This window comes from Phytobacter sp. RSE-02 (genome assembly GCF_040578655.1).
In the GTDB taxonomy this organism is placed as follows: Bacteria; Pseudomonadota; Gammaproteobacteria; order Enterobacterales; family Enterobacteriaceae; genus Phytobacter; species Phytobacter diazotrophicus.
On sequence record NZ_JBEULY010000003.1, the window covers coordinates 170,661 to 226,289 of the forward strand.

The window sequence follows — 55,629 nt, forward strand, 5'->3', positions numbered from 1 at the left end:
TGGATCGATTACCGGTGCGCCCAAAATTCGCGCCATGGCGATTATCGATGAGCTGGAACCGCAACGGCGTAATGCCTGGTGCGGCAGCATTGGGTACATCAGTTTTTGCGGCGCCATGGATACCAGCATCACCATTCGTACCCTGACGGCGTGGGCGGGGCAAATCTTCTGCTCAGCGGGGGGCGGCATCGTGGCGGACAGCAACGAAGAGGCTGAATATCAGGAAACATTTGATAAAGTTAACCGTATCTTGCAGCAACTGGAGAGCTAAACCGTGGCGCAGCCAAACTTAACCCTGGATGATTTTCTCTCGCGTTTTCAGCTTTTACGCCCCCAGCTACACCCCACCGCCGCGAATGCGCGGCAGGCGGCAGTGCTGGTGCCGGTGGTGCGGCGTGAGCAGCCAAGGTTACTGTTAACACAGCGCTCACCACGATTACGAAAACACGCCGGGCAGGTCGCCTTTCCCGGCGGTGCCGTTGATGATACCGATGCCTCGCTGATCGCCGCGGCCCTGCGCGAAGCGCAAGAAGAGGTCGCCATTCCACCCGACGCCGTCGAGGTTATCGGTGTGCTACCGCCGGTTGACAGCGTCACCGGATTTCGCGTGACGCCCGTTGTGGGGATCATTCCCCCTGACCTGCACTACCATGCCAGCGAAGATGAGGTGGCTTCGGTGTTTGAAATGCCGCTTGCCGAGGCACTACGCCTGGGACGCTATCATCCACTGGACATTCACCGTCAGGGCAACGCGCACCGGGTTTGGCTCTCCTGGTATCAGCATTATTTTGTCTGGGGTATGACCGCGGGCATAATTCGTGAGCTGGCGTTGCAGGTGGGGCTTCGCCCTTGACTATACTTATCACGAAGCATTTTTAAGACAGCGGAATATGGCCGCGCGCTATTAGTAAAATCGAGGTTAGGCATTAGTTTAATTCATGTGAATAATTAAGCTGTCCGCACACTTCCCTCTTACACTATGCGCAGTTATTACATCGTTACTGGAACCCCCGGTAACCCTGTCAGGAGTGTTAATGTGATTAGTATATTCGACATGTTTAAGGTGGGTATTGGTCCCTCTTCCTCCCACACTGTTGGCCCGATGAAAGCCGGGAAACAGTTCGTCGATGACCTGGTCGAAAAAGGATTACTGGAAAGCGTCACCCGCGTCGCGGTGGACGTTTATGGCTCACTGTCGCTGACAGGTAAAGGCCACCATACCGATATCGCCATTATTATGGGTCTGGCTGGCAATGAGCCGGCCACGGTAGACATTGATTCCATCCCTGCGTTTATTCGCGATGTGGAAAACCGGGGCCGCCTGTTGCTGGCGCAGGGCCGCCGGGAAGTGGATTTCCCGCAGGATAACGGCATGCGTTTTCACAGCGACAACCTGCCGCTGCACGAAAATGCCATGAGCATCCACGCGTGGAATGGTGAGCGCGAAGTCTACAGTAAGACCTATTACTCCATCGGTGGCGGTTTTATTGTCGATGAAGAGCATTTTGGTAAAGAAGTGCTCAACGAAGTGACCGTTCCCTACCCGTTCAAATCCGCCAGCGATATGCTGAATTATTGCAAAGAGACCGGCCTGTCACTCTCTGGCATGGTGATGCAAAACGAACTCGCGCTGCATAGCAGACAGGAGATCGAAGCGTACTTTGGTCATGTCTGGGCGACCATGCGTGCCTGTATCGACCGCGGGATGAATACAGAAGGCGTGCTGCCTGGCCCATTGCGCGTCCCGCGTCGCGCCTCGGCGCTGCGCCGTATGCTGGTTGCCAGCGATAAATTATCCAGTGATCCAATGAATGTGATCGATTGGGTCAATATGTTCGCGCTGGCAGTGAATGAAGAGAACGCTGCCGGTGGGCGTGTGGTGACAGCGCCAACAAACGGGGCCTGTGGTATTGTCCCGGCAGTGCTGGCTTACTATGACCACTTTATCGAATCCGTCAGCCCGGACATTTATATCCGCTATTTCCTTGCCGCAGGCGCAATTGGCGCACTGTACAAAATGAACGCATCGATTTCGGGTGCCGAAGTGGGTTGCCAGGGTGAAGTGGGTGTCGCCTGCTCAATGGCGGCGGCGGGCCTTGCGGAGTTACTGGGCGCCAGCCCGGAACAGGTGTGCGTGGCGGCGGAAATCGGCATGGAGCATAACCTTGGCCTCACCTGCGATCCGGTAGCCGGTCAGGTACAGGTGCCCTGCATTGAGCGTAATGCTATCGCCTCCGTCAAAGCCATTAATGCCTCCCGTATGGCCATGCGCCGTACCAGCGCCCCCCGAGTCTCACTGGATAAGGTTATCGAAACCATGTACGAGACCGGCAAAGATATGAATGCGAAGTATCGTGAAACCTCTCGTGGCGGCCTCGCCATTAAGGTTCAGTGCGACTAATACTCTTTTCCAGCCCTTCTACGACGGAAGGGCTAAATTCTGTGCCTTTTCTCATCGCATTCCCGCTTTCCCAACTACACTTTCTTTGTTCTGGCGGAAATTCCAGGCCAGTGGCTTTTAAGGCGGTCACGGCATGCAAACAGCACAGAGAATTATTAAAAGCTATCTGCGCAAGCGCTTAGCAATTTGCGTAGCCCTGGCAATGGTGACGCTCATTTCCACTCTCGCCATTCTCTTTATTTCGGAGCGCAATGTTAATCAGCAGAAAATTGTCGCTTTCACCGCACATGCTGTTGAATCATTCGATAAATTACTCTTACCTCTTGAACACAAACGTGACGTGATTCTGCCCCTCGTTGGCACATCTTGCACCAATGCCCACCTGCAATTGCGCACTCAGGCCGCCAGTTTGCAGACCGTGCGTGACATCGGGCTCATAAAAGACGGGATTCTGTACTGCTCGAGCATATTTGGTTATCGGGATGTGCCCATTAAGCAACTGCAACCCGCGTTACCGTCGACAAAACCAGTCATAATGCTTTCCACCGATCAATCGCTTTTAAAAAACAGCCCGGTGATGATTATGTGGTATCCCGCCGCCACCGACGGTCAGAGCGGCATTATCGAGGTTGTTAATATCGATTTGCTGACCAATTTAATGCTGGAACCTGATGAGCCCTTGATTATCTCCGCCAGCCTGAGCATGAATGACCGTCATCTGACCTATGGTAGCGGCGTCAGTAACCGTCTGCCGGAGCTGAATAATGAAGAGCGTTATCAACAGGAATCAGAACATTTTCCCTTTATCGTCAGCGTGACCGGGCCTGGAGCAGGCGCACTGGCATGGCGTCATTTGCCGTCGCAATTACCGCTGGGGCTGCTGCTGAGTTTACTGATTGGTTATATCGCCTGGCTGGCCACGGCCAGCCGTATGAGTTTTTCCGGCGAGATCAATCTGGGCCTTGCCGCACGGGAATTTGAGCTATTTTGCCAGCCGCTCCTGGAGGCAAACAACAACACCTGTATTGGCGTCGAAATCCTGTTGCGCTGGAACAACCCCCGTCAGGGCTGGATCCCTCCCGATGTTTTTATTCCCATCGCTGAACAGCACAATCTCATCGCCCCACTGACACGCTATGTGATGGCGGAAACCCAGCGCCAGCTTGGGCTTTTTCCGGCGGACAGTACATTTCAGATTGGTATCAATGTCGCGCCGAGCCACTTGCGCCATGGCATGTTGCTCCAGGATCTTAATCGCCTCTGGTATCACGCGAACCCGGTGCAACAATTAACCATAGAGCTTACCGAGCGCGACGCGCTGCATGACGTGGATTACCGTATGGTGCGCGAGCTTCATCGCAGAGGGGCCAAAATCGCCATTGACGATTTCGGTACGGGCAACAGTTCACTGTCATGGCTGGAGAGACTGCGCCCGGATGTATTAAAAATTGATAAGTCCTTCACCATGGCTATTGGTACGGATGCGGTGAACTCGACGGTGACGGATATGATTATCGCCCTGGGGCAACGCCTGAATATTGAACTGGTGGCGGAAGGAGTAGAAAACCCCCGTCAGGCGCAGCATCTGCGGCAACGGGGGGTGCATATATTGCAAGGATTTCTGTACGCGAAGCCTATGCCAATTAAAGAGTTTCCGCGTTGGCTGGCAGGGTGGACTTCCCCGCCAGCGCGGCGTAAAGGGCTAATGATGCCGCTTATGCCATAGGGAAATTACTCTTCTTCGTCGTGAAGCGGTCGCTCTTTAACAACACGTACCAGGTCGACGCGATAGTCATTGGCTTCGATAACGCTGATATGCAGCGGCGCAAGCTCCAGCTTGTCACCCGGACGGGGGATCTGACCATTAATGGCGATCACCAGGCCCGCAACGGTGGCGATATCCTCGTTTTCGTTAACCAAAGTGTCCAGGCCCAGAGTATGTTGCAGAGCATGCAAATCGGTGGCGCCTTTAACCAGCCAGCCATCGCCGTCAGCGACGATTTCCGGCGTTTCGTCAGCATCCGGGAACTCACCGGCAATCGCCTCCAGCACATCCAGCGGTGTTACCAGCCCCTGTACCACCCCAAATTCGTTGGTGACGATAACGAAGCTGCCACGGGCACGGCGCAATACGGCCAGCAGTTTTATCGGGTCCAGCGTTTCCGGCACGACGATCGCCGGCGAGGCCGACGCCATTGCTGCAACGTCCGTCCCCTCTTCCAGCGCCACCAGCATCTCTTTCGCGCGAACAATACCCAGCACCTCATCCAGTTCACCACGACAAACCGGGAACAGGCTGTGCGGCGAGGAAAGAAGCTGCTGGCGGATCTCTTCCACACTCAGGTTAGCGTCGACCCAACTGATTTCACCGCGCGGCGTCATGATGCTACGCAACGAGCGGGAAGCCAGCGTTAACACGCCATTGATCATGTAACGTTCTTCTTCGGCAAACGCGCCTTCCGGCACCGATACCGGCGACTGACTGTCTGTATCCTGCGTCTGGCTGGCCTGACGTTTACCGCCCATCAGCCGCAAAATCGCATCGGCGGTACGCGCACGCAGCGGCAGCGTTGACTGATGACGAATAAAGTTGCGACGGGCAATCTGGTTGAACAGCTCGATAATGATTGAAAAACCAATCGCCGCGTACAGGTAGCCTTTCGGAATATGGAAACCAAAACCTTCCGCGACCAGGCTCAGACCAATCATCAGCAGGAAGCTCAGACAGAGCACCACCACCGTGGGATGCTGGTTGACGAAGCGGGTCAACGGTTTGGATGCCAGCAGCATCACCGCCATGGCAATGACCACGGCTGCCATCATGACCGGCAGATGGTTCACCATCCCGACTGCTGTGATCACCGCATCAAGCGAGAAGACAGCATCAAGAATAACAATCTGTACCACCACCACCCAGAAACTGGCATATCCTTTACCCTGTCCTTCGTCGTGCTGACGATTCTCCAGCCTTTCATGTAGCTCGGTCGTCGCTTTAAAGAGCAGGAATATCCCCCCGAGGAGCATGATCAAATCACGGCCAGAGAAGGTGAAATCCATGATGGAGAAGAGCGGTTTTGTCAGCGTGACCATCCAGGAGATCAGAGACAACAGTCCTAAACGCATCACCAGCGCCAGAGAGAGGCCAATCAGGCGCGCTTTATCTCGCTGCTTTGGCGGCAATTTATCGGCGAGGATGGCGATAAATACCAGGTTATCTATACCAAGAACAATTTCCAGAACAACAAGTGTCAACAACCCCGCCCATATTGAGGGGTCCATTAAGAATTCCATGGCAAGCTCCTGCTAAAGGCATGATGAGTCCGCGCGTAGGGGTGCGCAGGCATGATGACAACAAGGGGGTTCAAGGTTAAAGAATGGCTGGCGCAAACAGGCCAAAGGGGGAACTGGCGTCGGTGACGGTCCATACGGCGGGCTGATGCCCTGTACTCCTGATAATGTAAACGGATGTTAAACATATCAGAGAGACTTTGGGTTTTGCAAAGATTTACCTGAATTTGCATTTTGAGAGATATTTTTCGCTCCGAAATTTCCCGTACGCTAAAGCTAAATTACGGATGTTCATCACATAAATTATTTTTTCACTATCTAAAATAATTCCCGGAAGTCTTAGTTTTTTCTTTCTAAGCCCTGTCTGAATCGATTCGGGCTGTCAGAGAGATTCAGAACGCATCAGTTAATGATGTGTTAACGACAAAAACGAAGGAGGTAGCAAGTGACCATTGCTATTGTGATAGGCACACATGGTTGGGCTGCGGAACAGTTACTCAAAACCGCCGAAATGCTATTGGGCGAGCAAGAGAACGTCGGTTGGATCGATTTCGTTCCCGGTGAAAACGCCGAGACGTTAATCGAGAAATACAACGCGCAGTTGGAAAAGCTCGATACACATCAGGGCGTGCTATTTCTCGTTGATACATGGGGTGGTAGCCCATTCAATGCTGCCAGCCGCATTGTCGTCGATAAAGAGCATTATGAAGTGGTGGCTGGCGTCAATATTCCTATGCTCGTGGAAACACTGATGGCGCGAGACGACAACCCAACCTTTGATGAACTGGTAGCTGTCGCGGTGGAAACAGGACGCGAAGGCGTGAAAGCGCTGAAAGCCAAACCTGTGGAAAAACCGACGCCCGTTGCGCCCCCTAAACCTGCGGCTCCAGTAAAACCGATGGGACCGAATGACTATATGGTCATTGGTCTTGCCCGTATTGATGACCGCTTGATCCATGGTCAGGTCGCAACACGCTGGACCAAAGAAACAAACGTGACGCGTATTATCGTCGTCAGTGATGAAGTTGCAGCCGATAACGTACGTAAGACGCTGCTCACACAGGTTGCGCCTCCCGGGGTGACGGCGCACGTGGTGGACGTTGCCAAGATGATCCGTGTTTACAACAACCCGAAATACGCGGGTGAGCGGGTGATGCTGTTGTTTACCAACCCAACTGACGTACTGCGCATTGTTGAAGAGGGTGTGAAAATCACCACCGTCAATATCGGCGGTATGGCCTATCGGCAGGGGAAAACTCAGGTGAACAACGCGGTTTCGGTGGATGAAAAAGACATTGCGGCCTTCAAAAAGCTCAACGAACGCAATATCGAGCTGGAAGTTCGCAAAGTTTCTAACGACCCGAAACTGAAAATGATGGATTTGATCAATAAGGTCGCGAAGTAACCGCGCCGGGTTGGTTGACTCAGTTTCACACTTACGTTTGTTTAGCATAGGAGAAGTACAATGGAGATTACCACTCTTCAGATTGTGCTGGTGTTCGTCGTCGCGTGTATTGCCGGTATGGAATCGGTACTCGATGAATTTCAGTTTCACCGTCCGTTAGTGGCCTGTACGCTGGTGGGTATCGTCCTGGGGGATATGAAAACCGGTATTATCATCGGCGGTACCCTGGAGATGATTGCGCTGGGCTGGATGAACATCGGTGCGGCGGTCGCACCCGATGCCGCGCTCGCCTCTATTATCTCAACCGTCCTGGTTATCGCGGGTCATCAAAGTATCGGCGCCGGTATCGCGCTGGCTATCCCACTGGCAGCAGCAGGCCAGGTACTGACCATTATTGTGCGTACCATCACCGTGGCCTTCCAGCACGCGGCGGATAAGGCGGCAAACAACGGCAACCTCACGGCATTGTCCTGGATCCATGTCTCGTCCCTGTTCCTTCAGGCCATGCGTATCGCTATCCCGGCCGTTATTGTTGCTATCTCCGTCGGGACCAGTGAAGTTCAGGGTATGCTGAACGCCATTCCGGAAGTCGTAACCAGTGGTCTGAACATTGCTGGCGGCATGATCGTGGTGGTTGGTTATGCGATGGTTATCAATATGATGCGCGCAGGCTACCTGATGCCGTTCTTCTACCTTGGTTTCGTGACGGCGGCGTTTACTAACTTCAACCTCGTTGCGCTGGGTGTGATTGGTGCCGTGATGGCCATCCTTTATATCCAACTGAGCCCGAAATATAACCGCTCTGCTGGCGGGCCTGCACAGGCTGCTGGTAATAACGATCTCGATAACGAACTGGACTAACAGGTGAGCGAAATGGTTGATATGACGACTAAAACTACCACTGAGAAAAAACTCACTCCGGGTGATATTCGTGGCGTGTTCATCCGTTCTAACCTGTTTCAGGGTTCATGGAACTTCGAACGTATGCAGGCGCTGGGTTTCTGCTTCTCGATGGTACCGGCTATCAGACGCCTGTATCCGGAGAACAACGACGCGCGTAAACAAGCTATCAAGCGTCACCTGGAATTCTTTAACACCCATCCTTATGTTGCAGCGCCGGTACTGGGTGTAACGCTGGCGATGGAAGAACAGCGTGCGAACGGGGCAGAGATTGACGATGGTGCCATCAACGGTATCAAAGTGGGTCTGATGGGGCCGCTGGCGGGCGTGGGTGACCCCATTTTCTGGGGTACCGTACGTCCGGTATTCGCAGCGCTTGGCGCGGGTATTGCCATGAGCGGCAGCCTGCTTGGGCCACTGTTGTTCTTCTTCCTGTTTAACCTGGTGCGCCTGGCAACCCGCTATTACGGTGTAGCCTATGGTTATCGTAAGGGTATTGATATCGTTCAGGATATGGGCGGCGGCTTCCTGCAGAAACTGACCGAAGGGGCATCCATTCTCGGCCTCTTTGTCATGGGGGCGCTGGTTAATAAGTGGACACACGTTAACATTCCGCTGGTGGTCTCGCGTATTACCGACCAGACAGGTAAACAAAACGTCACGACTGTGCAAACCATCCTCGATCAGTTGATGCCAGGTCTGGTTCCGCTACTGCTGACTTTCGCCTGTATGTGGTTGTTACGTAAGAAAGTGAACCCGCTGTGGATCATCGTTGGCTTCTTCGTCATCGGGATCGTAGGGTATGCGGTTGGCCTGTTAGGTCTGTAATCTGTTGTGTTATAACCGGGGCATCGCCCCGGTTTTTTATTATCAGGAGGAACCATGACGCTCACGGACAGCATACTGATGTTGTTTATCGCCGCCCTGCTGGCATTTGCCATTTATGATGAACTTATCCTGCCCCGCCGTCATGGCGATACCCTGCTTGCCCTCCCCTTGCTGCGTCGCAGCCGTGTTGATGCGGCTATTTTTGTTGGCCTGTTGGTTATCCTTATTTACAACAACGTTACAAATAACGGTACGCCATTAACCACATGGTTATTATCCGCGCTGGCATTATTAGCCATTTATCTTTTTTGGATTCGCACACCCAAAATCATCTTCAAATTGCGTGGGTTTTTCTTTGCCAGCGTATGGATAGAATATAACCGAATTAAGGAGATGAACTTATCCGAGGATGGCGTGCTGGTGATGCAATTAGAACAAAGGCGCTTGCTTATTCGGGTAAAAAATATTGATGATCTGGAAAGGATATATAAATTAATGATTAAAATTCAATAAGTTAAATGCAAACACCCCTAACTGGAATGTATATTAAATAAGCACACTTATAGCCTTTGCTATATTTCCCCACGGGAAAGTGCTTAATCTTTTTAACGTTATATTCACCTATAAATCTAAATGTTAATCGTTATCAATTGGTAAAAGGATTAATAATTCTCTGTTGTTGTTTTATATTCTCAAAATATGCTAATGTTGCGCCCGTCGTTGGGGAGTAGCCGATTTCCTTTTGCTGGAAATGTACGTGTCAACATACTCGTTGCAAAACGTGGCACGTACGGACTGAGAGTTATCCAGTCAGGCGAGACCATTGACACATCAACTGCTGTTTACTGGGGGCAGTGGTGTGTTATATGGAACTCCCGGTCAGGACGCTCGCATGAATTTATCCGCCACAATTCTTCTCGCCTTTGGCATGTCGATGGATGCCTTCGCTGCATCAATCGGTAAAGGGGCGACCCTGCATAAACCCAAATTCTCCGAAGCCCTCCGCACTGGCCTGATTTTTGGCGTTATTGAAACGCTGACGCCGCTTATTGGCTGGGGTCTGGGGATGCTTGCCAGCCAGTTTGTTCTGGAGTGGAATCACTGGATTGCCTTCATCTTACTGATGTTCCTTGGCGGCAGAATGGTGCTGGAAGGTTTTCGCGCAGAGACGGATGACGCAGGGGAAGCGCCGCATCGCCACGGTTTCTGGTTGTTGGTCACTACCGCGATTGCGACCAGTCTTGATGCGATGGCCGTAGGGGTGGGTCTGGCATTCTTGCAGGTGAATATTCTGACGACCGCGCTGGCGATTGGTTGCGCCACACTGGTGATGTCCACACTCGGCATGATGATTGGTCGGTATATTGGCCCGCTGCTGGGCAAGCGGGCAGAAATTCTTGGCGGTATCGTTCTTATCGGGATCGGTATTGAGATCCTCTGGTCACACTTCGCGCCTTAATCGACGCGCTGCAGACAATGCAGGGTAAAATCGGTCTGACAGTTAAAGCGCGCTTTCGCTGCCAGTGTCTCCCGGACATCCGGTTTTGCCCGCCACGCAAAGGGCGTCATTTGCAGTAACGCGACGGCCTCGGCACCGGTTAATTCCATCTGATAGCTCAGTGATTGCTGCTCTACGACGCGAAACCCTTCTATCTCGCCATTATCAGGCGCATGTAACTGCACTTCGCGGTAAATTAACTCTTTCAGCTCCATCAAGTGGCGTGGCCCAGGCGCTGCGGTAATGACCCATCCCCCCGGTTTTACCACACGTACCAGTTCTTCTGCTTTGCAGGGTGCGTAAATGCGTACGACAGCGTCAATGCTGTCATTCTGGAAAGGCAGGCGATGGCTGGAGGCAACACAAAACATCACCTCAGGGTAACGTTTCGCGGCTGCCCGAATGGCTGCTTTTGAAACATCGAGGCCAAACGTCCGGGCCTCTGTACGCTGCGCGACCTCAGCAAAGGACTGAGTGTAGTACCCTTCCCCACAGCCAATATCCAGTATCGCCTCTGCCTGCGCAGGGAGGCGCGTCTGTAACTGTAAAGCGATTGCATCGCGCAGCGGCTGGTAGTGTCCGGCATCAAGAAACGCACGGCGCGCCTGCATCATTTCCGCACTGTCACCCGGATCCCGCGAACGCTTATGCTGCACGGGCAGTAAGTTGACGTACCCTTCTTTCGCGATGTCGAACTGATGACGTTGTGGACAGGAAAAGCTATGTTCGGAACGCGTCAAGGGGGCGTGACAAAGTGGGCAACAGAAGGGCATGGCAACTCCGGGACTCTTTAAAGGACGCAAGTTTACCGCCATTCGGCGCATCGGGGAATGCGAAGTCAGAAATTAAAAAGCCCCGCACGGTGGCGAGGCTTTTCGCTGACATTGATACGCCAGTGGCGTCTCAAGTACCAGTGGTTTTGAAATTAGATAGCAGTTACGTTAACAGCTGCCGGGCCTTTCTGGCCGTCCTGAATTTCAAACTCAACGTTCTGGCCTTCGGCCAGAGTTTTGAAGCCGTTACCCTGGATTGCAGAGAAGTGTACGAACACATCTTTGCTGCCGTCAGCAGGAGTAATGAAACCAAAACCTTTGGACTCGTTGAACCACTTAACTTGACCTTTAATCTTTGCCATTTGCAATATTCCTTAATGTATATACTTCGCCCGTAGGCATTAACTGAGATAAAACTGAGACATTACTGCTTGAGGCACTAATATAAGGTTCGGCAGAGAAGCGGTATTCAACGATAACGTGTTTACTCAGGACTTCTTTACTGAAAATGCCACACATAAACAGAACTGTACCTCGTTTGACCCAAAACGTGTTATCACACACAACGTAAATTATGGCAAGCCATTTTTAAAAAGGCCTGGATCCGTCGCACAAATTCTAAGGTTATCAATACAACCGATGCACATTTATGCATACAAGATAACCTCATAACGACAGGCAGCCCGCCTTCTGGCTCCGTTTGATAACCCATCTTTTTTACCATAGCTCAATGAGTTCCATTCGTCCACGTGGGGGGATAAAAATATTCCGGCATACCTTATATCAGTAACTGCATTAACGCATACCTATGCCATTTTTCGCTAATCAGGAAGGTCTGAAATGCGCCCCTCTTGTAACTAATCAAATGTGTTGGTTTACCATCGAATATTTGTTGTGCAATTAAGCAGGAGTGTGCACCAAAATAATGAAAGTCTGATGACAATGCCTCATTAAAAGGCAATAAAAACGTTTCGATAAAAATAAAAAATATTTAACTTCTTCTAAATAATAAATTAGTACCAGTGCTACTCGTCCGTATTTTACAAAGAAAAACACTGACCAATTTTCAGCGTCATGAAGTTCGTAATGTCATCTGCCGTTTCGCTTAATGCGTTATGCAACTCGCGCAGCGGCTCATCCAGTGATTCATCCGCCAGTTCAAAAACACCCCAGTGAATAGGAAATGTTAGCGGTTTACCCAACTGCTGCCATAACGTTACCGCCTGTTGCGGATCCATATGGTTGTAGGCCATGAACCAACGAGGAGCGTATGCACCAATAGGGAGCGCTGCCAGGCTGAGCGGCCCTAACCGTTGTGGAATAGTCAGTAACGCCTCGCAGTAACCCGTGTCTCCCGGAAACCAGAAACGATGTGCACTATTTTCCACAACCCAACCACACCATAAGGCGTTATTGCGATCCCAGGGGGTGCGCATGCTCCAGTGCTGAGCTGGCACAGCCGTATACACAAGCCCCTGGAATACCACGCTTTGCCACCAGTCCAGTTCCGTCACATTGCGCGCACCCAAACGACGGCACCAGTTTCCCAGCCCGAGGGGGACAAAAATCGTCACGTGTGGAAAACGTTGGATAAGCGCGCGCATCGTTCTGGCATCAAGATGATCGTAGTGATTGTGCGAGATAGCGATAGTGTCGAGCGAAGGGAGTTCGGAAATGGTCAGTGCAGGCGGTGTTCGTCGCTGCGGTCCGGCAAAACGTAGTGGCGATGCCCGGTCTGAGAAAACCGGATCGGTCAAAATATACTGCCCCATAAGGCGCAACAGAATTGACGAGTGGCCTAACCACCAGACCCTGTCATCGTCGCCCTGAATTTCTGCATGCTGCCACCACTGGGCAGTAAAACTGGCATAGCCCTCTGCGGGTGGACGGGGTAATCCTGCGGCTTTGCGCTCCTGCCGCCAACGCTTTACATCGCCAGGCGCATGACCACCTGGCGTGAGATTCGTAAATCCGTCGGGACGATGGTGAGGAAATGCGGCATTAAACCAGAGATTTTTACGCGCCATACAGCCCCTCACCCCTACGAAATTAACGCTCGGCTACCAGACGAATAAATTCGTCGTCTTTGCCTTCTTCCTCAACAACCGGTGCCGGAGCAGCGATCTCTTTTTCCGGTTCGTTCGATTCGCACAAACGACGCAACAATGCGGTCTGACGCTTTTGCTGATCTAACACTGCTTCGAGCAATTCGATTTGCTCATTCGTCCGAGAACTTGCACGATTGATAAAGAACCACAGCACCAGCCCGACCAGCAACACCACCACCGAAACGACAAAAGACGCGATATTAAGCGCGCCTGAATTCATTAATTCGTTCATTTTACCACCTCAACCAAAGAGGTACATTTTACCACTGGCAAGACGGAAGGACATCATTAACGACAAAAAAGCCCCTACCAGGGGATATATTTATTGATGACGCAAATGCCGCTGAAAAACTGAACATCCTGGTCGCACATCACATTTAGCATTTGAGTCCAGAGCAACAGGCAGACCACCAGTACGGCGATCAGTATTAGCCATCTAAACTTTTTCACTCCACTCTCCGATACTCCACTCTATGTTACCAGGTTAGCATTAGTTCCTTAAACCGCGACTAACTGTATCTCTAATCGGAGTTTTTAGGAATGCTCGGGTGTGCGGTATACAGCCAAAACGGTAGCCTGAAAACAGTATCCAAACGCAAGGAATGAAAATGCGCACTCTTATTCGGGCAATTATTGTCGTGGCACTGGTCTGGGTTGGTATTTTGCTAAGTGGATATGGCGTGCTGATTGGCAGCCATGAAAATGCCGCAGGTCTGGGATTACAGTGTAAATATCTGACGGCTCGGGGCGTCAGCACAGCACAATATGTTCACTCAAGCAGCGGTATTATCGGACTCACACAGTGTCCGGTACTGCGCAAAAGCGAAACCGTTGTCGATAATGGATAAACAAACGCCGCCATCAAGGCGGCGTTTTCACACTCAGAACGGGTAATCGTTATAACCCATCTGTTCAGAAATCTTACGCGCAGCATGGTGGAGCATACTGACATACTCATGCAGGCGTTCCTCGGAGAAACGCAGCGTCGGGAAGGAGATACTCAGCCCGGCAATGACGACGCCGAAACGGTCAAAGACTGGTACACCGATGCAACGTAACCCTTCTTCCTGTTCTTCATTATCTTCGCCATAACCTTGCTGGCGGACGATATCGAGCATCGGTAATAAATCCTCGGTACTGGTAATGGTGCGCTCGGTGCTGCGTTTGTACTCTACGCCTTCAAGGATCTGCACAACCTCTTCCTTGTCACGCCACGCCAGCAATACTTTACCAATCGCGGTGCTATACAGCGGGTTGCGGCGACCAATGCGTGAATACATGCGCAGGTTGTACATAGAGTCGATTTTATGGATGTAGACAATGCTGTCTTCATCCAGCGCGCCCAGGTGGATAGTCTCTTTGGTCAGGCGAGAGAGTTCACGCATCTGAATGTCGGCACTGCGGATCAGGTCTACGTTTTGCAGCGCCCGTGCTCCGAGTTCGAACAGTTTAAGGGTGAGAGAATATTTCTCTGACTCCCCTTCCTGAGCAACATAGCCCAGTGATTTCATCGTCTGCAAAAAGCGATATACGGTGCTTTTTGACATCATGACGCGCTGCGAAAGTTCGGTGATCCCGATCTCACGTTCTTCGCCAAGCGCCTGCAGAATGCCAAATACCTTCAGTACAGAAGACACAGAGTCTGGCTGTTTATCCAAATCTGCAATAGCCATTAGTCACCTCATCGCCCGTGTTTTATAAAAATCAGAATAGTTTTTTATTATAAATTTCTCGCCTGCCCGTCGCAATCCGAGTTTGGTCACTTCGTTACAAATCTGCGATATAAAACCGAAATGCGGGTGATAGAATCATTATACAAATCATTGAACAAGCAAAACCCAGCTTTTCCCATGAATAAATCCACACCAGACGGCTTACCGGTCCCACAACGCTACGGGGCAATTTTAACGATTATTATTGGCATCACCATGGCCGTACTCGACGGCGCTATTGCTAACGTTGCACTGCCTACAATTGCGCGGGATCTGCATGCCTCACCGGCCAGCTCAATATGGGTCGTTAATGCCTATCAGATAGCGATTGTCATCTCCCTGCTGACGTTATCGTTCCTCGGCGACATGTTCGGCTACCGTCGCGTCTACCAGTGCGGGCTGGTGCTTTTTACGCTGACGTCCCTGTTATGCGCGCTATCAGATTCGTTACTCACGCTGACGCTTGCTCGTGTCGCGCAAGGTTTCGGTGGCGCGGCGCTAATGAGTGTGAATACTGCATTAATTCGCCTGATTTATCCCCAGCGTCAACTGGGACGCGGGATGGGAATCAACTCATTCGTGGTTGCTGTCTCCTCGGCGGCAGGCCCGACGATTGCCGCGGCTATTCTCTCGGTCGCCTCCTGGCAGTGGCTGTTTTTGATTAATGTGCCACTGGGTATACTCTCGCTGGTCCTGGCGCTGCGCTATTTGCCCGCCAATGGCTCACGCAGTGCAATGCCGAAATTCGATCTCCCAAGCGCAGTGATGAACGCGCTAACGTTTGGTTTACTGATAACCGCGATGAGTGGCTTCGCCCAGGGGCAATCCACCACACTGGTGCTCGCTGAAATCGCCGCCATGCTGGTGATCGGCACCTTCTTTGTACGTCGGCAATTGCGTTTGCCGGTGCCTCTGTTACCCGTCGACCTGTTGCGTATCCCGCTGTTCTCATTATCGATTTGTACATCAATCTGCTCTTTTTGCGCACAAATGCTGGCTCTCGTTTCCCTCCCCTTCTTTATGCAATCGGTGCTTGGGCGCAGCGAAGTGGATACCGGTCTGTTGTTAACCCCGTGGCCGTTAGCGACCATGGTGATGGCACCGTTAGCGGGTTATCTGATTGAGCGTGTCCATGCCGGATTATTGGGCGCGCTTGGGCTTGCCATGATGGCGTGCGGCTTGTTTGCGCTTGCGATGCTGCCCACAGCCCCTACGGATGTGGATATTATCTGGCGAATGGCCCTTTGTGGGGCGGGATTTGGTCTGTTCCAGTCGCCCAATAACCATACGATTATCAGTTCCGCGCCGCGTCAACGTAGCGGTGGCGCCAGCGGTATGCTCGGTACCGCGCGTCTCTTAGGGCAGAGTTCCGGGGCGGCACTGGTGGCGTTACTCTTCAACGTGTTTGATAAGAGCGGGACGCATACATCACTCCTGCTGGCAGGCATACTGGCGACCGTCGCCGCTATTGTCAGCGGCTTGCGGATCACACAGCCGCGTACGGTATAAAAAAAGCGCGTCATATGACGCGCTTTTTCATTTCAGGCGTACGCCTTATTTGAGATAAGCCCCGCTACGCAGCGCTTCGATACGTTTGTCCAGCGGCGGGTGAGTCATAAACAGCTCGCTTAACGACTTGCCTTTACCGTTGATGCAAAATGCCATCATGCTGCTGGCTTCCTGCGGCTCGTAGCTGGTTTTCAGACGCTGGAGAGCGGCAATCATTTTTTCACGACCAACGAGTTTTGCAGAACCCGCATCGGCATGGAATTCACGGTGACGCGAAAACCACATCGTGATAATGCTGGCCAGAATACCAAAAACCAGCTCCAGCACGGTCGCTACCGCAAAGTAAATCAACGGGTTACCGTTGCTCTCTTCGCCATCATCACGGTTGCCGCTAAGAAAGCCTGATGCAATCTGCGCGAGAATACGCGAAATGAAGATAACGAAGGTGTTCACCACCCCCTGAATCAGGGTCATCGTGACCATGTCGCCGTTTGCAATATGGCTAATTTCGTGGGCAATAACCGCTTCGGCTTCATCACGGCTCATATTCTGCAAAAGCCCGGTACTGACAGCAACCAGCGATGCATCACGGCGTGCACCTGTCGCAAATGCGTTGATATCCGGTGCATGGTAGATAGCCACCTGCGGCATAGCGATACCCGCCTGGCGAGCCTGATTAGCAACGGTATTCATCAGCCAGCGTTCCATGTCGTTACGCGGCTGTTCAATAACCTCACCGCCTACGGACTTCAGTGCCATCCATTTCGACATCAGCAGTGAAACAAAAGAGCCGCCAAAACCAAACAGCAGCGCCATAATCAATAATCCCTGCACGCTGCTCGACTGAATGCCCGTCAGGCTAAGCACCAGGCCGAAGACAAGCATGACGGCAAGGTTAGTCAACAGGAAGAGCGCGATACGCATCATAATTTTCTTTTAACCTCTAATTAACAAAACGCACTATGCGATTACCCACATCGTATGGTTAATCCGGCTATTTTCAAGCATCAGAGAGCCGTAAGTGACCAGAAAGACACAACTTTACATTTTGTAGCACAATGCTTACGCCATGTGGAGCTTGTTAAAAAAACAGGCACAATTTCTTGTGCCTGCTGGAGGGTTATTTTGCGGGAGCGGGGTCAGCCACCGGGGAATCTTTTTCAAGATGGGCAAGGTCCAGCGCGATATGGACGGTCTCATCCAGATAGGGATCCGGCTCCTGGTAATCTTTCGGCAGATCTTCCAGTTTCTTCAGCTGCGGTTTGCCTTCACGTTTGAAGCGATCGTTGAGGCGACTGAGACGAATAGCATCGTCTTCGGTGTTCTCTTTTTCACGCTGCGCATAGTTCAGTGACACGATATTCTTTTTATCTTTCAGAGCATTGAAGCGAGCAATGTCCTTCATGATGTACTGGAATTCCGGGTCTTTCGCGATACGCTCATCATGTTCCTGCAGCAACTGCGGACCAAACGGCTTCATGTCGCCATACTTCGTAAAGTTAGCGGCATTGATGCTATCCCACGGCAGGGCGTTATCTTCAAACTTCTCGCCCGTTTCCGTCACCTGCGTACCCGTCGGCATGATGATGTCCGGTGTAACGCCTTTACGCTGTGTACTGCCGCCATTGACACGATAGAATTTCTGGATCGTGTACTGCACTGAACCCAGCGCAGGCCATTCCGGACGCAACATCTGGTCGTAAATACGGTTCAGTGAGCGATACTGCTGAACGGTACCTTTACCGAAGGTGGGCTCACCCACGATCAACGCACGACCATAATCTTGCATCGCCGCAGCAAATATTTCAGATGCCGAGGCACTGAAGCGGTCGACCAGCACCACCAGCGGGCCTTTATAATAGACCACGCCATCGGTATCGCTGTCTTCACGGACTTTGCCATTATTGTCGCGAACCTGAACCACAGGACCTGACGGAATAAACAGACCGGAAAGGGAAACCGCTTCCGTTAATGCTCCACCGCCGTTGGTGCGCAGATCAATCACGACGCTGCTAACGTTCTGTTTTTCGAGCTTCTGCAACTGAACCTTGACGTCATCCGTCAGACCCACATAGAAGCCAGGAATATCCAGTACGCCAACTTTTTCTTTGCCGACCGTTTTCACCGACATTTTCACTGCACGGTCTTCAAGACGAATACGTTCACGCGTCAGCGTTACAATCCGCGTCTTCGTTCCTTTACCCGCAGGCAGAATTTCGAGGCGAACTTTGCTGCCTTTCGGACCTTTGATCAGCGCAACTACGTCATCGAGACGCCAGCCAATGACATCGACCATATTCTGGCCCGTCTGACCAACGCCAACGATACGATCGCCCACGCTGATGGCTTTGCTCTTCGACGCCGGACCGCCCGCTACCATCGAATTGATAACCGTGTAGTCGTCATCCATTTGCAGAACGGCACCGATACCTTCCAGCGAAAGGCTCATCTCAGTGTTGAACTGTTCCGTATTGCGTGGCGACAGATAGTTAGTATGCGGATCAATTTCGCGGGCAAACGAGGTCATCGCCAGCGAGAACACATCTTCACTGTTGGTTTGCACCAGGCGGCGAATGGCAAATTTATAACGACGCGTCAGAGTGTCGCGGATCTCTTTGTCATCTTTACCAGTGAGTTTGAGACTCAACTCGTCATATTTGACTTTGCCGTCCCACAGAGCATTAAGCTCAGACTCATCCTTCGGCCATGGCGCCTTACTGCGGTCAAGGTTGAAAGTGTCGTTGCCAGAGAAATCCATCGGGCGCTCCAGCACTTTCAGTGCGTACTGGTAGCGTTCGAAACGGCGTTTTTGCGCGAGATTGTAGAGATCGTAGAAAACGTCGAGTTTGCCGGTGCGGAGTTCATCACCTAACTGCGTTTTTTTCTGCGCAAATTGTGCAACATCGCTGGCCAGAAGCACGTTATGGCTGTAGTCCAGCAAATTGAGGTAACGATCGAAGATCTTTGCCGAAAAGGCTTGATCCAAATCGAATTGACGATAGTGAGAACGGGTAAACCGCGAGGTCACGCGTTCACTCACCGTCGCGTGCTGAGCCTCTTCCTTTAACACCGGAATTTGATCGGCACGGGTAATATCTTCCACTGCGAAAACCTGGCCTGTTACTAATAACAGGCCAGCCAACGCTGTGCGCTTAAACAAAGTGTTCATGCCAGGCCAGGCCTCCGTTTCAGAACATCAAATGTTCTGCGCGTACAATCATCGACATACCCGAAGTAAGCTGTACGCGAACGCCATCTTTGGTGATTTCCAGGACGGTGGCGTCCATCGCATTATTACCCGCTTTAACCTTGAGGTTTTGACCTACGGTCAGTGCAGATAAATCTGAAACTGGCGTATGACGTTCTTCTCGTGGCGCACGCTGGGGTTTTGCGGCAGGTTTGTCAGTACGAGGTTTACGCTCGCTATTTTCCTTACGGCGTGGTGCCGGACGGGGTTTACGCTCACGACGCGGAGCCTCTTCCGTCTCACCTGCTGCAATGGCTGCTTCTCGTTTTTTCGCTTGTTGTTCAGCGCGTTGTGCCTGAACGCGAGCTTTGGCTTCTTCAAGCTGCTTACGGGCGTGCTCAACGTGTTGCTCATCCAGAACGCCACACGGGTTACCGTCGAGATCGACACGGGTCGCACCAGCTTTGATACCGTACAGGTAACGCCAGCTTGAAGTGTAAAGACGTAAAGCGGAACGAAGCTGAGTTTTGCTGAGATTCATCTCGCCCTCAACTCGTGCTACTAAATCCTGAAAAATACCGATTTTCAGGGGACGCGCTTCGCCTTCTGCACTGAAACAGTGAGGAAAACGTTCGGACAAAAAGGCGATAACTTCTTTACTGCTATTCAACTTAGGTTGATTTTCCATGAAATTTCCTGATTACAACGGACGTTGCCAACAAGCCGCAGGCATGAACAGGCGTCATTATAATGACGCTATCCGTAAATGCTACGTTATCCGTTGATTATCCTGCGACGCTCGCAAAGAATTTTTTATAATCGGTCTGTACAAGCGTGTTTTCCAGGTGCGAAACCAGCTCACGCAACCCTTGTTCATCCTCTGCAGTAAAGCGCGAGAACGCGACGCTATCGATATCAAGTACGCCAATAATCTGATTATTCAGTGTAATGGGCAGTACGATTTCGGCATTACTGGCAGCATCACAGGCAATATGCCCGGAGAACTGATGAACATCTTCCACGCGTTGCACGCTATTTTGTGCCACAGCAGTACCGCAAACGCCGCGTCCAACCGGAATACGCACGCAGGCAATCTTGCCCTGGAATGGCCCCAATACCAGCGTATCCCCTTCAAGGAGATAGAAACCGGCCCAGTTCACGTCGCTCAGTCGCTCAAAAAGCAGCGCACTGGTGTTAGCGAGTGTCGCTAAGAAACTGGTTTCACCTGCCATTAACGCCTGAAAATCACGGTTTAAATCCGCGTAAAATTCTATTTTGTTCATTATCCAATCACTTTATGTCTTACTTCGGTCATGCAGTGTAGCCTATTAAAATAAGCATTAAATGCATTGATGCTCAAGAAGTTCCCATCATGAGTTAAGATAGATTTATTCCTGATTTATTCATATGCATGCAATGGCCCTGAAAAACCGACAGATAACGCCTGCTAAAAAAATGGCCGTCCACGCCATCGGCGACGCCTTGCCCCGCGCACATTATCAGCGATGTCCGCAATGCGATACGCTTTTCGCCCTTCCGGTCATGAAATCGCACCAAAGTGCATTCTGCCCCTGTTGTGATGCGAAAATTCGCGACGGTCGAGACTGGTCATTAACCCGTCTGGCAGCAATGGCCGTGACGATGATACTGCTCATGCCATTCGCATGGAGCGAGCCGTTGCTACACTTCTACCTGCTGGGAACACGCATCGATGCTAACCTGCTCCAGGGGATCTGGCAGATGACCGCGCAGGGCGATCCGCTCACGGCCGCGATGGTGCTGTTTTGTACCGTGGGAGCGCCGCTGGTGCTGGTCGCCGCGATCGCCTACTTATGGTTCGGTAACATACTGGGGATGAACCTCCGTCCGGTTCTGCTAATGCTGGAAAGGCTAAAAGAATGGGTCATGCTGGATATTTACCTGGTGGGCATCGGTGTTGCCTCGATCAAAGTGCAGGACTATGCCTTTCTGCAACCAGGTGTTGGCCTTATCGCTTTTGTTGCTCTGGTGATTTTAAGTATTCTGACGTTGATTCACCTGAACGTGGAGCAGCTCTGGGAGCGTTTCTACCCGCAACGACCGGCAAATCGTCCTGATGAGAAGTTGCGCATCTGCCTTGGATGTCACTTCACCGGCTTCCCGGATCCGCGAGGTCGCTGCCCGCGTTGTCATATCCCTTTGCGCTATCGCCGCCGTCAGAGCGTACAAAAATGCTGGGCTGCGCTTATCGCATCGTTAATTTTTCTGTTTCCGGCTAATCTTCTCCCCATCTCGGTGGTTTACGTCAATGGGGCACGGCAGGAAGACACGATTTTGTCCGGCATTATGTCACTGGCAAACAGTAATGTTGCCGTTGCAGGCGTCGTGTTTATCGCCAGTATTCTGGTGCCGTTTACCAAAGTTATCGTGCTGTTTACACTGCTTCTTAGCATCCACTTCAAATTTGAACAGGGGTTACGTACACGCATCCTGCTTCTGCGCTTTGTGACCTGGATTGGGCGTTGGTCCATGCTCGATCTGTTTGTCATCTCACTGACAATGTCACTGATTAACCGCGACCAGTTACTTGCTTTTACCATGGGACCGGCTGCGTTTTATTTCGGCGCAGCCGTAATATTGACTATTCTTGCTGTGGAATGGCTGGACAGCCGCTTACTTTGGGATGCACATGAGTCAGGAAACCCCCGCTTCGCCGACTGAAGCGCGTATAAAAACAAAACGCCGCATTTCACCTTTCTGGCTGCTGCCGGTCATTGCGTTGCTGATTGCAGGCTGGCTGGTTTGGGGAAGCTATAAAGATCGCGGTAATACCATCACTATCGATTTTATGTCTGCTGACGGTATCGTCGCAGGCAGAACGCCGATTCGTTATCAGGGTGTTGAAGTGGGCACCGTTCAGGATATACGCCTGAGCGAAGACCTGAAAAAAATCGAAGTCCGCGCCAGCATCAAAGCCAATATGAAAGATGCCTTGCGCAGTGAGACGCAGTTCTGGCTGGTCACGCCAAAAGCCTCGCTGGCGGGCGTTTCCGGGCTGGATGCGTTGGTCGGGGGTAACTATATCGGCATGATGCCCGGTAAAGGGGAGCCGCAAGAGCATTTCACCGCCCTCGACACGCAGCCTAAATATCGCCTGAATAATGGCGAACTGATGATTCATCTTCATGCCCCGGATCTGGGCTCGCTTAACAGCGGGTCGCTGGTCTATTTCCGAAAAATTCCGGTCGGGCGCGTTTACGATTACTCCATCAATAACAACAAACAAGGCGTCACTATTGATGTGCTGATAGAGCGCCGGTTTACCAATCTGGTGAAAAAAGGCAGCCGCTTCTGGAATATTTCCGGTGTCAAAGCGGATGTCAGTCTGAGTGGCGCAAAAGTCGAGCTTGAAAGCCTCGCCGCGCTGGTCAATGGCGCGATTGCATTCGACTCTCCGGACTCATCACAGCCAGCGACCCAGGATGATGAGTACGGTCTTTACGAAGATCTCGCCCATAGCCAACGCGGCGTTCTGATCAAGCTTGATCTCCCTGGCGGCGATGGGCTGAAAGCGGGCTCGACTGCCCTGATGTATCAAGGATTGCAGGTCGGTCAGTTAACCAAACTCAATCTCAACCCCGGTGGCGCAGTGACCGGTGAAATGACGGTGGATCCGGGCGTCGTTAATTTACTGCGCGACAATACGCGTATCGAAATGCGCAGCCCCAAAATTTCACTTGATAACCCCAATGTCAGTTCGCTGCTGACAGGCACTACGCTGGAACTGGTACCTGGTGAAGGTGAACCCCGCAATCACTTTGTGGTGCTTCCGGCGACAAAAAATCTGTTGCAGCAACCCGGGGTCATCACCCTGACGCTCACCGCGCCGGAAAGCTATGGCATTGACGCGGGACAACCGCTGATTTTACATGGCGTGCAAGTCGGCCAGGTGCTGGAGCGAAATTTAACCAATAAAGGCGTTTCGTTTGCGCTGGCCATCGATCCGCAGTACCGCGAACTGGTGCACGGTGATAGCAAGTTTGTGGTCAACAGCCGTATTGACGTCAAGATGGGACTGGATGGCGTGGAGTTTCTCGCCGCCAGCGCCAACGAATGGCTCAGCGGCGGTATTCGCATTCTGCCCGGCAGCAAAGGCGAGATGAAGTCCAGCTATCCCTTGTTCGCTAATCTCGATAAAGCCCTGGAAAACAGCCTGAGCGACCTGCCGACAACCACCCTGACGCTCACCGCAGATACTCTGCCGGATGTGCAGGCAGGCTCGGTGGTGCTCTACCGTAAATTTGAAGTCGGTGAGATCATTACCGTGCGTCCCCGCGCCGATGCGTTTGATATCGAAGTACATATCAAGCCGGAATATCGTTCGCTGCTGACCAGCAATAGCGTTTTTTGGGCCGAAGGCGGGGCGAAAGTACAGTTGAACGGTAGCGGCCTGACGGTGCAGGCGTCGCCCTTGTCCCGTGCTCTGAAAGGAGCTATCAGTTTCGATAATCTCAGCGGCGCCAGTGCCAGCGCACGCAAAGGTGACAAACGTATCCTTTACGCCTCAGAAACCGCCGCGCGCGCCGTGGGTAGTCAGATAACCCTGCACGCCTATGATGCGGGAAAACTGGCTACGGGTATGCCGATTCGCTATCTGGGCATTGATATCGGACAGATTTCGAATCTCCAGCTCATTGCCGACAGGAGCGAAGTCCAGGCAACCGGGGTACTCTACCCTGAATATGTGCAGACTTTTGCCCGTGGCGGCACCCGTTTTTCTGTTGTCACACCGCAAATCTCTGCGGCGGGTGTTGAGCATCTTGATACGATCCTGCAGCCCTATATCAATGTTGAACCTGGTCACGGCGAGGCGCGTCGCGATTTTGAAATTCAGGAAACCACGATCACCGACTCCCGTTATCTGGACGGTTTGAACGTGGTGGTTGAAGCACCGGAGGCCGGTTCGCTGAATATTGGCACGCCTGTGCTGTTCCGTGGGATCGAAGTGGGTACTGTCACAGGTCTGATGCTCGGTTCCCTGTCAGATCGTGTAATGGTAGGCTTGCGGATCAGTAAACGTTATCAGCACCTGGTGCGAAATAATTCCGTCTTCTGGCTGGCTTCCGGCTATTCGCTGGACTTTGGCCTGACCGGCGGCGTGGTGAAAACCGGTACCTTTAACCAGTTTATTCGCGGTGGGGTTGCCTTTGCCACGCCGCCGGGAATCCCGCTGGCACCACAGGCGCAACCAGGCAAACATTTCCTGTTGCAGGAAAGCGAGCCTAAAGAGTGGCGTCAATGGGGTACCGCCCTGCCACGCTAATGCCTTACCGCTCCGGCGTGCCCGCGCCGGAGCGAGTATGTTACACTGCGCCCCTCTCTGCTTTCCTTGGTATAACCTGTGGCTCAAAACGCTGTTTATCTTCCTGACGAATTTCTGGCACAAATGCGTGACTTGCTGCCAGCCCATCTCTCCTTCGACGCATTTATCGCGGCCTGCCAGCGGCCTTTACGACGCAGTATAAGAATTAATACGCTCAAGATTGCCGTTGAGGATTTTCTGACGCTGATTGCGCCTTATGGCTGGCAACTGACGCCGATTCCGTGGTGTGTCGAAGGGTTCTGGATTGAACGGGATGATGAGGAGGCGTTGCCGCTCGGTAGCACCGCAGAACATTTAAGCGGCCTGTTTTATATTCAGGAAGCCAGTTCCATGCTACCGGTTAGCGCCCTGTTTGCCGATGGCGAAATGCCGGAACGAGTCATGGATGTTGCGGCGGCACCAGGTTCAAAAACCACCCAAATTGCCGCGCGTATGGGCAATCGCGGCGCCATCCTCGCCAATGAGTATTCTGCCAGCCGCGTGAAAGTACTGCACGCCAATATCAGCCGCAGCGGTGTATCTAATGTCGCGTTAACCCATTTCGACGGCCGCGTCTTCGGACCCGCGTTGCCAGAGATGTTTGATGCCATTTTGCTTGATGCGCCCTGTTCTGGCGAAGGTGTGGTGCGTAAGGATCCGGATGCATTAAAGAACTGGTCGCATGACAGCAATCTTGAGATTGCCGCAACCCAACGCGAATTGATCGATAGCGCTTTTCATGCTCTGCGTCCGGGCGGCACGCTGGTCTATTCAACCTGTACGCTAAATCGCGACGAGAACGAAGCCATATGCCACTGGCTAAAAGCGCAATATCCTGACGCAGTGGAATTTTTGCCCCTTGATACGCTGTTTACGGGCGCGCAACAAGCGCTGACGGAGGAAGGCTTTTTACATGTCTTCCCACAAATTTATGACTGCGAAGGGTTCTTTGTCGCACGGTTGCGTAAAACTGCTGCTATCGCACCGCTGCCCTCCCCAGGCTACAAAGTGGGTAACTTCCCGTTTGCCCGTATGAAGCCTAAGGAAGAGGCTCAGTTAGTTAACGCAGCGGCCGCCGTTGGCCTGCACTGGCACGAAGACCTGGTACTGTGGCAACGGGATAAAGAGGTTTGGCTTTTCCCGGCACAGATCGAGCCGCTTATAGGCAAAGTGCGCTTCTCACGGCCTGGTATCAAGCTCGCTGAAAGCCATAATAAAGGTTATCGCTGGCAGCATGAGGCCGTCATCGCCCTGGCGGGAGTGGATAACCCGCTCGCCTTTGAACTCACGCATCAGGAAGCGGAAGAGTGGTATCGCGGGCGCGATGTTTATCCGGAAACCCCTCCAGCAAAAGATGATGTTATCGTGACTTATCAGCGCCAACCGCTGGGTCTGGCGAAAAAAGTGGGCAGCAGACTTAAAAACAGCTATCCACGCGAACTGGTAAGGGATGGACGTTTGTTCGCCAGCAATACGTGACGGCGAGCAAAAAAACAGCATTTTCTGACTGGCATCTTGCTCTGTGTTGTACCAGGCTGAATGTTGGGCGGCTGCACTGGTCGTACCACATGACTACCATCAACGGAGAGCATTATGACGAAAGCCAACGTGCGCATTGGCGCATTCGAAATCGATGATGCCGAGCTGCAAGGAGAAAAACAGGGTGAGCGAACGTTGCGTATCCCTTGTAAATCCGACCCGGATTTATGTATGCAGCTTGACGCCTGGGACGCGGAAACCAGCATTCCGGCGATCCTTGACGGCGAACATTCAGTTTTATACCGCGAGCATTACGATCAGAAATCTGATACCTGGGTCATGCGTCTTGCCTGATTCAATGGGAACCCGTCCATGAGACGGGTTATTTACCTGCCTCATTTCCCCTGCCTCCAATCATCCCCTACAATTACATCATGCTGTAATGAACCGAGGATGGAATGTTCGCTCTGGTCTTGTTTGTTTGCTACCTGGACGGTGGGTGTGAGGACATCGTTGTGGATGTCTTTAATACCGAACAACAGTGTCTTGTCGCTATGGAAGTACAACGTCTGCGCTATGGCGGATGCTATCCGGTAGAAGATTTTATTGACGGCTTCTGGCGCCCTGCCCAGGAGTACAGTGATTTTTAACTACTGTACCTGCACTAACGTCATTTCACCGCCGAAGACGGCGCCGGTATCAATGTAATGCTGATTGCTGGCATCTACGCGATGTTTAAGCGGAGTATGGCCAAACCAAAAGTGGTCTGCACCGGCAATGGCTACCCCCTTCCCCGCCAGATGTTCACTCAAACGCTCACGACGCCAGAGTACCGATTCTTTGTCTACGGGTTTTTGCCATGCGTAATGATCGGACGGATAATCGGCATGGGCGATAATATTGACCCCGCTGGCGCAGTGGAGCTCAATAATATAGGGCAATTGATCGCATTCCCGTAGCGCCTCGTAAGCCCTGTGCTGTTCCTTTTCACTGAGGTTACTGAACCAGGCGCCGCCATTGAATGACCAAAGAGTCATCTCCCCCGCGTTAAGCGCGTCGATAGCCATCTGCTCATGGTTTCCCCTGACCGTTTTAAACCACGGTCGTTTAAGCAATTGCAGGCACTGCAGACTGTCAGGGCCACGATCAATTAAGTCGCCAACGCATATGAGTAAATCCTTATAGGGATCAAAGTGGCGCTCGCGCAGTTCATTCAACAGACGCTGATGGCAGCCGTGCAGATCACCTACGATCCAGATATGCCGCCAGGTATTCCCATCGATACGTTGATACATAACTCCCCCTTATTTTTAGTATAGAAAGGAGACTTGACTCTGCGTAATGATGTTCACATTCGGTGCAACTTAAATCCTCGTTAAACGAACCCGAAATAAACCACTGTGTTCAGGTTAATTTGCCACGGCGTAATCCCTAGAATAGCTATTGAACATTCAGAGGGTCGTACCGTGTCTAATATCAGTCTGCAAGAAAAACACATGCAAAATCACCATCAGCATATTATTCGCGAGCTGGTCTCCGGACGTCTGGTTCCTGGCCCTATCTGGACTAAACGAAATTATCGCCTTAAGTTCCTGCTCCGTTCGCTGTTGTTCTGGTCTTCAACGGTAAAAATGCTGAGCGCATTATCGCAACGTCCGGGATTTGAGCGTTTATTGAATGCCCAGGTGACACTGCCGAGTAAATCGCATCGTCAATATCTGACGCTGGGTCTCAATGCGGCAAAGCGTGCCGATGCGATTGTCAGCCACTATCAGTGGGTTGACAGTTGCCTGTCAGCCAGGGCTGCCGATGCGATGACCGCCGTCAACCATCAGCACATCTTGCAGTGCAAAGGTAAAGATGATACCGAATTTAACGTTTTTGCCTCCTGCGCTCATAAAGCAGAGCGTGAAGGCGAAAGCACCCTGTGGCTGTATGACGGCAACAATGTCCTGCTGGCGAGCGCCACATTCAGCGTAATCGAGGAAAAAGGCCAGCGAGCCTTAGTGATTGGCGGTCTGCAGGGCCCCCGCAGAAATATCTCCCATGAAGTCATCAAAGTGGCAACACGTGCCTGCTACGGTATTTTCCCTAAACGTTTGCTGATTGAAGTGCTGTGGCAGATGTGCGCGCACACCGGCATTAGCGCGGTTTATGGCGTTAGCGATGATGGTCATGTCTTTCGCGCGTTGCGTTACCGCTTTAGCAAAGGTCGCCATTTCCATGCCAGCTATGATGAGTTCTGGGCATCTATTGATGGTGAGAAAGATAATGCCTGGCGCTGGCGTTTGCCATTAATGCTGGAACGGAAACCGCTTGAGAGTATCCCAAGTAAGAAACGTGCCGAATATCGCCGCCGCTTCCAGTTACTCGACGATATGAATAGCAGTCTGGCCGATTTTTTCCGCTAAATATTGAGAGCAGTGGCATCACCACTGCTCTTTTTTATTACTGTTGGTATCAATATCTTATTTACTCTCATTTTCATTGCCAGCAATTATTATTTTATTCCTATTATTTACTAAATATCTCCACACCAACATTCAACCAATAACGTGCTCTTGTCTGGCGCGCATCGCGGTTCTGCTGGCCGTCACACAAATTGATGCAGCGCATTCATATAGTAAAAAACGAGATGATACGGCTAAAACGTAACGATATATCTTTCAAGGCTTTTTTTTCATGCTACTGTGGCTTTTCCATTTAACGGCGCGGAGGGGCTATTCCAACCTTAAAATTCGTTTGTCCTGTCTGCAAAGGAAATTCGTTTTTTTTCACGCAATTTTGCCCGGATAAAAATTACCCTCACGGTGCAATTTGTTCAGGGTGTGGTTCACGTCTTACGGCAAAAGCCTGTATTCCAGTCAGACGGAGATGGCCTAAAAAAGCCTCCTGATGTGAGGCCTCGACGTGAGGCCTTTCTAACACGTGCAAAATAATTTATGCGCCATCTGCAGAACACGGGAAAATCATTTTCCCGTACAGACCACGGTTTAATCCAGTTGTTGGTGGCAGGTTAATAAAACTGACGAATGGCCTGTTCAGTTTCACGCGTAGTGACTAATTCAGAAAACTTGGCTATCAGGAACTCTTTGCCATCCAGCACATACGTTTCGATCGGCATATCAAGGAAGGAGCGCTGATCATTTCTGTAGCTGACCTTCTTTAGGTCGTCCGCCACCGAGATGTGATCGACCTTTCCACCGGGGAGTATTACCACAACATCTTTGCTCATGTCGTTATCCTCAGTTGTTTAAATTGCATACGACATTAGCACAGCCTTTCGGTCATCGTCTCTTGTTATGTTCAGGCATCATGACAAGGTTGAAGGAGAACGCGGCAGCGCCATTATGGAAACCCACTCACCGCTCACCCATTCCTCTTCGAGACTTTGCCAGCCTGGCCTGCTGTCTAACGCTTGTTCAGGCAAAAAAAAACCGCTCGGACAGAGCGGTGAATGAAGCTTACCAGGGAATAATAATGAAGCATGGATGCAATGACTATAGCTGGCTAATAGTTGCTTAATGAAAACCAGGACGATTCTCAAAGCATATATTCTTTATAATTAGCAAACTAAGGGTCGTAACGAAGAATTTATTAACTTTCAAGCAATTGCTTCCCTCAGGAGAAGAGCGGATTTCCCTCTCCTGAGGGATTTTTATTTACAAATTTCGCTGTTGAGCTTATTGAAGGTCTCGATCTGTCGATGATATTCATCAATCGTGAACTGGTCGTTACCGCTATATGCAATGGGTCGGCGTGAATATTTGAAGCCAATAACCGGATGATAGGGTTCTGCAGTAATAAATCTTACGCCTATTTTTCATCCAGGGTTCGTCTCCCCTGAGATAACACCACAGACATAAGAATGCCCATCGGATACATGTTTCGACGTCTCAGAGAATGATACTGGTTTTGTAAAATCAATTTCACTATCACAAAACCCGGTCATCAATGCTTTCGTCTGCTGATTTTTTGGATCTTTTGCAAATCCTTCCCTAAAAAAATCATACCCCTTAGGGTCACCTGCAGCACGACTTACCAGATTTCGAATCATCACCACGTCATTAAGGCCGCGCTTATCATGCAAGGCGGCTAAGCCGTGCCCCATAGCAGAACACCTCAACCTACAGGAATGGCGCTGCTGATCCATCGTAAAGGAGCGAGACGAGAATTTTGTGCAACGTCTCCTGGCTACAAGAATTTAAAAATGCCCCCAAAAATACCTGGACGCTCGCGGTGCAGAGTATGTTATGGTTTAGACCGTATGCAGAAAATTTTGTCTGTTTTCTGTAAGCCCTGATTTGGCTCTTTTGGGAAACTAAGAGCCAAAAAAAGACCGAATACGATTCCTGTATTCGGTCCAGGGAAATGGCTCTTGGGAGAGAGCCGTGCGCTAAAAGTTGGCATTAATGCAGGCTAAGTCGCCATGCACTTTAAGAATAGATGACGACGCCAGGTTTTCCAGTTTGCGGCAAATCCGGTCTGAAAAATTAGGTTATCGTCACGCTTAAAAATGTTAAAACCGCAAGTTCTGAAGAATCAGGCTTGCGGTTTTTTATGGAAAATCAATCAGATATTTTCGTTTATTAACAGAGCTTTTCCGCTCGGGCAATAAAGGGCTCAAGACTCATCTTTTCACCGGGTCTGGCCGGGTCGTCAATTTGGATAACGCTGACAGGCTGCGCAGTTGTTTTACCGCTTGCCACCTGCTTTTGCGCCTCGTCATTCAGCGGATATTGCACCAGCGTGCTGGGATTGATGGCATAAAGCGCATGGTCAGGTCGACAGGTGAGCATTACCTCTTCGCGATTAAATGCCCATTTGTCCTTACCCACTTCAAAGCGGCTTACGGTAATCACCGACGGCGCGGCAAAGGCGCCAGCGGAACATGCCAGTAAAAGCATCGTCAGTATGGTTTTTTTCATCATTTTCGCCCGGTTAATCAGAAGGGTTCCCAGGTTGCGAACAGGCTGACCGCCGCCAGCACTAGCGCGCCCAGGACCACTTCGGTCCATGTCATCCAAATCAGGAAATGTCGTGCCTGTGAGTTTTTCAGGCCTAAGCGTGGCACCAGAACATACCTGTTCGCTAACGCTATTGCCACCATTAGCGCCACCAGCGCACATTTGATCAAGAGCATGCGGCCATAGTTTGTCTGCGTGGACCACATGCTGCCCTGAATCAACAGGGTATTGATAATACCTGTGGCAAGCACACCTGCGACAGCGACATGGCCATAGCGTGAAAAACGCATCATCGCCATAACGGCATGCTCTCGCCTGCTGGCCTGGCTCAATCGCATACAAAATATCACTGGCAATAATCCGCCAAACCAGGCCGCGGCACACAGCAAATGAAAAGCGTGGTTTGTACGTTGTAATATGCCCGTCATGCCATCGTGCATGGCGGCATGACCAACGCCTGCCATCAGGATCAGTTGCGCGCCTGCCAGCAACATCAACCGTCCCTGCTGTTGTGGTTGCAGGTAACCGACAAGCATCGTCATAACGGCAATGATAATCTGCCATAGCCAGATACTGCCAAACTGTGTGCCGGTAAGCAGCAGCCAGATTTGCGGACTGAAAACATCTGTCCAGCCATCACCCATGATCCCGCCCTCCAGGGCAAACATGAAGACGGCACTCAACACGCTCATGCCAAGGCAGATACGCGTTAATAGTGTAAAACGCGTTACCATAACAGGTTGCAGATGGCGAGGCGCCAGCCGACTAATAAAGAGCGCGCAGCCGAAAAGCAGCATCACGGCGGCAAAATGGATGCCGCGCAACCCAATATAGCCAGCAGTTAGCATCTTATTTCACTGAAAAAGTATAGGTGCCGCGGGTTTTGTGGCCATCGACCGAGACGACGTGCCAGTCAACGGTATAATTGCCCGGTTGCAGCGCCTGCTCCAGCGGAACGATCATTTGGGTCTTGTCCTGTTCGTTACGTTTGACCGCACCTGTCTTTATGCTCTGTTGCTGCGCCCCCGTCAGGGTGACACCGCTAAATTTGGGCTCAATGCCCTCTGAGAAATTCAGGGTTAATGCCTGCGGGGCGGCCGTCACCTCGGCATTTGCTGCCGGGTACTGGTTTTTCAGATGAGCATGTGCGAAAACGGCAGGCGTAGTGGCGAGAGTCGCGGCAAAAACCAGCGCGCGTGTCAGGTGGGATGCGGTGAATAACATGTCTGGCATTCCTTTTTGTTATGTTTAAAGCGACGAGAATAACTCTGTATAATGGTCTCGTCGAGTATCATCATCGGCAGACTTGTCTTTCTGCAACAGGCTTAGTAACTTTTGCGGCATAAACCCAGGAGAAACGAATGAATACCAATCTGGCCCGTCTTTCACAGGAAGAGATGGACAAAGTCAACGTCGATTTGGCGGCGGCCGGTGTAGCTTTTAAAGAGCGCTATAACATGCCAGTCGTCGCTGAGGTGGTGGAACGTGAACAGCCAGAACACCTGCGCAACTGGTTTCGTGAACGGCTTATTGCTCACCGCCTGGCGTCCGTCAATCTGTCACGTCTGCCGTACGAGCCGAAAAGCAAATGACCGCCGAAACCGTACTGCGCGTCATCGATACCGAAACCTGCGATTTGCAGGGCGGGATTGTCGAGATTGCGTCCGTGGATGTGGTGAACGGGCAGATTATTAATCCAATGAGCCATCTCGTGCGCCCGGATCGGCCTATCAGTCCGCAGGCGATGGCTATCCATCGGATAACCGAATCCATGGTGGCAAATCAACCGTGGATTGAAGAGATTATTCCCCACTACTACGGCAGTCACTGGTATGTCGCCCATAATGCCAGCTTCGACAGGCGCGTCTTACCTGAAATGCCCGGTGAATGGATTTGTACGATGAAGCTGGCGCGTCGACTCTGGCCCGGCATTAAATACAGCAATATGGCTTTGTATAAATCACGCAAACTTAGCGTGCAGACGCCCGCCGGATTGCATCATCACCGGGCGCTTTATGATTGCTATATCACCGCAGCCTTGCTGATTGACATTATCAATACATCAGGCTGGACCCCGGACCAAATGGCAACGGTTACCGGCAGACCCGCCCTGCTGACAACCTTCACCTTCGGTAAGTATCGGGGTAAATCCGTTGCCGAAGTCGCAGAGCGCGACCCCGGTTACCTGCGCTGGTTGTTTAACAATCTGGACCGAATGAGTCCGGAACTGCGGCTGACGTTAAAGCATTATCTCGACGATAATTAATCCGCTTTTTTGCCCGGGAGCGTGCCTTGCGCCAGCGCGACCAGGAAAGCGAACTCCAGCGCCACGCCCTCGTAGGATTTGAAACGGCCTGATTTGCCGCCGTGACCGGAATCCATATCGGTACAAAGCAGCAGCAGATTATTGTCCGTTTTAAGTTCTCGCAGTTTCGCGACCCATTTGGCGGGTTCCCAATATTGCACCTGAGAGTCATGCAGCCCCGTGGTAACCAGCATATGGGGGTAGTCATGGGCGCCGACATTATCGTACGGGCTATAGCGTTTTATGTAGTGATAGTAGGTCTCATCCTGCGGGTTCCCCCACTCTTCAAACTCACCGGTGGTCAGAGGGATGGATTCATCCAGCATCGTAGTAAGCGTATCCACAAACGGTACCTGAGCGATGACGCCGTGAAACAGTGACGGACGCTCGTTGATGACGGCCCCCATCAACAACCCCCCTGCACTGCCGCCCATGGCATAGCAGAAAAGCGGAGAGCCATACTCCAGTGCCAGCAGCCCATCCGTGACATCGATAAAATCGTTGAAAGTGTTTCTTTTGTTCAGGAATTTACCGTCCTCATACCACTGCTGCCCCAGTTCCCCGCCGCCACGAATGTGGGCAATCGCATAGACAAAACCACGATCAAGCAAACTTAACCGGCTACTGCTGAAATCTGCATCCATGCTGGCACCGTAGGATCCGTAGCCATAGACCAATAACGGATTTTCCCCTTTGCGGAAGTGTTTGTGGTTGTAGACCAGCGATACCGGCACTTCCACGCCATCCCGCGCGCGGATCCACAGATGCTCGCTACGATAGTCACTGGCATCAAACCCGGCCACTTCCGTCTGTTTGATTACCCGGCGCTCGCCGGTATCCATGTCGAGTTCAAACAAGGTATCGGGCGTCGTCATGGACGAATAGCCATAGCGCAGACGCGAGGTCTCTGGCTCCGGGTTATAAGCAAGCCAGGTAACATATGCCGGATCGTCAAACGCGATTCCGGTGACTTCTCGCGTCTTGCGATTGATCTGTCGCAGACTGGTGAGACCACGCTGTCTTTCCTCAACCACCAGCCAGTCGGTAAACAGGGTGAATCCCTCCAGCATGACATTATCCCTGGCAGGAATCAGTACCTCCCAGCGTCTTTCATCGCGCACTTTGGTGCGATACAAGCCGAAATTTTTGCCATCGCGGTTTGAACGCAAATAGAACGAGTGCTGAAAATGATCGAGGCTGTAATCGTGATCCTTGCGACGCGGTAAAAAACAGAGCGGCTGTGCATCAGGCAATTCGGCATCCAGCAGCAATACCTCACTGGTCGTCGCACTCGCAAGATGAATAATGATGTAGTGTTGGGAGCTGGTTTTACTCAGGCTGACGTAAAAAGTGTCGTCCGCCTCTTCGTAAATCAGTTCATCTTGCGTTGAGGGCGTTCCGACGGTGTGACGCCAGACCTGATAAGGCAACAGGGTCGTGGCATGCTTACGCACATAATAAAGGGTTTCTGAATCGTTAACCCAGACGCAACCCGGTGAGACATTGTCGAGCATCTCCGGATACCAGTTGCCGGTTTCCAGGTTACGAAAGCGTACCCCGTACTGGCGGCGCGAAAGGTAATCCTCGGAAATGGCCATAAGCGTATTATCCGGCGAGATGGCAATCCCACCGAGGGTATAAAATTCGCTATGCGAAGCGCGCTGATTCGCGTCCAGCAGCACCTGCCACTCATCCCATTCAGCAGACAGCGCTGACTGGCGTTGGTAAATGGGATACTCACACCCCGGCTCAAAGATGTGGCGATAGCGATAGCCATTCTTAACGTAGGGCGCTGAAACCTCGCGCTGCGGAATACGCGAAATGATCTCTTCCAGCAGACGATCCTGTAGCGCCTGCTGGGAAGCCATAATGCACCGGCCGTACTCATTTTCAGCTTGCAGGTACTCGAGTACATCTGGCTGCGAACGGGTGTCGTCGCGCAGCCAGTAATAGTTGTCCAGACGTGTATCGCCATGAACTGTCATGGCGTGGGGGATTTGTTTAGCTTTCGGCGGCATAGCTCTGTTCTTATTTGTTTAACACACTATAAGGTTGGCAAAAGCCGCGCGTGATGCAAGCGAAACGAGAAAGTAGCGTTAGTCGATGAGCCTCTTTTTTTGTTGTCGAAGGTCTTCTTCGATACCGTCCCGAACCTCCTGCGGGATCTTAAGCGCGTCACCTAAAGCGGCCAGATAGCTGCGCTCCATAAAGTGGTCGATATCTATCGCAGCACAGCTCAGGAAGTAGACTTCCAGCGCCTCTTCCTCATTTTTGATGCCGGATGCAAGCCGGTGCGGATCCAGCGGTTGTTCGATCGCTTTCGCAATCAGCGCTCTCCCCTGTTCTTCAATACCGGCCTCGTTCAGTTGTTGTTCGATAGCGGCACGTTCTCTGTCATCAATATGTCCGTCGCTCTTCGCGGCAAACACCAGGGCCAGAATCAGACGTTCCGTGCGCGCATCAATAGACGAACTCTGTTGACCAAACTGTGCTTCCCCCTGATGGGCAGTACGCACTTTATCTTTGTACTTATTCCACAACACAGTACCCGCCACGGCCCCACCGCCAACAAGCAGCGCACTGGTACCGTATTTGGTCAGTAATTTGCGAGAGGATTTACTGGCGACCAGCAAACCGGCAAGTCCTCCTAAAGCACCGGGCACGAGTAATTTGCCGAGGTCCTGCCCGCCGGAGGATGACGATGACTGGCCTTGTTGGCCAAGAAGAGACTGTAATTGGTTTAACCAGTTTGCCATGATTCCCCTCACTTAATCGTTTCGTAAACGAGAAGCCTAAGCGAGGGGGTGTCAGGAAATGTCTAAAACTGCAAAAGATGAGAAAAGGTCGCAGCCTTAACGAGGCTGATACTCCGCTTTTCCTGCTTTACAATCGATTTTGACGAGATAGTGGATGTCTGTACTCTTGCCGCGAACCGTCAAGGGAACATCCCATTGATCGTTCTTACCCCGAATGTCTTTCGGAGTAACCCAGGCAACGGGATCCGCCTGGCCAAGTTTTTTTTGGTCATCAGCCCAGCGTACGATGCGGTTTTGCAAATAATCGCGTTTGACGCTCGCAGCGATCCCCTCGGCGTTCATACCTTCGCAAGAGGGAAATTTCACCGATTTGGCAGTGGCAGCCGACGCGACTACGCTGCCCGCCAGTAATATTGCACCCAGCAACACTCCTGCTATTTTCATGCTTTTCTCCTGTGCATAGAGCCCAATCAAAGCATGGTACAAATTACTGGCAGTGCAAGCCGGGATCAGGCGGCAGAGCGTTTCGCTTTTGACTTAATATCAACGGCGTCTGATGACTCAATTTCTGCGTCATCCTGAGCCACTTCTGGTACGCCCTCCTGGGTATCCGAACCCGGTAACTTACCGGATTTCAGAATATGGCTGAGCACATCTTTTTGTTCAGCCAGCCAGAGCGCCATTTGATCGCGCTGGCCTTCTTCAAGCGTCACTGGCGCTTCGCCCAGCCAGCCTTCAAGTACCTCGGCCAGGTCGAGCATTTTATCGTAAGCGTCAGCTTCCTTTTTGCTGGCAAAAGACATTTTTTCCTCACCTTCACGAATCACAACATACTTGACTTCAACCGCCATGATGCAGCCCCTTTTAACTGTATTTATATACAGTATAGTACTGCGCCATTTATCAGAGCGCAAGTCGTAAAAGACAGACGCAAACGTTTTCGTATATACTGCCGCCAGATTTTTTTAAGAAGGTCGACTTACTATGACTCTATTAGGTACTGCGCTGCGTCCGGCGGCGACTCGCGTAATGTTATTGGGTTCAGGGGAATTAGGCAAAGAAGTGGCGATTGAATGCCAGCGTCTGGGCATTGAAGTCATTGCCGTAGACCGTTATGCCGACGCGCCCGCAATGCATGTGGCGCACCGCTCACATGTTATTAATATGCTTGATGGTGAGGCGTTAAAAGCGCTGGTCGCGCTGGAAAAACCGCATTTTATCGTGCCGGAAATCGAAGCGATTGCCACCGATACACTGCTGGAGCTGGAAGCTCAGGGGCAGCATGTTGTGCCCTGTGCGCGGGCAACCAAATTGACCATGAACCGTGAAGGTATCCGTCGTCTGGCAGCCGAAGAACTTGCCCTTCCTACATCAAGCTACCGCTTTGCCGACAGTGAAGAGGCATTCCGTCAGGCCGTTGATGAGATCGGCCTGCCCTGCATCGTGAAACCCGTAATGAGTTCTTCCGGTAAGGGCCAGAGTTTCATTCGCAGCGCAGAGCAACTGGCGAAAGCCTGGGCGTATGCGCAACAAGGCGGGCGCGCAGGCGCCGGTCGCGTTATCGTTGAAGGTGTGGTGAATTTTGATTTTGAAATCACCCTGTTGACCATTAGCGCCTCAGATGGCGTGCATTTCTGTGCGCCAGTCGGTCATCGCCAGGAAGATGGCGACTATCGTGAATCCTGGCAGCCACAATCAATGACCGACCTTGCGCTGGAACGTGCAAAAGAGATCGCCAGTAAAGTAGTGCTGGCTCTCGGGGGCCATGGGCTGTTTGGTGTCGAATTGTTCGTCTGCGGCGATGAAGTGGTCTTTAGCGAAGTCTCTCCGCGTCCGCACGATACAGGCATGGTCACGCTGATTTCTCAGGATGTTTCAGAATTCGCCCTGCATGTTCGCGCCTTCCTCGGTCTGCCCATTGGGCAAATCCGCCAGTACGGACCGTCGGCATCGGCGGTGATCCTGCCTGAGCTGAAAAGCCAGAACATCACGTTTGATAACGTGCAAAATGCCGTTGGTGCAGGCCTGCAGGTCCGTCTGTTTGGCAAGCCCGAAATCGACGGTACGCGTCGTTTAGGCGTTGCGCTGGCAACGGCAGATAGCGTTGAAGAAGCTGTTGAACGCGCAAAAGCCGCGGCGGCAGCAGTAAAAGTGGCGGGTTAAATAAAATAAGGTCATGGTAAAAAAGCCCGGTAGCAGTGACGCTTACCGGGCTTTTCAATTTTATGAGCAGTCAATAATACGCCGCCCACTGAAACAGATTACTTCGCGCCTTCTACCGCTTCGCGAGCCAGTTTCGTGATGCGATCATAGTCGCCTGCTTCCAGCGCATCGGCCGGAACCAGCCAGGAACCACCGATACACAGCACGCTTTTCAGCGCCAGATAGTCGCGGTAGTTCGCCGGAGAGATACCGCCAGTCGGGCAGAAACGCACCTGAGAGAACGGACCTGCGATGGCCTGCAGCGCTTTGGTGCCGCCGTTTGCTTCCGCCGGGAAGAATTTGAACTCTTTCAGACCGTAGTCCATGCCCAGCATCAGTTCTGAAACTGTGCTGATACCCGGAATCAACGGGATGGTGCCTTCGGTGGCGGCTTTCAGCAGCGGCTCAGTCAGACCCGGGCTAATCGCGAACTGCGCACCCGCTTCTGTAACTTCTTTCAGTTGCTGCGGGTTAAGGACGGTACCAGCACCGATAATGGCGTCCGGCACTTCTTTTGCAATCGCGCGAATCGCATCGATGGCACAGGCAGTACGCAATGTCACTTCAAGAACGCGCACGCCGCCTGCAACCAGAGCTTTCGCCATTGGGACAGCGTGCTCCAGTTTGTTGACAACGATAACCGGCACTACCGGGCCAGTTTTCAGGATTGCTTCTGCACTCGTTTTCCAATTTTTCATCAGAATTATTCTCTCGCCTGAACTAAAAATCTTGTCGTTTTAAAAAGTAATGCAGGTCGCGCCCTGCTCGGCACCGGAAAGTTTTTCTCGCAGTGCGCCAAACAGCTCGCGTCCTGTGCCAACGCGCGCAGCGCTCAGGTCAGGAATATGCGGCTGACGTGCAGCAAGCTCGTTATCATCGACCAGCAGCGTCAATTCGCCAGTCTGTCCGTTTACACGGATGATGTCGCCATCACGTACTTTCGCCAGCAATCCACCGTCATACGCTTCGGGTGTCACATGAATCGCTGAAGGCACTTTACCTGATGCGCCGGAGAGTCGTCCATCTGTAACCAACGCAATTTTGAAACAGCGGTCCAATAATACACCAAGTGGTGGCATAAGTTTATGTAATTCTGGCATACCGTTCGCTTTTGGCCCCTGGTGACGCACCACCACGACGCAATCTTTGTTCAATAGCCCCGCATCAAAGGCCGGTAACACATCATGCTGACTCTCAAATACCACCGCCGGCGCTTCAATGACCTGATATTCAACCGGTACGGCAGAGGTTTTCATTACCGCGCGGCCAAGGTTGCCGCTCAGCACTTTGGTACCGCCATGACGAGAGAAGGGTTTCTCAATTGTGGCGATAACGTCCGCATCCAGCGACGCTGCCGCCCCTTCGCGCCAGTCCAGTTCACCGTTATTGAGCCACGGTTCCATGGTGTAACGGGAGAGACCAAAACCCGCCACCGTGTTCACATCCTCATGCAGCAAACCGCCCTTAAGCAGTTCCCGCATTAACACAGGTACGCCACCCGCCGCCTGGAAGTGGTTAATATCCGCCGGACCGTTCGGATAGAGTCGCGCCAGCAGCGGCACCACGTCCGACAGTTCAGAGAAGTCATCCCAGTTAATAATGATGCCCGCAGCGCGCGCCATCGCCACCAGATGCATAGTGTGGTTGGTGGAGCCGCCGGTTGCCAGCAGTGAAACGATACCGTTAACCACCACTTTTTCATCGACCATTTTGCCTATCGGCATCCATTCGCTGCCGTTACCGGTTAAGCGTGTCACCTGGCGTGCGGCAGCCGAAGTCAGCGCTTCACGCAGCGGTGCATCCGGGTGCACGAAGGAAGAGCCCGGCAGTTGCATGCCCATGAACTCAACGACCATCTGGTTGGTATTGGCCGTACCGTAGAAAGTGCACGTACCCGGCGCGTGGTAAGAGGCCGCTTCGGATTCCAGCAGCGCCATACGATCGACCTTGCCTTCTGCATAAAGCTGACGAATGCGTACCTTTTCTTTGTTTGCCAGGCCGCTGGCCATCGGACCTGACGGGATAAACACGGCGGGCAGATGACCAAACGAAAACGCGGCCATCGCGAGGCCGGGGACGATTTTGTCGCAGACGCCAAGGAACAACGCCCCGTCAAACATATTATGCGACAGGCCGACTGCCGCCGACATGGCGATCACTTCACGGCTAAGCAGTGAAAGTTCCATCCCGTCCTGACCCTGCGTAACCCCGTCACACATGGCCGGCACACCGCCTGCCACCTGGCCGACCGCGTTAACTGAGTGCAGCGCTTTGCGGATGATATTGGGATAGGTTTCGTACGGTTGATGTGCTGAAAGCATATCGTTATAGGAGGTGATGATGCCGATATTGTTACGCAGCATACTTTTGAGCGAAGCTTTGTCATCAGGCTGGCAGGCGGCAAAGCCGTGGGCCAGGTTTCCACACGCCAGCGAGGAACGGTGTACGGTTTCACTCTTCGCCTGATTGATGCGTTTTAGGTAGGCAGTTCGGCTTTCGCGCGAGCGTTCAGTAATGCGATTTGTTACGCGTAACAATACTGGATTCATAAAGGCTCCTGAAATTTATCTGTCCGGGACAACGGTATGCAGGAAGTTTTCAGCATTTTAATTCCAGCAGAAACGCCGCCACACCGCGCCCAAAGGCAAAATTACTGTAGCCAGTGTAATAAAAAAAGCTCCGCTGGTGAATCCAGTCGGAGCCTGAAAGTTGAAATATTGGCCTGATTTCTGAGTTAGATCATGTTACCGGTAAAACTCCGTAACATTGGCAACAAACTGATTACTCAAATTCGTTCCACGAACGGCCATCACGGGTGATCATCGCCACAGAGGCAACCGGTCCCCAGGTCCCGGCCTGATACGGTTTCGGCGAATCGTTATCCATCGCCCAGGCTTCGGTGATGGAATCAACCCACTTCCACGCTTCTTCAACTTCGTCACGGCGCACAAACAGCGCCTGAATGCCACGCATGGTTTCCAGCAACAGGCGCTCGTAAGCGTCCGCCAGATGCGTTTCGTTGAAAGTTTCGGAATAGCTCAGGTCCAGCTTCGTGGTCTGCAGATTGTGCTTGTGATCCAGCCCCGGCACTTTATTCAGTACCTGGATATCCACGCCTTCATCTGGTTGCAGACGGATGGTGAGCTTGTTCTGTGGCAGATCCTGCCATGACTCTTTAAACAGGTTCAGCTCCGGCGTTTTGAAATAGACCACAACTTCGGAGCATTTCGTCGGCAGGCGTTTACCCGTACGCAGATAGAACGGCACGCCCGCCCAGCGCCAGTTGTCGATATCCACGCGAATAGAGACGAAGGTTTCGGTGTTACTGGATTTGTTCGCGCCCTCTTCTTCCAGATAGCCCGGGACTTTTTTGCCCTGCGCAAAGCCAGTGGTGTACTGACCACGAACGGTTTTCTCGCGCACGTTCGAGCGATCGATGCGACGCAAGGATTTCAGCACTTTCACTTTTTCGTCACGAATGCTGTCTGCGGTGAGATCGGACGGCGGAGACATAGCGATCATGCAAAGGATTTGCAGCAGGTGGTTCTGGATCATGTCGCGCATTTGACCTGCCTGGTCAAAGTAACCCCAGCGACCTTCGATACCCACCTCTTCCGCCACCGTGATTTCCACATGATCAATCGTACGGTTATCCCAGTTGTTCACAAACAGGGAGTTGGCAAAGCGCAGTGCCAGCAGGTTCAGCACCGTCTCTTTGCCCAAATAGTGGTCGATACGGTAGACCTGGCACTCTTCGAAATATTCGCCAACCTGATCGTTAATTTCGCGTGAGGTGGCAAGCGAGGTACCCAACGGTTTTTCCATGACCACACGGGCAGGTTTCGCATTCAGCTTCGCCTCGCCCAGGCCTTTGCAAATTGCGCCAAAGGTGCTTGGCGGCATCGCAAAGTAGTTAATAGTGGTGCGATTCTTCTGGTCAAGCATGGCGCCAAGGCGTTTAAACGCTTTGGTGTCATTAACGTCCAGGTTGCAGAAATCCAGGCGGCCGCTCAGCGTGTCCCATAAGCTTTCATCGATTTTTTCCTTCATGAAAGTTTCGAGCGCTTCACGCACCACTTTTATATAGGCTTCTTTATCCCAGTCGGCGCGTCCGACACCCAGGATACGCGTATCCGGATGGATCTGACCCGCTTTTTCCAGTTGATACAGGGAAGGCAGCAATTTCCGGCGTGCGAGATCGCCTTTCGCGCCGAAAATGACCAGGTCACATGCCTGGGCTGTTTGCGTTACCGCCATGTCATTCTCCTCAGTTGGCTATCCTGGTGCTTATGCCAGGTTTTAGTTGTAATTTTATTACACTGCACTGTACTGCTTTTACGTAATTCCCGAAACCGCTAACGCTTGGCTACGTGTGCGTTCTTCTGCTCTTCGGCAAAAATCTGGGTTTTCGCCTTGAAAATGCTGGATGTTTGCCCGATACGCAGCGAATAAAATCCGACTGTGATCATGTAATGAAAAAAAACAACAACATTTAATGTTGTCGCTTACCTTTCTTTGCGGCAGAAAGGTATATTCTTGCTAAAACGCATCACGATTTCACCTTTCTGTGGAATCGTTTCACTGATGAGCGATTCGTTAAAAATGAATATGCTGGAAAAAATCCAGTCTCAACTGGAACACCTTAGCAAATCCGAGCGCAAAGTGGCGGAAGTGATTCTCGCCTTCCCCGATCAAGCCATTCATTCCAGTATCGCCGCCCTCGCCCAGCAAGCGGGTGTCAGCGAACCAACGGTGAACCGATTTTGCCGCAGTCTGGATACCCGCGGGTTTCCGGATTTTAAATTGCATCTGGCGCAAAGTCTGGCAAACGGCACCCCCTATGTTAATCGCAACGTCGATGAAGATGACAGTGTCGAAGCCTATACTGGCAAAATTTTCGAGTCAGCGATGGCAAGCCTGGACCATGTGCGCCAGTCGCTCGATATGATGGCGGTCAACCGCGCCGTAGATCTGCTGACGCAGGCAAAGAAAATCGCCTTTTTCGGTCTTGGCTCGTCCGCGGCCGTCGCGCATGATGCGATGAACAAATTTTTCCGCTTCAACGTACCGGTTATTTATACCGACGACATTGTGCTGCAACGCATGAGTTGTATGAATTGTAGTGATGATGACGTGGTTGTGCTGATTTCTCATACCGGGCGCACAAAGAGTCTGGTCGAACTGGCACAGTTGGCGCGGGAAAACGACGCCATGGTCATTGCGCTGACATCAGCCGATACACCGCTTGCGCGGGAAGCGACACTGGCCATTACCCTCGACGTTCCGGAAGATACCGACATTTATATGCCCATGGTGTCGCGTCTGGCACAGCTCACGGTTATTGACGTTCTCGCTACCGGTTTCACATTGCGACGTGGCGCAAAATTCCGGGATAACTTGAAGCGTGTCAAAGAAGCACTGAAAGAATCGCGCTTTGATAAGGAGTTGCTCATCCGGAGCGACAAACATTAATAGACCGATAGTAATAACAAAGTTGTAACATCTTACGCTGTTCGGTTAAATTCTCATTTTGATAACTTAACTGAATCCATGTTCACGCAACACCTGGTTGTTTTAGACAACGGAGTATTACATGTCCAGAAGGCTTCGCAGAACCAAAATTGTTACCACTTTAGGCCCGGCCACCGACCGCGATAATAATCTTGAGAAGATTATCGCCGCAGGCGCCAACGTGGTACGCATGAACTTCTCACACGGCACACCGGAAGATCATAAATTACGTGCGGATAAAGTGCGTGAAATTGCGGCAAAACTGGGACGTCATGTTGCTATTCTTGGCGATTTACAAGGACCGAAAATTCGCGTGTCCACGTTCAAGGAAGGCAAAGTATTCCTTAACATTGGCGATAAATTCCTGCTTGATGCCAACCTCGGCAAAGGCGAAGGCGATAAAGAAAAAGTCGGCATCGACTATAAAGGCCTGCCCGCTGACGTGGTGCCTGGCGATATCCTGTTGCTCGATGATGGCCGCGTTCAGTTAAAAGTACTGGAAGTTCAGGGCATGAAAGTGTTCACCGAAGTCACGGTGGGCGGCCCGCTGTCTAACAATAAAGGCATTAACAAACTGGGCGGTGGCCTCTCTGCAGAAGCACTGACCGATAAAGACAAAGCAGATATTGTGACTGCGGCACTGATTGGCGTGGATTACCTCGCCGTCTCCTTCCCGCGCTGCGGTGAAGACCTGAATTATGCACGCCGCCTGGCGCGCGACGCTGGTTGTGACGCCAAAATTGTCGCCAAGGTTGAGCGCGCAGAAGCGGTCTGCAGCCAGGAAGCGATGGATGATGTGATCCTCGCCTCCGACGTGGTGATGGTTGCCCGTGGCGACCTCGGCGTAGAAATTGGCGACCCGGAACTGGTGGGTATCCAGAAAGCGCTGATCCGTCGTGCGCGTCAGCTTAACCGTGCGGTCATCACCGCCACGCAGATGATGGAATCGATGATCACCAACCCGATGCCAACTCGCGCAGAAGTGATGGACGTGGCAAACGCCGTGCTGGATGGTACCGATGCGGTTATGCTCTCTGCGGAAACAGCCGCAGGCCAGTACCCGGCAGAAACCGTTGCCGCGATGGCACGCGTGTGCCTGGGGGCGGAAAAGATCCCCAGTATCAACGTGTCGAAACACCGCCTGGATATTCAGTTCGATAACGTGGAAGAAGCCATCGCCATGTCGGCAATGTATGCCGCTAACCACCTGAAAGGGGTAACGGCGATTATCTCGATGACGGAGTCCGGGCGTACGGCGTTAATGACGTCACGTATCAGTTCCGGCCTGCCGATTTTCGCGCTCTCCCGCCATGAGCGTACGCTGAACCTCACCGCGCTGTACCGTGGCGTAACGCCGGTCCATTTTGACAGCGCGAGCGAAGGCGTTGCCGCTGCCAACGATGCGGTCAACCTGCTGCGTGACAAAGGTTACCTGATTTCTGGCGATCTGGTGATCGTCACCCAGGGCGACGTGATGAGCACCGTGGGCACCACGAACACCACGCGCATTCTGACCGTGGAATAAGCAGAATCCAAAAAGCAAAAACCCCGCCAGGCGGGGTTTTTTTATTTCTTCGGGAATAACTCTTTGCGTCTGTACGGTTCAGTCTCGCCCGGCTTGCGTGTTTTCAACAGTTTTAAAATCCAGGTGTACTGCTCAGGGTGCGGGCCGACGAACACTTCAACCTCTTCGTTCATTCGGCGCGCAATGGTGACGTCATCCGCCGTTAACAGATCGTCCATCGGTGGGCGCACCTGAATGATCAGCCTGTGCGTCGTCGCATCATACACCGGAAAAAGCGGCACAATGCGTGCACGGCACACTTTCATTAAACGGCCAATCGCCGGGAGCGTGGCTTTATAGGTGGCAAAGAAATCAACAAATTCGCTGTGCTCAGCACCGTGATCCTGATCGGGCAAATAGTAGCCCCAATACCCCTGGCGTACGGACTGAATAAACGGTTTGATACCGTCGTTACGTGCATGCAGACGTCCACCAAAGCGGCGGCGCACCGTATTCCAGACATAATCGAACACTTTATTGCCCTGATTATGGAACATCGCCGCCATTTTCTGCCCCTGGGATGCCATCAACATGGCCGGGATATCAACGCCCCAGCCGTGCGGGACCAGAAAAATGACGTTTTCGTTGTTGTCGCGCAGGCCATCAATGATCTCACGGCCCTGCCACTCAACGCGCGGCAGGATCTTCTCTGGCCCACGCAGCGCCAGTTCCGCCATCAGTACCATTGCCTGCGGTGCAGTGGCAAACATCTCATCAATGATCGCTTCGCGTTCCGCTTCTGATTTTTCCGGGAAGCAGTACAGCAGGTTGATCTGTGCACGCCGACGCGCACTCTTACCAAATTTACCGGCAAGTCGCCCCAACGTCCCCAACAACGGATCGCGTAACGACGCAGGGAGCAGCGCTACACCGGCAAACGCAAAAACACCCATCCACGCGCCCCAGTAGCGCGGGTGGCGAAAGCCTTCTTCAAATTCGGGAATGTATTCAGAATTATTTTTCTTCGTTTCCATGCATGTTCCGCAGGCAAGTATTCAAGTAAGCAAAGTAAGAATAGTGTAACGAGGTGCGTTAATTCCTACAAAAGAAAAAGCCGGCGTGTGTCGACGCCGGCTTGTATGCTGTAAGGCGTTAATCGAATTTCAATTGCGGAACGATGTCCTTCACCTGCGCCAGATAATCACGACGATCGGTACCGCTCAGACCTTCGGTCCTTGGCAGTTTCGCCGTTAAGGGGTTCACCGCCTGCTGGTTGATCCACACTTCATAATGCAAATGCGGGCCTGTTGAACGACCGGTGTTACCGGAGAGCGCGATGCGATCGCCACGTTTCACTTTCTGCCCTTCTTTCACCAGCAATTTGCGCAAGTGCATATAGCGCGTGGTATAGGTGCGACCATGACGCACCGCGACATAATACCCCGCCGCACCACTGCGTTTGGCAACCACCACCTCACCGTCACCCACAGAGAGAACCGGCGTCCCCTGCGGCATGGCGAAATCGACGCCCTTATGCGGCGCAACGCGCCCCGTGACCGGGTTCAGACGACGCGGATTAAAGTTGGAGGAGACGCGGAACTGTTTCGACGTGGGGAAGCGCATAAAGCCTTTCGCCAGACCGGTACCGTTGCGGTCGTAAAATTTGCCGTCGTCGGCGCGAATCGCAAAATAATCTTTACCGTCAGAGCGCAGACGAACACCCAACAGTTGGCTCTGTTCCTGTTTCCCTTCCAGCATTTCGCGGGACATCAGCACAGAGAACTCATCGCCTTTTTTGAGCTTACGGAAATCCATTTGCCACTGCATCGCTTTGATGACCGCGCTGATTTCCACACTGGTTAATCCGGCCTCTTTCGCACTGCTGACAAAACTGCCGCCAACCGTGCCTTTCAGCACGGAGTTGACCCAATCGCCTTCCTGAATCGCACTGGTCATTTTAAAACCACCATCAACGCGGTCGTAAGTGCGAGTTTCACGGCGGGAAACTTCCCAGGTCATGCGCTGCAGATCGCCATCTGCGGTCAACGTCCAGGAGATCTGCTGACCAATTTTCATGTTACGCAGGTCTTTATCTGCCGCGGCGAGCTGGCTGATATCACCCATATCGATGCCGTACTGATTCAGGATACTGCTCAGCGTATCGCCGGTCGACACGACATATTCGTGCACACCCTCTTCACCGGCAGTTTTATCGTCAAGTTCATCCTGGGGAATGTCTTCAACTTCGTCGGGCATAGACTGATCGATAGGTTCACTGGCCTCAGGCAACAGCGAACGAATCTCTTTCTTTTCCAGCTCGATGGTTTTGACGATGGGTGTCGGCGTGGATTCGGGGTGGTAGACATACGGTCGCCAGACGGCAACCGTTAAAGTGAGAACTGTAAGTGACCCCAGCATAACGCGGTGGGGTCGGGGCAGATTATTAAATGCCAGGGCGACAGAGCGGGCTATCTGTTGCACGTATCCACTTCCTCGTTAATCTCCTTTCAGGCAGCTCGCATACTGGTTAGACAACTGGGCAAGGAACTGCGAATAGCTCTCTTTGCCAAGCTTGATACTGGTGCCAAGGGGATCCAACGTTCCCATTCGAACGGATGTCCCTCTGGCAACAGCTTCAACGACCGCTGGCCTGAACTGTGGCTCAGCAAAAACGCAGGCTGCTTTTTGCTCAACCAACTGTGTTCTGATTTGATGTAAACGCTGCGCACCAGGTTGAATTTCAGGGTTGACGGTAAAGTGACCTAACGGGGTCAGCCCGTAATGCCTCTCAAAATAGCCATAGGCATCATGAAAAACGAAATAACCTTTACCCTTCACTGGCGCCAGCTCGCTGCCAACCTCTTTGTCGGTTTGTGCCAGACTGGCCTCAAACGCTTGCAGGTTGGCGTCCAGCCGTGCTCGGCTTTGGGGCATAACTTCTACTAATTTATCGTGGATTGCAACCGCCGACAGCCGTGCAATCTCTGGTGAAAGCCACAGATGCATGTTGTAATCACCATGATGGTGATGTTCGTCACTATTTTCGTCGCCGTGATGGCCTGCGTCATGGTCGTGGTCGTCATCATCGCTGCCCTTGATGAGCAACGGTTTCACGCCAGGCAGTTCCTGCATGAGCACCTGTTTTGCCGCCGGAATCTGCTGCGCAGATTTATCCATGAACGCTTCCATGTCCGGGCCTACCCAGAAGACTAAGTCCGCGTTCTGCAAGCGTTTTACATCAGACGGTCGCAGGGCATAATCGTGCTCAGAAGCCCCATCGGGGAGCAGTACTTCTGTTGTCGTTACCCCATCCGCAATCGCGGAAGCAATGAAGCCCAGAGGCTTGAGCGACGCGACAACAGCGGCGTTTGCGGTGCTCATTACTCCGCCGGATAAGGCGGTGAAAAGCGCTGCGCAAAGAAGCGTATTTTTATGTAACATAATGCGACTAATTATCGTAATGAATGTGTGGAATGTGATATTATAACATTCGACAACTTGTGCAACCCTTTAAATGCTATGACTAATCTGGTAACGCTGGAAAATGTCTCCGTCAGTTTCGGCCAAAGACGCGTACTGTCTGACATTTCGCTCACTCTACAACCCGGTAAAATTCTTACCCTGCTCGGCCCCAATGGTGCGGGGAAATCGACGCTGGTGCGCGTGGTACTGGGGCTTGTAGCACCCGATACCGGGACGATCAAGCGTGGCAATGCCCTGCGTATTGGTTATGTGCCGCAAAAGCTGCATCTCGATACCACGCTGCCGCTGACCGTGGGTCGTTTTATGCGTCTGCGGCCTGGTACCCGTAAAGATGATATTGTTCCGGCGCTAAAACGCGTGAATGCCGCGCACCTTGTCGATGCCCCGATGCAAAAATTATCCGGCGGCGAAACGCAACGCGTGCTGCTGGCCCGCGCCCTACTCAATCAGCCACAGTTGCTGGTACTGGATGAGCCAACGCAAGGGGTCGATGTTAACGGTCAGGTGGCACTCTACGATCTTATTGATCAATTACGTCGCGAGCTTGATTGCGCCGTACTGATGGTCTCCCATGACCTGCATCTGGTGATGGCAAAAACGGATGAAGTCCTCTGCCTGAATCACCATATTTGCTGCTCCGGCGCACCGGAAGTGGTCTCCATGCACCCTGAGTTTATCTCAATGTTCGGCCCACGCGGCGCAGAGCAGTTGGGTATTTATCGCCACCGCCATAATCATCGTCATGATTTGCAGGGGCGCATTATATTACGTCAGGGAAATGGACGCGGATGATTGAATTACTGTTGCCCGGCTGGTTAGCCGGGATGATGCTCGCCTGCGCCGCTGGCCCGTTGGGTTCATTTGTAGTCTGGCGTCGCATGTCTTATTTTGGCGATACCCTCGCCCACGCCTCATTGCTCGGTGTCGCTTTCGGTTTACTGCTCGACATTAACCCCTTTTATGCGGTGATTGCCGTCACGCTGCTGCTTGCCGCCGGGCTGGTCTGGCTGGAAAAACGCCCTCACCTTGCTATCGATACATTGCTGGGGATTATGGCTCACAGTGCGTTATCCCTCGGCATGGTGGTTGTCAGCCTGATGTCGAATATTCGCGTCGATCTGATGGCCTACCTGTTTGGCGACCTGCTGGCAGTCACGCCCACGGATTTAATCTCCATTGCTGTTGGTGTTGTACTGGTTATCGGGATCCTGTTCTGGCAGTGGCGTAACCTGCTGTCGATGACCATCAGTCCGGAGCTGGCGTTTGTCGATGGCGTGAAGTTGCAGCGTGTGAAGTTGCTGTTAATGCTGGTCACCGCGCTGACCATTGGGGTAGCGATGAAGTTTGTCGGGGCGTTGATTATCACGTCCTTGCTGATAATTCCCGCGGCCACCGCGCGCCGCTTTGCCCGTACGCCAGAGCAAATGGCGGGAGTGGCCGTAGGTGTCGGCATGATTGCCGTCACCGGTGGGCTAACCTTCTCTGCTTTTTACGATACGCCAGCAGGACCGTCTGTCGTGCTGTGCGCCGCGCTGTTGTTCATTTTCAGTATGATGAAAAAAAGCGCGACCTGACCCTTCTTATCTGGCCGAAACCCGTTGTTTCGGCCTTTCTGCTATTCAGAATAGCGACGACGGCTGATGCGGGAAAATCTCAGGGCATTTCTGGCGGCGTGATCCCGAAGTGGTTCCATGCCCTGACCGTCGCCATGCGGCCACGGGGGGTACGTTGCAGGAAGCCTTGCTGAATTAAAAAGGGCTCCAGCACATCTTCAATGGTTTCACGCTCTTCCCCGATTGCGGCGGCAAGGTTATCCAGCCCTACCGGCCCACCAAAGAATTTATCGATGACCGCCAGCAGCAGCTTGCGGTCCATGTAATCAAACCCTTCCGCGTCCACGTTCAGCATATCAAGCGCCTGCGAGGCGATATCAAGCGTAATCGCGCCATCATGCTTCACTTCGGCAAAATCACGCACCCGGCGCAGCAGACGGTTAGCGATACGCGGTGTGCCGCGCGAACGTCTTGCGACCTCCAGCGCGCCCTCTTCGCTCATCTCCAGCCCCATGTAACGGGCGCTGCGCCCGACAATGTGCTGTAAATCCGCCACCTGATAAAACTCCAGCCGCTGCACAATACCGAAACGGTCACGCAGCGGTGAAGTCAATGAACCTGCACGCGTCGTTGCGCCAATCAGCGTAAAGGGAGGCAAATCAATTTTGATTGAGCGTGCCGCCGGCCCTTCGCCGATCATAATATCGAGCTGATAATCTTCCATTGCCGGATAGAGGACCTCCTCTACCACCGGCGAGAGACGGTGAATTTCATCGATAAACAATACGTCATGCGGCTCAAGGTTAGTGAGCATCGCCGCCAGGTCGCCCGCTTTTTCCAGCACCGGACCAGAGGTGGTACGCAAGTTGACGCCCATCTCATTAGCGACAATATTCGCCAGGGTAGTTTTCCCAAGCCCTGGGGGGCCGAATATCAGCAAGTGATCCAGCGCGTCACCACGCAGCTTCGCCGCCTGGATAAAAATTTCCATTTGCGAGCGCACCTGCGGCTGACCCACATACTCCGCCAGCAATTTAGGGCGGATCGCGCGATCCGCGACCTCTTCCGCATTAATAACGCTGTCGGGGGAGACCAGACGGTCTGCTTCAATCATCCTTTACCTCACAACGCGGCGCGTAATGCTTCGCGGATCAGAGTTTCACTGTTGGCGCCTGGTTTGGCGATTTTGCTAACCATCCGGCTGGCTTCCTGAGGTTTATAGCCCAACGCCACCAGTGCGGCAACCGCTTCCTGCTCTGCATCATCCGCAGCCGGGCTGGCGGGTGATGTCAGCACCAGATCGGCGGCTGGCGTGAACAGGTCGCCATGTAACCCTTTAAAGCGATCTTTCATTTCGACAATCAGTCGCTCTGCCGTTTTCTTGCCAATACCAGGCAGTTTAATCAGTGCCGCAGGGTCTTCGCGTTCGACGGCATTCACAAATTGTTGCGCGTTCATGCCGGAAAGAATAGCCAGCGCCAGTTTTGGCCCCACGCCATTGGTTTTGATCAGTTCGCGAAACAGCGTGCGCTCTTGCTTGTTGTTAAAACCAAACAGCAGATGCGCATCTTCACGCACCACAAAATGGGTGAAGACCACGGCCTCTTTCCCCGCCTCCGGCAGTTCATAGAAACAGGTCATCGGCATATGCACTTCGTAACCCACGCCTCCGACTTCCATCAGGACTAAAGGGGGCTGTTTTTCCAGAATAATGCCTCTGAGTCTGCCTATCACATGACGCTCCTGCGTTAATGGCCGAAGTAAGAATGCTGTATCATAAAAAAAGGCTGGATAGATATCCAGCCGCTTATTGATGAAAAGCGAAGTGTATTAATTTACTGGCCTAATATTGCGCCTGCGCGAGGTCAGCAAGTAGCGTTGGATGCGTCGGGTTCCAGCCCAGTACCGCGCGCGTCTGTTCACTGCTTGCGGCCATATCGAGAGAAGCAAAATCAGCAAACCAGCCAAAATGTTCCCTCGTCCGCGGCTCAGCGGGTACCCCAAGATGTTTACCGATGGCCTGCGCGATATCGCGAAACAGGATGCCCTCTTCCGCCGCCGCGTGATAAACCGCCTGAGTCACCCCCGTCTCCAGCGCTAAGCGATAAAGCGTGGCGGCATCCCGGCGATGCACCGCCGCCCAGCGATTTTCTACGTCCTCAGGCCAGGCCGACACACCCGTTTGCTTCGCAAGGCCCATCAGGATAGGAATAAATCCATGATCGCCCACGCCGTGGACTGTCGGCGACAGGCGTATCGTTGCGGCCCGCACGCCCTTGTCTGCCAGCTCACGGGCCGCAGCCTCAGAACGGCGTGGATACGCTGGCGCGACAAACGGCAGGTCGTTTTCTGTCGCCAGACGTCCTGGGGCAATCATCGCCAGCCCGGAGGTCACCAACAGAGGGCGGTCGCTACCGCGTAGCGCCTCCCCCAGAATCTGGATGGCGCGCTCATCCTGCACGCAGTTCTCACTAAAGCGTGAAAAATCGTGGTTGAAGGCAGTATGGATAACCGCATCGGCACGGCTTGCGCCATCATGCAGCAATTGATGATCGTCCAGCGTTCCCGTGACCACCTGCATTCCCAGAGCCACCAGCGCCTGTGCTTTTTGCGCATTGCGCACCAGCCCGGTAACCTGATGCCCGGCCGCCAGTAGATCTTCAGCAACGGCTGAACCAACCCAGCCAGACGCCCCCGTCAGAAAAACATGCATAGCTCACTCCCCTTGTGTTGACTCATCACGTGATAGTGATGAATATCCTCAGAGGTGAAAAGTAGTGACATTATCGTGATAAGTATAGTCAAACTACAGTGCAATACTGTACCTAATTAACAGTGAAATACACCTACTAAGTAGGTCATCTCAAAAGGTGAAACATTTGGCGATTGTGATACCTCTTCCTACGCCAATATTGAGACTAGTTCTCATTTGTTGATCCTGTTCTATTAGATGTGTTACCAATTGATAGATACCACTTAAGCGACGTTCAAGATCTCTTTTATATCCTGGAGGTGATATATCATTCTTAGTAGATTTTTTATTAAAGCCCCCCTCATAGAATGCATCTAAATAGAGACCCACATCCACAACTACACTTTCCAATGCAATTGTTATTCTTCTGTAAAGATTAAAATGGTCTGATAGCAAACTACCAAATTCATTACTCGAAAAATTAATATCGGTAGCTCTCATTCTAAAAATATCGAACTGAACTTCTTGATTATGTGGGAATATTTTCTCATAAAAAACGTCAGATAACTCTCTATATATATCTACCAACTTAGAGATTAACTCAACCTCTGCTACTCTATCAACCTTACCATTTTCTAGTTTTGAATAAAAAAATGCCAAATGATTTAACCTTTTTTGTAAGGGATTCAAGCATTCACTTAAACCATTGGACACTACGGATTTAATATAGTGATCATTGAGCAATCTAGTCGCAATGTGATAACCATCTTGCTTGCTCTTTTCTTTCCAAAATTCTTTTGCTTTAATTATTGCCAACACTGCTAATAAAGCCAAAACAGTGTCTGCTATAGCTGAAATAAATGAAGAATCAATTCCCTTAGTAATATAAACATCGATAAACATCCAAAATAAAGTACCAAGTGCGAAAAAAAAGCATTTTGGGGAAATGGATTCTAGATTTATATGCTTAATAAAACGCTGTATGTTCATAAAAAAGCATAATCCTTTCATTAAAGAATAAACATAATAATATCAACATTTCCATCAATTACCAAACATTCTTTAACTTCCACCAACCATAATCAATAGTATCTGTAACAACTGCCCCAATGGAACTTGGATCACTACAATCCCAAATGCATCAAGTACTGGAACTATGATCCAGTTATAGAGGATTATCAAACTCAATACGAAACCTAAAAAGTTTCGCCAGTGAAATGAAGTTTTCTCAATTTCTTCCTTGTTAACTTCCATCTGCCCTTCTGCATTAGTTTTTGTAACTTTCTGTTCAACCGTTTTCTTCTTGATGAAGAAGTCAATTCCAGTTTTAATCAAATCAATCAGTATAGTTATCATTCTATGATCCCCACGCAATATACCCAAAAGTGTTTGCCTTTTACAAATAATTTTTTCTCTTCTATCAAGTACACTGATGTTTCATCAGTTCTTAATTTCCATTTCAGTACTGAACCTTCCTGAAATTGTTGTGGCTTCTCATATGCCACATTCATGTAACTACCACATTTGATATCGTTAGCGGTTAGTGCTTTCTTAAATTTCTTACCAAGAAAACAAATATCAATTGGAGTACTGTTAGCGAAGGGTTCAATACCATTCATTTTTATATATGCGGTTTGTTCACCATAATGTTTATCAAATATCATCCACTTGTTACCCTCAAAGTTCCTTTAATACCACTAATTACTAAACGTGCTCCCGTATTGGCTTCTTTATAGAAGTCATAAATGATTTTACGCCTCTTGTCTTCACGTAGCCCAATTACACGTTTTTTATTATTCTTTTTGTTCTTAATGTTCGTATCTACGAGACGCTCTTTATTACCCTGCCTGACGATTTTATAACGGCCTTTCTTGAGGTTTGTATACAGACCAGAAATGTTACCCTGTTTTGTTAATCGTGCTGAACTGGTGGGTACAAACTTACGTACAGTTTCTTCCTTTACGAGAACGTTATATAAGTACTTCGCCTGTAGTTTCTTAACGAAGATTTCACAGGTGACACCAGTACTGGTTTTTTGATAGGTGAACATAACAGCACGATTAGTGAATGGAACCGCACCACGATCAACCGAGTTAGTCATACCTGTCTGTAAATTCTTTGACAGTATCCGAGTACGATTAATGATTTCCTTCTGAAAATTACGGCCTAAATCCTGTCCCGTACTGTTTATGTATCTCTGTACATTACGTATGCCATTTATGCTACT

59 protein-coding genes and 1 riboswitch (2 of these 60 running past the window's edge) are annotated in these 55,629 nt (G+C 51.7%); of the genes, 24 read left to right on the plus strand and 35 right to left on the minus strand.

Going from position 1 to position 55,629, the window contains the following annotated elements; all coding sequences use genetic code 11:
• The 4 genes from pabB to ABU190_RS07655 form a co-directional block, all read left to right on the plus strand.
• Positions 1-271 carry the final stretch of an aminodeoxychorismate synthase component 1 gene (gene pabB, locus ABU190_RS07640; RefSeq protein ID WP_354690925.1) on the plus strand. The gene continues 1,091 nt to the left of window position 1, outside the view, so 271 of the gene's 1,362 nt are visible here — the last part of the coding sequence; its start codon lies off the left edge, out of view; the stop codon is at positions 269-271.
• Positions 272-274: 3 nt separating this feature from the next.
• Entirely contained in the window at positions 275-853 is a 579-nt protein-coding gene (locus ABU190_RS07645) for a CoA pyrophosphatase (RefSeq protein WP_354690926.1), read from the plus strand.
• 183 nt (positions 854-1,036) lie between these two features.
• Positions 1,037-2,401, plus strand: coding sequence for an L-serine ammonia-lyase (sdaA, locus tag ABU190_RS07650; protein ID WP_039079527.1), 1,365 nt, complete (start codon positions 1,037-1,039; stop codon positions 2,399-2,401).
• Between the two features lie 133 nt (positions 2,402-2,534).
• A complete protein-coding gene (locus ABU190_RS07655) occupies positions 2,535-4,127 on the plus strand; it encodes an EAL domain-containing protein (protein WP_354690927.1) in 1,593 nt (530 codons plus the stop codon).
• A gap of 5 nt (positions 4,128-4,132) precedes the next feature.
• Here the strand turns inward: ABU190_RS07655 and yoaE are convergent, their stop codons facing one another.
• A complete protein-coding gene (yoaE, locus tag ABU190_RS07660; RefSeq protein ID WP_354690928.1) occupies positions 4,133-5,692 on the minus strand; it encodes a CNNM family cation transport protein YoaE in 1,560 nt (519 codons plus the stop codon).
• A 442-nt stretch (positions 5,693-6,134) separates the two neighbouring features.
• Between yoaE and manX the strand changes: the two genes are divergently transcribed.
• The 5 genes from manX (at position 6,135) to mntP (ending at position 10,281) form a co-directional block, all read left to right on the plus strand.
• Positions 6,135-7,094 carry a PTS mannose transporter subunit IIAB gene (gene manX / locus ABU190_RS07665; RefSeq protein WP_039079530.1) on the plus strand — a complete coding sequence of 320 codons (960 nt, stop codon included), beginning with the start codon at positions 6,135-6,137 and terminating at the stop codon, positions 7,092-7,094.
• A 60-nt stretch (positions 7,095-7,154) separates the two neighbouring features.
• Positions 7,155-7,955: a PTS mannose transporter subunit IIC gene (gene manY, locus ABU190_RS07670; protein ID WP_039079531.1), complete on the plus strand. Its 801-nt coding sequence runs from the start codon at positions 7,155-7,157 to the stop codon at positions 7,953-7,955.
• Between the two features lie 12 nt (positions 7,956-7,967).
• Positions 7,968-8,822 (plus strand): PTS mannose transporter subunit IID, encoded by an 855-nt coding sequence (locus ABU190_RS07675; RefSeq protein ID WP_039079532.1) that lies wholly within the window; start codon positions 7,968-7,970, stop codon positions 8,820-8,822.
• 54 nt (positions 8,823-8,876) lie between these two features.
• Positions 8,877-9,335: a DUF986 family protein gene (locus ABU190_RS07680; RefSeq protein ID WP_354690929.1), complete on the plus strand. Its 459-nt coding sequence runs from the start codon at positions 8,877-8,879 to the stop codon at positions 9,333-9,335.
• Positions 9,336-9,532: 197 nt separating this feature from the next.
• A riboswitch (yybP-ykoY riboswitch) is annotated at positions 9,533-9,708 on the plus strand.
• Positions 9,709-9,714: 6 nt separating this feature from the next.
• A complete protein-coding gene (gene mntP, locus ABU190_RS07685; protein ID WP_071195209.1) occupies positions 9,715-10,281 on the plus strand; it encodes a manganese efflux pump MntP in 567 nt (188 codons plus the stop codon).
• Here the strand turns inward: mntP and rlmA are convergent.
• From rlmA to mgrB, 6 genes are all read right to left on the minus strand, one after another.
• Entirely contained in the window at positions 10,278-11,093 is an 816-nt protein-coding gene (rlmA, locus tag ABU190_RS07690) for a 23S rRNA (guanine(745)-N(1))-methyltransferase (protein ID WP_354690930.1), read from the minus strand. The genes mntP and rlmA overlap by 4 nt on opposite strands.
• 152 nt (positions 11,094-11,245) lie before the next feature.
• On the minus strand, positions 11,246-11,455 hold the full coding sequence (cspE, locus tag ABU190_RS07695) for a transcription antiterminator/RNA stability regulator CspE (protein WP_001062678.1): 210 nt from the start codon (positions 11,453-11,455) through the stop codon (positions 11,246-11,248).
• Complete coding sequence (locus tag ABU190_RS07700) at positions 11,442-11,612, minus strand: DUF2627 domain-containing protein (protein ID WP_071845891.1); 171 nt, start codon at positions 11,610-11,612, stop codon at positions 11,442-11,444. The genes cspE and ABU190_RS07700 overlap by 14 nt, the downstream gene beginning before the upstream one ends.
• A 521-nt stretch (positions 11,613-12,133) precedes the next feature.
• Positions 12,134-13,120, minus strand: a complete 987-nt coding sequence (locus ABU190_RS07705; RefSeq protein ID WP_354690931.1) for an MBL fold metallo-hydrolase — start codon at positions 13,118-13,120, stop codon at positions 12,134-12,136.
• Positions 13,121-13,142: 22 nt separating this feature from the next.
• A complete protein-coding gene (locus ABU190_RS07710; protein ID WP_079496716.1) occupies positions 13,143-13,433 on the minus strand; it encodes a YebO family protein in 291 nt (96 codons plus the stop codon).
• Between the two features lie 74 nt (positions 13,434-13,507).
• Positions 13,508-13,651 carry a PhoP/PhoQ regulator MgrB gene (gene mgrB, locus ABU190_RS07715; RefSeq protein ID WP_072039749.1) on the minus strand — a complete coding sequence of 48 codons (144 nt, stop codon included), beginning with the start codon at positions 13,649-13,651 and terminating at the stop codon, positions 13,508-13,510.
• Between the two features lie 158 nt (positions 13,652-13,809).
• Between mgrB and ABU190_RS07720 the strand changes: the two genes are divergently transcribed.
• Complete coding sequence (locus ABU190_RS07720) at positions 13,810-14,049, plus strand: YobH family protein (RefSeq protein ID WP_039079538.1); 240 nt, start codon at positions 13,810-13,812, stop codon at positions 14,047-14,049.
• Positions 14,050-14,082: 33 nt separating this feature from the next.
• Here the strand turns inward: ABU190_RS07720 and kdgR are convergent, their stop codons facing one another.
• Positions 14,083-14,874, minus strand: a complete 792-nt coding sequence (kdgR, locus tag ABU190_RS07725) for a DNA-binding transcriptional regulator KdgR (RefSeq protein WP_039079539.1) — start codon at positions 14,872-14,874, stop codon at positions 14,083-14,085.
• Between the two features lie 177 nt (positions 14,875-15,051).
• Between kdgR and ABU190_RS07730 the strand changes: the two genes are divergently transcribed.
• Positions 15,052-16,422, plus strand: coding sequence for an MFS transporter (locus ABU190_RS07730; protein WP_354690932.1), 1,371 nt, complete (start codon positions 15,052-15,054; stop codon positions 16,420-16,422).
• A 45-nt stretch (positions 16,423-16,467) separates the two neighbouring features.
• On the opposite strand, the gene htpX is transcribed toward ABU190_RS07730, so the two are convergent.
• The 4 genes from htpX to ABU190_RS07750 all read right to left on the minus strand — a co-directional run bounded on the left by htpX (position 16,468) and on the right by ABU190_RS07750 (position 20,892).
• Positions 16,468-17,349, minus strand: a complete 882-nt coding sequence (gene htpX / locus ABU190_RS07735) for a protease HtpX (protein ID WP_132438873.1) — start codon at positions 17,347-17,349, stop codon at positions 16,468-16,470.
• Positions 17,350-17,542: 193 nt separating this feature from the next.
• Entirely contained in the window at positions 17,543-19,591 is a 2,049-nt protein-coding gene (gene prc / locus ABU190_RS07740) for a carboxy terminal-processing peptidase (RefSeq protein WP_354690933.1), read from the minus strand.
• Between the two features lie 19 nt (positions 19,592-19,610).
• Complete coding sequence (gene proQ / locus ABU190_RS07745; protein WP_039078754.1) at positions 19,611-20,297, minus strand: RNA chaperone ProQ; 687 nt, start codon at positions 20,295-20,297, stop codon at positions 19,611-19,613.
• Between the two features lie 97 nt (positions 20,298-20,394).
• Positions 20,395-20,892 (minus strand): GAF domain-containing protein, encoded by a 498-nt coding sequence (locus ABU190_RS07750; protein WP_039078753.1) that lies wholly within the window; start codon positions 20,890-20,892, stop codon positions 20,395-20,397.
• Between the two features lie 133 nt (positions 20,893-21,025).
• Between ABU190_RS07750 and yebS the strand changes: the two genes are divergently transcribed.
• From yebS to ABU190_RS07775, 5 genes are all read left to right on the plus strand, one after another.
• Positions 21,026-22,309, plus strand: a complete 1,284-nt coding sequence (yebS, locus tag ABU190_RS07755; protein WP_296439308.1) for a membrane integrity lipid transport subunit YebS — start codon at positions 21,026-21,028, stop codon at positions 22,307-22,309.
• Positions 22,278-24,911: a PqiB family protein gene (locus ABU190_RS07760; protein ID WP_296439074.1), complete on the plus strand. Its 2,634-nt coding sequence runs from the start codon at positions 22,278-22,280 to the stop codon at positions 24,909-24,911. Before yebS ends, ABU190_RS07760 begins: the two co-directional genes overlap by 32 nt.
• Positions 24,912-24,989: 78 nt before the next feature.
• A complete protein-coding gene (rsmF, locus tag ABU190_RS07765) occupies positions 24,990-26,429 on the plus strand; it encodes a 16S rRNA (cytosine(1407)-C(5))-methyltransferase RsmF (RefSeq protein WP_354690934.1) in 1,440 nt (479 codons plus the stop codon).
• A gap of 114 nt (positions 26,430-26,543) precedes the next feature.
• Positions 26,544-26,783, plus strand: coding sequence for a YebV family protein (locus ABU190_RS07770; protein ID WP_039078750.1), 240 nt, complete (start codon positions 26,544-26,546; stop codon positions 26,781-26,783).
• 104 nt (positions 26,784-26,887) lie between these two features.
• On the plus strand, positions 26,888-27,079 hold the full coding sequence (locus ABU190_RS07775; protein ID WP_039078749.1) for a YebW family protein: 192 nt from the start codon (positions 26,888-26,890) through the stop codon (positions 27,077-27,079).
• Here the strand turns inward: ABU190_RS07775 and pphA are convergent, their stop codons facing one another.
• The gene (pphA, locus tag ABU190_RS07780; protein ID WP_354690935.1) at positions 27,080-27,724 is read right to left on the minus strand and encodes a protein-serine/threonine phosphatase; all 645 of its coding nucleotides are present in this window, start codon (positions 27,722-27,724) and stop codon (positions 27,080-27,082) included.
• Between the two features lie 201 nt (positions 27,725-27,925).
• Between pphA and ABU190_RS07785 the strand changes: the two genes are divergently transcribed.
• On the plus strand, positions 27,926-28,840 hold the full coding sequence (locus ABU190_RS07785; RefSeq protein WP_354691198.1) for a VirK/YbjX family protein: 915 nt from the start codon (positions 27,926-27,928) through the stop codon (positions 28,838-28,840).
• A 605-nt stretch (positions 28,841-29,445) separates the two neighbouring features.
• On the opposite strand, the gene ABU190_RS07790 is transcribed toward ABU190_RS07785, so the two are convergent.
• The 5 genes from ABU190_RS07790 to yobA all read right to left on the minus strand — a co-directional run bounded on the left by ABU190_RS07790 (position 29,446) and on the right by yobA (position 32,620).
• Positions 29,446-29,664 carry a hypothetical protein gene (locus ABU190_RS07790; RefSeq protein ID WP_039078747.1) on the minus strand — a complete coding sequence of 73 codons (219 nt, stop codon included), beginning with the start codon at positions 29,662-29,664 and terminating at the stop codon, positions 29,446-29,448.
• A 588-nt stretch (positions 29,665-30,252) separates the two neighbouring features.
• Positions 30,253-30,540, minus strand: coding sequence for a hypothetical protein (locus tag ABU190_RS07795; protein ID WP_354690936.1), 288 nt, complete (start codon positions 30,538-30,540; stop codon positions 30,253-30,255).
• 478 nt (positions 30,541-31,018) lie between these two features.
• Positions 31,019-31,360, minus strand: a complete 342-nt coding sequence (locus ABU190_RS07800) for a YebY family protein (RefSeq protein WP_271850968.1) — start codon at positions 31,358-31,360, stop codon at positions 31,019-31,021.
• Positions 31,361-31,374: 14 nt separating this feature from the next.
• Entirely contained in the window at positions 31,375-32,244 is an 870-nt protein-coding gene (copD, locus tag ABU190_RS07805; RefSeq protein WP_354690937.1) for a copper homeostasis membrane protein CopD, read from the minus strand.
• Between the two features lies 1 nt (position 32,245).
• Positions 32,246-32,620 carry a CopC domain-containing protein YobA gene (gene yobA / locus ABU190_RS07810; protein WP_271850970.1) on the minus strand — a complete coding sequence of 125 codons (375 nt, stop codon included), beginning with the start codon at positions 32,618-32,620 and terminating at the stop codon, positions 32,246-32,248.
• Between the two features lie 137 nt (positions 32,621-32,757).
• On the opposite strand from yobA, the gene ABU190_RS07815 reads away from it, so the two are divergent.
• Both ABU190_RS07815 and exoX read left to right on the plus strand, forming a co-directional pair.
• Positions 32,758-32,988 (plus strand): DNA polymerase III subunit theta, encoded by a 231-nt coding sequence (locus ABU190_RS07815; RefSeq protein ID WP_039078743.1) that lies wholly within the window; start codon positions 32,758-32,760, stop codon positions 32,986-32,988.
• A complete protein-coding gene (gene exoX, locus ABU190_RS07820; protein WP_354690938.1) occupies positions 32,985-33,662 on the plus strand; it encodes an exodeoxyribonuclease X in 678 nt (225 codons plus the stop codon). The genes ABU190_RS07815 and exoX overlap by 4 nt, the downstream gene beginning before the upstream one ends.
• On the opposite strand, the gene ptrB is transcribed toward exoX, so the two are convergent.
• From ptrB to ABU190_RS07840, 4 genes are all read right to left on the minus strand, one after another.
• Entirely contained in the window at positions 33,659-35,719 is a 2,061-nt protein-coding gene (ptrB, locus tag ABU190_RS07825; RefSeq protein ID WP_354690939.1) for an oligopeptidase B, read from the minus strand. The two genes, exoX and ptrB, sit on opposite strands and share 4 nt — an antisense overlap.
• Positions 35,720-35,797: 78 nt before the next feature.
• Positions 35,798-36,457 carry a tellurite resistance TerB family protein gene (locus tag ABU190_RS07830; protein ID WP_354690940.1) on the minus strand — a complete coding sequence of 220 codons (660 nt, stop codon included), beginning with the start codon at positions 36,455-36,457 and terminating at the stop codon, positions 35,798-35,800.
• Positions 36,458-36,553: 96 nt separating this feature from the next.
• The gene (gene yebF / locus ABU190_RS07835) at positions 36,554-36,901 is read right to left on the minus strand and encodes a protein YebF (RefSeq protein ID WP_354690941.1); all 348 of its coding nucleotides are present in this window, start codon (positions 36,899-36,901) and stop codon (positions 36,554-36,556) included.
• Between the two features lie 65 nt (positions 36,902-36,966).
• Positions 36,967-37,308, minus strand: coding sequence for a YebG family protein (locus tag ABU190_RS07840; RefSeq protein ID WP_354690942.1), 342 nt, complete (start codon positions 37,306-37,308; stop codon positions 36,967-36,969).
• 133 nt (positions 37,309-37,441) lie between these two features.
• Here ABU190_RS07840 and purT point away from each other — a divergent pair, with 133 nt between their 5' ends.
• Positions 37,442-38,620 (plus strand): formate-dependent phosphoribosylglycinamide formyltransferase, encoded by a 1,179-nt coding sequence (gene purT, locus ABU190_RS07845; RefSeq protein WP_354690943.1) that lies wholly within the window; start codon positions 37,442-37,444, stop codon positions 38,618-38,620.
• 98 nt (positions 38,621-38,718) lie between these two features.
• Here the strand turns inward: purT and kdgA are convergent, their stop codons facing one another.
• The 3 genes from kdgA to zwf all read right to left on the minus strand — a co-directional run bounded on the left by kdgA (position 38,719) and on the right by zwf (position 42,916).
• Positions 38,719-39,357: a bifunctional 4-hydroxy-2-oxoglutarate aldolase/2-dehydro-3-deoxy-phosphogluconate aldolase gene (gene kdgA, locus ABU190_RS07850; RefSeq protein ID WP_039078734.1), complete on the minus strand. Its 639-nt coding sequence runs from the start codon at positions 39,355-39,357 to the stop codon at positions 38,719-38,721.
• Between the two features lie 39 nt (positions 39,358-39,396).
• Entirely contained in the window at positions 39,397-41,208 is a 1,812-nt protein-coding gene (gene edd / locus ABU190_RS07855; RefSeq protein WP_047370897.1) for a phosphogluconate dehydratase, read from the minus strand.
• A 232-nt stretch (positions 41,209-41,440) separates the two neighbouring features.
• Entirely contained in the window at positions 41,441-42,916 is a 1,476-nt protein-coding gene (gene zwf, locus ABU190_RS07860; protein ID WP_039078732.1) for a glucose-6-phosphate dehydrogenase, read from the minus strand.
• Positions 42,917-43,261: 345 nt separating this feature from the next.
• On the opposite strand from zwf, the gene ABU190_RS07865 reads away from it, so the two are divergent.
• Positions 43,262-44,131, plus strand: coding sequence for a MurR/RpiR family transcriptional regulator (locus ABU190_RS07865; RefSeq protein ID WP_354691199.1), 870 nt, complete (start codon positions 43,262-43,264; stop codon positions 44,129-44,131).
• A gap of 121 nt (positions 44,132-44,252) precedes the next feature.
• Positions 44,253-45,695, plus strand: coding sequence for a pyruvate kinase (gene pyk / locus ABU190_RS07870; RefSeq protein WP_039078731.1), 1,443 nt, complete (start codon positions 44,253-44,255; stop codon positions 45,693-45,695).
• Between the two features lie 41 nt (positions 45,696-45,736).
• Here the strand turns inward: pyk and lpxM are convergent, their stop codons facing one another.
• From lpxM to znuA, 3 genes are all read right to left on the minus strand, one after another.
• The gene (gene lpxM, locus ABU190_RS07875; RefSeq protein WP_039078730.1) at positions 45,737-46,708 is read right to left on the minus strand and encodes a lauroyl-Kdo(2)-lipid IV(A) myristoyltransferase; all 972 of its coding nucleotides are present in this window, start codon (positions 46,706-46,708) and stop codon (positions 45,737-45,739) included.
• A 118-nt stretch (positions 46,709-46,826) separates the two neighbouring features.
• Positions 46,827-48,155 (minus strand): murein DD-endopeptidase MepM, encoded by a 1,329-nt coding sequence (gene mepM, locus ABU190_RS07880; RefSeq protein ID WP_271850980.1) that lies wholly within the window; start codon positions 48,153-48,155, stop codon positions 46,827-46,829.
• 15 nt (positions 48,156-48,170) lie between these two features.
• Positions 48,171-49,115, minus strand: a complete 945-nt coding sequence (znuA, locus tag ABU190_RS07885) for a zinc ABC transporter substrate-binding protein ZnuA (RefSeq protein ID WP_039078728.1) — start codon at positions 49,113-49,115, stop codon at positions 48,171-48,173.
• A gap of 78 nt (positions 49,116-49,193) precedes the next feature.
• Between znuA and znuC the strand changes: the two genes are divergently transcribed.
• Complete coding sequence (znuC, locus tag ABU190_RS07890) at positions 49,194-49,949, plus strand: zinc ABC transporter ATP-binding protein ZnuC (RefSeq protein ID WP_039078727.1); 756 nt, start codon at positions 49,194-49,196, stop codon at positions 49,947-49,949.
• The gene (gene znuB, locus ABU190_RS07895; protein WP_354690944.1) at positions 49,946-50,731 is read left to right on the plus strand and encodes a zinc ABC transporter permease subunit ZnuB; all 786 of its coding nucleotides are present in this window, start codon (positions 49,946-49,948) and stop codon (positions 50,729-50,731) included. Before znuC ends, znuB begins: the two co-directional genes overlap by 4 nt.
• Before the next feature lie 79 nt (positions 50,732-50,810).
• On the opposite strand, the gene ruvB is transcribed toward znuB, so the two are convergent.
• From ruvB to ABU190_RS07930, 7 genes are all read right to left on the minus strand, one after another.
• Positions 50,811-51,824, minus strand: a complete 1,014-nt coding sequence (ruvB, locus tag ABU190_RS07900) for a Holliday junction branch migration DNA helicase RuvB (RefSeq protein WP_039078725.1) — start codon at positions 51,822-51,824, stop codon at positions 50,811-50,813.
• 8 nt (positions 51,825-51,832) lie between these two features.
• Entirely contained in the window at positions 51,833-52,444 is a 612-nt protein-coding gene (gene ruvA, locus ABU190_RS07905) for a Holliday junction branch migration protein RuvA (RefSeq protein WP_039078724.1), read from the minus strand.
• A 109-nt stretch (positions 52,445-52,553) separates the two neighbouring features.
• Positions 52,554-53,423 (minus strand): SDR family oxidoreductase, encoded by an 870-nt coding sequence (locus ABU190_RS07910; protein ID WP_354690945.1) that lies wholly within the window; start codon positions 53,421-53,423, stop codon positions 52,554-52,556.
• A 150-nt stretch (positions 53,424-53,573) separates the two neighbouring features.
• A complete protein-coding gene (locus tag ABU190_RS07915) occupies positions 53,574-54,392 on the minus strand; it encodes a hypothetical protein (RefSeq protein WP_354690946.1) in 819 nt (272 codons plus the stop codon).
• A 72-nt stretch (positions 54,393-54,464) separates the two neighbouring features.
• Entirely contained in the window at positions 54,465-54,758 is a 294-nt protein-coding gene (locus ABU190_RS07920) for a hypothetical protein (protein WP_354690947.1), read from the minus strand.
• On the minus strand, positions 54,755-55,066 hold the full coding sequence (locus ABU190_RS07925; RefSeq protein ID WP_354690948.1) for a hypothetical protein: 312 nt from the start codon (positions 55,064-55,066) through the stop codon (positions 54,755-54,757). The genes ABU190_RS07920 and ABU190_RS07925 overlap by 4 nt, the downstream gene beginning before the upstream one ends.
• Positions 55,063-55,629, minus strand: partial view of a hypothetical protein gene (locus ABU190_RS07930; protein WP_354690949.1) — the 3' portion only. 3 nt of this gene lie beyond the right edge of the window; 567 of the gene's 570 nt are visible here — the last part of the coding sequence; its start codon lies off the right edge, out of view — the gene reads right to left on this strand; its stop codon occupies positions 55,063-55,065. The genes ABU190_RS07925 and ABU190_RS07930 overlap by 4 nt, the downstream gene beginning before the upstream one ends.

What these genes read in the sequence shown, in the direction of transcription:
- ABU190_RS07655 (WP_354690927.1), top strand. Translation starts at nt 2,535, where the DNA reads ATGCAAACAGCACAGAGAATTATTAAAAGCTATCTGCGCAAGCGCTTA.
- yoaE (WP_354690928.1), bottom strand. Translation starts at nt 5,692, where the DNA reads ATGGAATTCTTAATGGACCCCTCAATATGGGCGGGGTTGTTGACACTT.
- manY (WP_039079531.1), top strand. Translation starts at nt 7,155, where the DNA reads ATGGAGATTACCACTCTTCAGATTGTGCTGGTGTTCGTCGTCGCGTGT.
- ABU190_RS07675 (WP_039079532.1), top strand. Translation starts at nt 7,968, where the DNA reads ATGGTTGATATGACGACTAAAACTACCACTGAGAAAAAACTCACTCCG.
- ABU190_RS07680 (WP_354690929.1), top strand. Translation starts at nt 8,877, where the DNA reads ATGACGCTCACGGACAGCATACTGATGTTGTTTATCGCCGCCCTGCTG.
- mntP (WP_071195209.1), top strand. Translation starts at nt 9,715, where the DNA reads ATGAATTTATCCGCCACAATTCTTCTCGCCTTTGGCATGTCGATGGAT.
- rlmA (WP_354690930.1), bottom strand. Translation starts at nt 11,093, where the DNA reads ATGCCCTTCTGTTGCCCACTTTGTCACGCCCCCTTGACGCGTTCCGAA.
- cspE (WP_001062678.1), bottom strand. Translation starts at nt 11,455, where the DNA reads ATGGCAAAGATTAAAGGTCAAGTTAAGTGGTTCAACGAGTCCAAAGGT.
- ABU190_RS07700 (WP_071845891.1), bottom strand. Translation starts at nt 11,612, where the DNA reads ATGTGTGGCATTTTCAGTAAAGAAGTCCTGAGTAAACACGTTATCGTT.
- ABU190_RS07705 (WP_354690931.1), bottom strand. Translation starts at nt 13,120, where the DNA reads ATGGCGCGTAAAAATCTCTGGTTTAATGCCGCATTTCCTCACCATCGT.
- ABU190_RS07710 (WP_079496716.1), bottom strand. Translation starts at nt 13,433, where the DNA reads ATGAACGAATTAATGAATTCAGGCGCGCTTAATATCGCGTCTTTTGTC.
- ABU190_RS07720 (WP_039079538.1), top strand. Translation starts at nt 13,810, where the DNA reads ATGCGCACTCTTATTCGGGCAATTATTGTCGTGGCACTGGTCTGGGTT.
- kdgR (WP_039079539.1), bottom strand. Translation starts at nt 14,874, where the DNA reads ATGGCTATTGCAGATTTGGATAAACAGCCAGACTCTGTGTCTTCTGTA.
- ABU190_RS07730 (WP_354690932.1), top strand. Translation starts at nt 15,052, where the DNA reads ATGAATAAATCCACACCAGACGGCTTACCGGTCCCACAACGCTACGGG.
- htpX (WP_132438873.1), bottom strand. Translation starts at nt 17,349, where the DNA reads ATGATGCGTATCGCGCTCTTCCTGTTGACTAACCTTGCCGTCATGCTT.
- prc (WP_354690933.1), bottom strand. Translation starts at nt 19,591, where the DNA reads ATGAACACTTTGTTTAAGCGCACAGCGTTGGCTGGCCTGTTATTAGTA.
- proQ (WP_039078754.1), bottom strand. Translation starts at nt 20,297, where the DNA reads ATGGAAAATCAACCTAAGTTGAATAGCAGTAAAGAAGTTATCGCCTTT.
- ABU190_RS07750 (WP_039078753.1), bottom strand. Translation starts at nt 20,892, where the DNA reads ATGAACAAAATAGAATTTTACGCGGATTTAAACCGTGATTTTCAGGCG.
- yebS (WP_296439308.1), top strand. Translation starts at nt 21,026, where the DNA reads ATGGCCCTGAAAAACCGACAGATAACGCCTGCTAAAAAAATGGCCGTC.
- ABU190_RS07760 (WP_296439074.1), top strand. Translation starts at nt 22,278, where the DNA reads ATGAGTCAGGAAACCCCCGCTTCGCCGACTGAAGCGCGTATAAAAACA.
- ABU190_RS07770 (WP_039078750.1), top strand. Translation starts at nt 26,544, where the DNA reads ATGACGAAAGCCAACGTGCGCATTGGCGCATTCGAAATCGATGATGCC.
- ABU190_RS07775 (WP_039078749.1), top strand. Translation starts at nt 26,888, where the DNA reads ATGTTCGCTCTGGTCTTGTTTGTTTGCTACCTGGACGGTGGGTGTGAG.
- pphA (WP_354690935.1), bottom strand. Translation starts at nt 27,724, where the DNA reads ATGTATCAACGTATCGATGGGAATACCTGGCGGCATATCTGGATCGTA.
- ABU190_RS07785 (WP_354691198.1), top strand. Translation starts at nt 27,926, where the DNA reads ATGCAAAATCACCATCAGCATATTATTCGCGAGCTGGTCTCCGGACGT.
- ABU190_RS07790 (WP_039078747.1), bottom strand. Translation starts at nt 29,664, where the DNA reads ATGAGCAAAGATGTTGTGGTAATACTCCCCGGTGGAAAGGTCGATCAC.
- ABU190_RS07795 (WP_354690936.1), bottom strand. Translation starts at nt 30,540, where the DNA reads ATGGGGCACGGCTTAGCCGCCTTGCATGATAAGCGCGGCCTTAATGAC.
- ABU190_RS07800 (WP_271850968.1), bottom strand. Translation starts at nt 31,360, where the DNA reads ATGATGAAAAAAACCATACTGACGATGCTTTTACTGGCATGTTCCGCT.
- copD (WP_354690937.1), bottom strand. Translation starts at nt 32,244, where the DNA reads ATGCTAACTGCTGGCTATATTGGGTTGCGCGGCATCCATTTTGCCGCC.
- yobA (WP_271850970.1), bottom strand. Translation starts at nt 32,620, where the DNA reads ATGTTATTCACCGCATCCCACCTGACACGCGCGCTGGTTTTTGCCGCG.
- ABU190_RS07815 (WP_039078743.1), top strand. Translation starts at nt 32,758, where the DNA reads ATGAATACCAATCTGGCCCGTCTTTCACAGGAAGAGATGGACAAAGTC.
- exoX (WP_354690938.1), top strand. Translation starts at nt 32,985, where the DNA reads ATGACCGCCGAAACCGTACTGCGCGTCATCGATACCGAAACCTGCGAT.
- ptrB (WP_354690939.1), bottom strand. Translation starts at nt 35,719, where the DNA reads ATGCCGCCGAAAGCTAAACAAATCCCCCACGCCATGACAGTTCATGGC.
- ABU190_RS07830 (WP_354690940.1), bottom strand. Translation starts at nt 36,457, where the DNA reads ATGGCAAACTGGTTAAACCAATTACAGTCTCTTCTTGGCCAACAAGGC.
- yebF (WP_354690941.1), bottom strand. Translation starts at nt 36,901, where the DNA reads ATGAAAATAGCAGGAGTGTTGCTGGGTGCAATATTACTGGCGGGCAGC.
- ABU190_RS07840 (WP_354690942.1), bottom strand. Translation starts at nt 37,308, where the DNA reads ATGGCGGTTGAAGTCAAGTATGTTGTGATTCGTGAAGGTGAGGAAAAA.
- purT (WP_354690943.1), top strand. Translation starts at nt 37,442, where the DNA reads ATGACTCTATTAGGTACTGCGCTGCGTCCGGCGGCGACTCGCGTAATG.
- kdgA (WP_039078734.1), bottom strand. Translation starts at nt 39,357, where the DNA reads ATGAAAAATTGGAAAACGAGTGCAGAAGCAATCCTGAAAACTGGCCCG.
- edd (WP_047370897.1), bottom strand. Translation starts at nt 41,208, where the DNA reads ATGAATCCAGTATTGTTACGCGTAACAAATCGCATTACTGAACGCTCG.
- zwf (WP_039078732.1), bottom strand. Translation starts at nt 42,916, where the DNA reads ATGGCGGTAACGCAAACAGCCCAGGCATGTGACCTGGTCATTTTCGGC.
- ABU190_RS07865 (WP_354691199.1), top strand. Translation starts at nt 43,262, where the DNA reads ATGAATATGCTGGAAAAAATCCAGTCTCAACTGGAACACCTTAGCAAA.
- pyk (WP_039078731.1), top strand. Translation starts at nt 44,253, where the DNA reads ATGTCCAGAAGGCTTCGCAGAACCAAAATTGTTACCACTTTAGGCCCG.
- lpxM (WP_039078730.1), bottom strand. Translation starts at nt 46,708, where the DNA reads ATGGAAACGAAGAAAAATAATTCTGAATACATTCCCGAATTTGAAGAA.
- znuA (WP_039078728.1), bottom strand. Translation starts at nt 49,115, where the DNA reads ATGTTACATAAAAATACGCTTCTTTGCGCAGCGCTTTTCACCGCCTTA.
- znuC (WP_039078727.1), top strand. Translation starts at nt 49,194, where the DNA reads ATGACTAATCTGGTAACGCTGGAAAATGTCTCCGTCAGTTTCGGCCAA.
- znuB (WP_354690944.1), top strand. Translation starts at nt 49,946, where the DNA reads ATGATTGAATTACTGTTGCCCGGCTGGTTAGCCGGGATGATGCTCGCC.
- ruvB (WP_039078725.1), bottom strand. Translation starts at nt 51,824, where the DNA reads ATGATTGAAGCAGACCGTCTGGTCTCCCCCGACAGCGTTATTAATGCG.
- ABU190_RS07910 (WP_354690945.1), bottom strand. Translation starts at nt 53,423, where the DNA reads ATGCATGTTTTTCTGACGGGGGCGTCTGGCTGGGTTGGTTCAGCCGTT.
- ABU190_RS07915 (WP_354690946.1), bottom strand. Translation starts at nt 54,392, where the DNA reads ATGAACATACAGCGTTTTATTAAGCATATAAATCTAGAATCCATTTCC.
- ABU190_RS07920 (WP_354690947.1), bottom strand. Translation starts at nt 54,758, where the DNA reads ATGATAACTATACTGATTGATTTGATTAAAACTGGAATTGACTTCTTC.
- ABU190_RS07925 (WP_354690948.1), bottom strand. Translation starts at nt 55,066, where the DNA reads ATGATATTTGATAAACATTATGGTGAACAAACCGCATATATAAAAATG.